This is a genomic window from Cupriavidus sp. D384 (genome assembly GCF_001652915.1).
GTDB lineage: Bacteria > Pseudomonadota > Gammaproteobacteria > Burkholderiales > Burkholderiaceae > Cupriavidus.
Map to the genome: position 1 here is coordinate 1 of NZ_BBQI01000019.1, position 40,472 is coordinate 40,472.

A 40,472-nucleotide genomic window follows, 5' to 3' on the forward strand; every position below is an offset into this window, starting at 1 on the left:
GAGAAAACCGTCGCCGCACGAATCAACCGGTGGGCGCCTGCGTCTCAGCTCTTGAGCGGCACCCTGATCGCCCGCCCAATGGCGCCGGTTCGCAGCGCGATCTTGGCCGCATCTTCCCGCAGCGCGCGCAGGCGCCGTTCCAGCAGCGCATTGGACGCGCGGCCCGACGCGCTGGCCGACGAGGCCGCATGCTGGTCCTGCGTCTTCTGCAGCGGTTCGTTGGCGCCGATCTCGCCGGCGGCGGCGGCCTGGGCCAGCACGTCGGCCTTGCGACGATCCGCCGAATCGGCGATGCGGGCGCGGCGCTCGCTGGCTTCGTCGTCCGACACCTGCTGCGCCGGAGCAGACGCGCCAGCCGTGGCCGACGGCGGCACGGTTTCATGCACCAGCCCCACCCCCGCCACCGCCGTCTCGGCCGGCGTCCGGATAAAGCCGGCGCCGCGCGGGCCGTGCCGTTCCTCGCCCGCCAGCCGTTCGCTGGCAAGTGTCAGCGACCGCAGCGCGGCATTGGTGGCCTGCTCGATCGCGGCCTCGGCAGCCGGCACATCGAGTTCGCCGTAGTGCTGCCGCACCTGGATACGCGCGGCCGCCACGTGCGCCGCCACCAGGTAGTTCTGCACGATGAAGCGGCTCAGGTTGTCCACGGCGCGGTGCCGGCTGCGCGGTTCGTCGAGCATGCGCTGGAACGACCCGATCAGCGCCGACAGGTTGTCCATGAACTGCTTGCGCTGCACGCGGTAGGCGAAGTCGTCCTTGGCCTTGCGCGTCAGCAGGTCGCGCGTGGCCGCGATGTAGCGGCGATTGGCCTGCAGCACGTTCTCGACCAGCTTCGGAATCGCCCGGTATTCCCAGCTTGGTAGCACAAAGCTGAAAATCGACGCGATGATGCCGCCGATCACCGTATCCACCAGCCGCTCACCCACCACGGTCTGGCTGCCCGGGATCAGCAGGTTAATCTGGATCAGCACCTGGATACAGGCGGCAATGGCCGTATAGCGATACTTGATCTGAACGAACGCGGCGCTGGCCACCAGTGCCAGGTACAGGATGCCGATCAGCAGCAGCGGCTCGTGCACCCAGCGCAGGATGCCCACGCTGACGATGCAGCCAATCAGGGTGCCGATCAGGCGGTCGTTGTACCGCTGCTTGGTCATGCTGAAGTTCGGCTTCAGGATCACCACGATGGTCAGCAGGATCCAGTAGCTGTGCGACGCATACGGCAGGCGGTCGCCCAGCCAGAGCCCCACGGCCACGGCCATCGTGATGCGAAGCGCGAAGCGGAAGGCGGGCGAGCGCCAGTGCAGGTTGTCGCGCACCACGCCGAATTCGTACTTCTGCCGTGTCAGGAACGGCGTCATGTCCGATCCCGGCAGCACCTGGCCCGGCTCCACCGGCGTACGCGATGCCTCGTGCAACTGGCCCACCAGCGTGATGGCGCCGCGAATCATTTCCAGCGTGTCGCGCAGCGCATTCATCGCCGCTGGCGACACATGGTGATGGCGCAGCTGCTCGATTTCCTCTTCCACCTTGCGCAGGTCGGGACGATAGTCGAACGCGCTGTACGAGGGCCGGCCGCGCGTGACGTCGTAGGCGATTTCCTCCAGGTCCTTGCACAGGCCCAGCACCAGCCGGCGCAACCCGTCCAGCACCGGCGTGCCGCCAAAGGTCTGGCGCAGCAGCGCGTAATCGGTATTGGTCGACAGCAGGTATTCGTAGATATCGAGCATGCGCAGGTGAACCTGCACCAGCAGCCCGTCGTGCGGCGTCTTGTTGCCGCGCAGCACCATGTCGCGGGCAGCCTGCTGGCGCTCGGCCACCACGATCTGCTGGCGCACCAGCCGGTTGAACTGCTCGTCGTAGTCGGTGCCTGCGTCGTAGAAGGCAGCCTTGATCTCCAGGTAGCCCGCCATCTCGTATAGCGATTCGGCCAGAATCTGCTGCCTCGTGCGGCGCTCCATGATCCAGCTGACGGTCATCGCATAGAGCAGGTAGCCCAGGGCGCCTGCCCCGAACAGCGCCGAGTGCTCCAGCGCCTTGCGCACCACGAATTCCTCGTTGATCGTCAGCGTCATGACGAACAGCATCGAGAACTGCAGCGGCATGGTCTTGTTGCCGTAGACCGTCATCATGCCGGCCAGGAACGTGACCAGCACCAGCACGAACGGCATCACGCGCGGGAATGGCGTGGCTAGCGCCACCAGCGCGGTCACCGCCGTGCACAGCAGCACGCTCGCCAGCATCTCGTTGAACTTGTGCGGCAACGGGCTGGGCAGGTCCATCAGGCTCGTGCAGAGCGCGCCCACCGATACCACCATGGCACTGGGCAGGTCCATGAACTGCATCGCGATCAGCGTCAGGCCGATCACGCCCGTGGCCGATCGCAGGCCACGGTAGATGTAATGTGAAAACAGGAATGTGCGGGGGTCGTGCGCGTATTCCATGGGGCGGGGGCTAGAAGCCGGGCAGAAACGGATAAATTGGGGGCAGGCGGGGGGCGGGCGCCGTCATCATGATGGACGCGGCGCCGTGACAGGCAGGTTACTGGCCCAGCCAGCGCGCTCGCCCCGCATGCTTGCCCGGTTCCAGCTTGACCTTGAATTGCGAGGCCGGCTCGCGCGCCAGTGTCACCGGCAGCACCTGCAGCTCGTCGCGCCGGAACACGTGCAGTTCGGCACGGTCGCCCGGGCGGTAGCGCGACAGCAGCTTGTCGAGCTGGCCCGGCGCCACGCGCAGGCCGTCCACGGCCGCGATCAGGTCGCCCGCCGACACGCCGGCCCGCTGGCCCGCACCGCCATCGAGCACCTGGCTCACGCGCACCCAGCCGTCGTCGGTACGGGTCTTGATGCCCAGCGCGGCGCTGCCATTCGGCTTCTGCGGCTCGGCCACGATGCCGAAGCCGCGGAACAGCGCCGCCAGGCCGATCTCGTCGGTGCCCTCGGTCAGCGCGCGCAGCAGCTTGCCCAGGCGCAGGCCGGTCACATCGTCGAACAGCGCATGCACCTCGGCTTCGGTCACGCCGCGTTGCGTGGCGCCCGGCGCGTAGAAGTCGCGGCCATAGCGTTGCCACAACGCGCGCATGATGTCGTCCAGCGACCGGCGGCCGCGCGTCTTCTCGCGGATCGTCAGGTCCAGCGCCAGCGCCACCAGCGAACCCTTGGTGTAGTAGCTGACGATGGCATTCGGCGCGTTCTCGTCCTGGCGATAGTATTTCGTCCAGGCATCGAAGGCGCTTTCGGCCACGCTCTGCTTGGTGCGGCCGTTGCCGCGCAGCACGCCGTTCCAGGTCTTGGCCAGCATGTCCACATACTGCTGCTCGGTGACCAGCCCGGTGCGGACCAGGATCAGGTCGTCGTAGTAGCTGGTAAAGCCCTCGAACAGCCACAGCAGCGGCGTGTAGGATTCCTGCGCCAGGTTGTACGGCACGTACGCGGCCGGCTTGATGCGCTTGACGTTCCACGTGTGGAAATACTCGTGGCTGCACAGGCCCAGGAACGTGCGATAGCCCTCGCTGGTCTCGCTGTTGCCGCGCACGGGCAGATCGTTGCGCGCGCACATCAGCGCCGTGCTGGCACGGTGCTCCAGGCCGCCATAGCCATCGGTGGTGACCATCGTCATGAAGACGTAGCGGCGGTTGCTGTCCAGGAACGGCGCGCGGGCCGAACGGGGTTCGAACAGGCGGATCTGCGCCTCGCAGATCTGCTTCAGGTCGCGGCAGATGCGCGCCATGTCCAGCTGCGGCACGCGGCCCGTGAACACCACGTCGTGCTGGGCGCCGCAGGCGCGGAAGGTGCCCAGCGCGAATGTGCCCATCTCCACCGGGTGGTCGATCAGCTCGTCGTAGTCGGATGCCTGGTAGCGGCCAAATCCGTAGCGGCGCGCACCGCCCGGGCCGCGTGCTTCGGGCAGCGCCGTGGCGACGCGCCAGTCGGCATAGGCCTCGCCGGCGGGCGGATGGATGTCGACCGTACAGGGATGCTCGTCCTGCCCCACCACGCGCAGGAACACCGAACTGCCGTTGTAGAAGCCGTGGGTGGTGTCGAGATGCGCGCTGCGCACCGACAGGTCCCATGCATAGACTTCGTAGCTCAGCGTCAGCGGACCCGCCTGCGGCGGCAGCGGCGCGGCCTGCCAGGTCTGCTTGTCGAGCTTGGTCAGCGGCACGCTCACGCGGCCCGCATCGGCACGGATGCGGACAATGTTGCGTGCGAAGTCTCTGATCATGTAGCTGCCCGGAATCCACGCGGGCAACGTGAAGACCTGGCCGGCCGGGTCGGGGACATCCACCGTCACGGTAACGGCGAACAGATGGGCTTCCGGTTGAAGCGGGGCAATGGCGTAGCGGATCGGCGTCATGGTCACGATTGTAGCGTCACGCCCCGGACCCGCCGGGGACGTGCGATTTCTCCGAGCCGCGCGCGTCAGGCGTTCACATCGACGACAACCCGCCCGCGCATGCCGCCTTCCATGATCCTGCGGCCCGCCTCGATGGCGTCGCCCAGCCGGATCTCGCGCGTGATGGCCTGCAGGCGGTCGGGTGCCAGGTCCTGGGCCAGCCGCTGCCATGCGGTTTCGCGCAGCGGCATCGCGGCCATCACGCTGTCGATGCCGGCCAGTGTCACGCCGCGCAGGATGAACGGCGCCACCGATGCCGGAAAATCCATGCCCTGCGCCAGCCCGCATGCGGTGACCACGCCGCCGTAGCGCACCTGGGCGCAGGCGTTGACCAGCGTATGCGAGCCCACCGAATCCACCACGGCCGCCCAGCGCTCCTTCTGCAACGGCTTGCCCGGTGCGCTCAGTTCGGCGCGGTCGATCACGTCGGCAGCGCCCAGCGCGCGCAGGAAGTCGGCCTCGGCAGCCTTGCCGGTCGATGCCGTCACGCGATACCCAAGCTTCGACAGGATGGCGATCGCCACCGACCCCACGCCGCCCGAGGCGCCGGTCACCAGCACATCGCCATCGCCGGGCCGCACCGGGCCGTTGACGCCGCCGCGCTCCAGCGCCAGCACCGACAGCATGGCCGTATAGCCGGCCGTCCCGATCGCCATGGCCTGGCGCGTGGTGAACGCATCGGGCAGCTTCACGAGCCATTCGCCCTTGAGCCTTGCCCGCTGTGCCAGGCAACCCCAGTGCGCCTCGCCCACGCCGTAGCCGTTCAGCACCACGCGGTCGCCCGTCTTCCAGCGCGGATCGCCGGACTCCAGCACCGTGCCCGCGCCGTCGATGCCAGCCACCATCGGCCATTTGCGCACCACGGGCGAGCGGCCCGTAATCGCCAGCCCGTCCTTGAAGTTGATCGTCGAATAGTCGACGGCCACCAGCACGTTGCCGTCCTCGGGCAACTGGCTTTCTTCAAGCTGGGCGATCTGCGCCTGCGTGGACTTGTCGTCGGCCTGGGTCAGCAGCAATGCCTGGAACGTCATGATGTTGTCTCCCGTGTTCTTGTGGATGGGCAGAAGGGGCGTCCGGACAGGGGCGTCCGGAAATGAAAAACGGCCGGGCAGTGCCGGCCGTTCCTGACAGCCGGCGGGGCCCGGCGTCCTGGTTATTTCTTGAGGCTTGCGAGCTTGCGCTCCAGCGTCGCGGCGTCTGCCGCGCCCGGGATACGCGTGCCGTCGGTAAAGAAGACCGCCGGCGTGCCCGAGATGTTCAGGCTCTGGCCCAGGGCCAGGTTGTCGTCGATCGGCGTCTTGCAGCTGCCGTTGCCCACCAGCGCCACGTGGTTCAGCATCCAGTCGCGCCATACCTTGGTGCGATCCGCCGAGCACCAGACCTGCTTGGCCTTGACCGACGAGTCCGGCGACAGCACCGGGTACAGGAAGGTGTAGACGGTGATGTTGTCCATCTGCTGGAAGGTCTGCTCGATCTTCTTGCAGTATCCGCAGTTCGGGTCCGAGAACACGGCCACGGTGCGGCTGCCGTCGCCCTTGGTCCACTTGATGGCACGGGTCAGCGGCAGGTCCGACCACTTGATCTTGTTGATCTCGGCCAGGCGCTCTTCGGTCAGGTTGGTATTGGTCTTGGTATCGATCAGCTCGCCATTGATGATGTAGCGGCCGGTGGCGTCGGTGTAGACCAGCTGGCCGCCGACGTTGACCTCGTACAGGCCCGGCACCGGCGCCTTGGTCACGCTCTTCACCTCGGCGCGGCCGCCCAGCATCTTCTGGATCGACTGCCTGATCTTGTCCGTGCCCGGTTCGTCCGCGGCCAGCGCGTGAAGGGCGTAGCCCGCTGCGGCCACACCGCTGGCAAAGGCGGCGATCGCGGCAACGCGGGCGGATCGGCGGCGGAACAGTTGCAACATATTGACTCCAGGTAACGATATGCCGGTCAGTGTGCCGGCTTTGCGTGTCATCGGTAAATCGCCGAAAGCGGGATTGGCCGCATACCGTGCGGCCGGATGGCGAGATTGTCGCGCTTTCCGGGGATTCGGTGTATCCGGGCGATCCGGGTGAAGCGGGCCATGCCGGCCGGGCTACCCGAGCGCGCGGCCGATCAGGATCCGCTTGAGCAGCCCCTGGCTGCCCACCGCACGGATTCCCAGATTGCGCATCACACGGGCCGGTGTGCCGGGCAGCGAAAACAGCCGGTGCAGCCCGTCCGTGGCCGCGGTCAGCGACAGCAGGTCGGTGGCGCGGGCCCGTTCGTAGCGGCGCAGCAGGCGCAGGTCGCCCTCATGGCGGAACGACTCTTTGTCGGCCATGACCCGTCCTAGTTCCACCACGTCGCGCAGACCCAGGTTCATGCCCTGACCGGCCAGCGGATGCACCACGTGCGCCGCATCGCCCACCAGCACCACATGCGGCTGGGCAAAGTGATCTGCCCGCTGCAGCACCAGCGGGAATCCCTGGGCCGGCGTGATGCAGCGCAGCGCGCCGAACCGCGCGCCCACGGCGCCGCTGGCAACCTGGGCCACCGTGGCGGCCAGCGCTTCGGGCGTCAGGGCCAGCAGGTCGCGGGCATGCGCCTCGTCGGCCGACCACACCATCGACACCCGGTTGCCGGGCAGCGGCAGCATTGCCAGGATCTCGCCATTGGCCGATTCCTCGTCGGCCATCAGCTTTTCGGGGCAGCCCAGGAACCACTGCCACGCGGTTTCCTGGTGCGGCAGCTCGCAGCGGAAATTGGCGACCACGCCCAGTTGGCGATAGCGCCGCTGGGTGGTGCCGATATGGCATTGCTGGCGCACCCACGATCGCGCGCCGTCGGCGCCCACCAGGCAATTGGCGCGCACGCGTTCGCCGCCGTCCAGCGTGAGCGTCACGCCGTCGACATCGCGCTCCAGTTGTCCGGCCGTATCGTCGAACCATTTGACCTGATGCTGGAATCGCAGCGCGGTATCGAGCACACGCTCGACATGGCCCGATTCGATGATCCAGGCCAGTTGCGGCACGGCGGCGGCATAGGCAGAGAAATGGAGGTCGCCATGCGGCGAGGGATCGGTCTCGCAGGCGCTTTCGTCGCCATAGACGCGCATGTCGCGCACGGGCTGGACGCGCGCCGGGTCCAGCGCTTCCCAGACCCGCAGCCGCTCGAGCAGCGCCTGCGAACTGGCCGAGAACGCGTAGATGCGGCTATCCCAGTCATCTTCGCCGGTGCGCGCGGTATCGCCTGCGGGGCGCGGCGCCACCAGCGCCACGTGCATGCCTTGCTGGGCCAGCAGCAGCGCACAGGCCTTGCCGACAATGCCACCGCCGACCACGGCGATCTGGAAGCGGGAAGAAGGATTCGACGACATCTATTGGGCGGCGGCGCTGGGCGCCGGCACGGCAGGTCCGGACATGGCTGGATTATAGCGACGTGACGGGTGCGGCATTGGCAACGCGACGCCAGGCCGCACCGCCGCCAGATGCCGCCGCCCCCGATCCATGGGTCGCGCACGCACTGCCCGCGAAACGCCAGGCATGCCGCAAGTGGTACATGCGTATCCTCGCGCGCCGGGCAGCGCCCGGGGCGGGCCTTCGTACCGTGCCAGAGCTGCGTCCGGCAGGGTTACAATGGCGGTTTTTCCGGCGACCGCATCAGCACAGATCGTTGAGCAAAGCCCCGATCCGCTGGTCCTGTCCGCCTGACCCACTCTGCCCCGGCATCGCAGTTCGCTTGTCCGAACGCCCCTCCGCCGCGCAGAGACGCACCGCAACCCATTGATTTCTAAAGGTTTCCCATGAGCCTCAAATGCGGCATCGTCGGCCTGCCCAACGTCGGCAAGTCCACGCTGTTCAACGCCCTGACCAAGGCCGGCATCGCCGCCGAGAACTATCCGTTCTGCACGATCGAGCCCAATGTGGGCGTGGTGGAAGTACCGGACCCGCGCCTTGCCAAGCTGGCGGAGATCGTCAAGCCCGAGCGCATCCTGCCGGCGACGGTCGAGTTCGTCGATATCGCAGGCCTGGTGGCCGGCGCATCGAAGGGTGAAGGCCTGGGCAACCAGTTCCTCGCCAACATCCGCGAAACCGACGCCATCACGCATGTGGTGCGCTGCTTCGAGGACGACAACGTGATCCACGTGGCGGGCAAGGTCGATCCGCTGTCGGACATCGAAGTCATCAACACCGAACTGGCGCTGGCCGACCTGGCTACCGTCGAGAAGGCCCTGGCGCGCTACATCAAGCCGGCCCGCGCTGGCGACAAGGAAGCCCAGCGCCTGGTGGCCGTGCTGGAAAAGTCCCAGGCCGTGCTGGACCAGGCCAAGGCCGTGCGCACGCTGGACCTGTCCCCGGAAGAGTGGGAAGCGCTGCGCCCGTTCTGCCTGATCACCGCCAAGCCCACGATGTACGTGGCGAACGTGCGTGAAGACGGCTTCGAGAACAACCCCCACCTGGACGCCGTGCGCGAGTACGCCAAGACCACCGGTTCGCCGGTGGTGGCCGTGTGCGCCGCCATCGAGGCCGAGATCGCCGACCTGGACGACGCAGACAAGGCCGAATTCCTGGCCGACCTGGGCATGGAAGAACCGGGCCTGGACCGCGTGATCCGCGCCGGCTTCACGCTGCTGGGCCTGCAGACCTACTTCACGGCTGGCGTGAAGGAAGTGCGCGCCTGGACGATCCATGTGGGCGACACCGCCCCGAAGGCCGCCGGCGTGATCCACACCGACTTCGAACGCGGCTTCATCCGCGCCCAGACCATCGCCTACGCCGACTACATCCAGTTCAAGGGTGAGACGGGCGCCAAGGAAGCCGGCAAGATGCGCGCCGAAGGCAAGGAATACGTGGTGCACGACGGCGACGTGATGAACTTCCTGTTCAACGTCTAAGCCGCGCGGGGCGGGCTTCATCCCCTGCCCGCGTGGCCGAGATCGCCCGCAACCGTGATGGTTGCGGGCGATTTTCATTTCAGGGGTTCCCAGTCGCTGATGGACTTCGTCCTCGACATAGACGTGGTACGCGCCGTCGGCCTTGCGCCCCATGTCCCGACTTCCAGCGTCAGGAAATAACGTATTGAAGCTTCACAGCTAGTCGAGTACGACGAACAGCACGGCAACAGCCAGCATGGCGAGCAGGGTATGGCGATAGATGGGTGGCATGGCAACTCCGGGGTTCACGTTGACGGGGTGGTCCGTTGGGGACCACATCTGGCAAGGTGCCGTACGGGAGTGCTCAGACCTGTGGATATGATGGCCGAGCGTCCCGCACGGCCTGGAAAAGGCCGGCGCGAGCCACTCGTTGCGTCAGCAGGCCCAGGGCCCGATGCAGCGACAGCGCGCACTCCTGCCCACGGTGCATGGCACCGCACGGGCTGGAAAGACGGCTGTTGGCGAACATCATGGTTGCGGAGTGCAAGGCGCTGGGCCAGCAGAGGAATCTTGCGCGAAAGACCTCTTATGCCACAAAGGGGTGCCCCTGTCCAACCAGCAGCCGGCCGGCTGCAGGCCATGACCGCCCGGCTACATCCCGCGCAGCGCTTCGTCGCGCATGCCCACCAGCAACGCCTGCCCGGCGGCGTCCACGCGGAATTCGCCGAATTTCGCCCTGGCAAACCGTTCGGCCTGCCCTTCCTGGAAGAACCAGGCGTCCGTCGACACCTGCACGCCACTGCCGCCCCAGCGCGCCGGCACATTCTGCACGCGCAGCAGCCGTTCCCCGGCGGCCAGCGGCCCGCCCTGGTACAGGCGAACGAAGTGGCCTTCGTTGCGCTGGTCACGGCGAATCACGATGACTTCCTCGCGTGCCAGACGGGTCTGCTCCGTACCATGTGCCACGCGCACCTCGTTGGCGATCGAGAAATTCAGCGCCATGTAGTCGCCCTGCATCAGCGAACGCGGGTCCACCGGGGCCAGGCGAAGGTAGACCACGTCGCCGCGTGCCATCAGCCGTTCCTTGCCGGCGATGCCCGCCAGGGCAATGCCCACCGTCAGCAGCCATCCCACGATGATCCAGCGCTTCATGCCACGGCCTCCTGGTTGGCAATGCGGCCCAGCGCGACGCGGGCTGCCAGCAGCAGCGCGCCGGCGGCCACCAGCGTGGCGGACTTTGCCAGCAGCGTCCACTGCAGCGTGCTGTAGTACCAGACAAAGCCGATCAGCACCGTGGCGACGGCAAGTCCGAGCCACGGCAGCGAGCCGCGCCGCAGCGCCACGTCCAGTGCCAGCACACCGGCCGTTACCGCCGGGGCGTAGACCATCAATGCACTGAACGCGATGGTTACGGCGAGCACGGTCGCAGCCACCGGCACGCTGCGCGCCAGCCGCCTGCACTCCAGCAGCGCCATGACCACCAGCGCCGCCCCGATCAGCGCGCCGGCCAGCCATCCGCCCTGGGCGCGCCAGGGGGTGTCAACCCCGAAAATCAGTTCGGCCGGATGTGCGAAACCGGTCACCACCAGCGCGCCCAGCAGCGCCATCAGCAGCGTGGCATCGGCGGCCGGCTCGGCCATGGGCAGGCGCCCCGCCGCCGCGAGCTGGTCCTCGCGCATGACAAAAGCCAGCAGCGCGGCAAATGCCAGGGCCGTCATCGGACCCAGCGCCATCGGGATCGCGGTCCAGCGCGGCGCGATCAGGTCGCCCAGCGCCACACACGCGGCAATGCCCAGCGCCGTCCAAATGGCGAGCATCGTCAGGAAGCGGTGCAGCCGGTCCGGCACCAGCGCGAAGAGCACCACTTCGAACAGCGCCACGCCCAGCCAGAACGGCGCCGTCTCCAGGAAACGATGGAACCCCAGCGCCTCGCCCACGCCGGCAATCGCCATGCCCTGCCCGCCCAGGCTCAGCGCCAGCGCGAACTGGCCCAGCGCAATGCGGCCGCTTTCGCGCGTGGTCACACGGTACAGCGCGATGGCGATGCCGATCATCACCACGCCGGTCACGGCCATGGCCGGGCCGTTACCGCGCGTGGTGGCGAAGACGGTGCCAATCAGGAACATCTGGAAAAACAGTGCCCCGAGCCACCCTGCGCCGCCCATCAGCAGGCGGATCGGCCACGGGGTGCGCAGCGTGGGCGCATAGTCGCCCTGCACCGCGCCACGCGCGGCCAGCTGGCGCCATAGCGGGCGTTCGGTCTGTTCCGTCCGGTCGATCCGGGGCTGGCTCATGCGGGGCTCCCCGAGGTCTCGCGCCATGCGCGCAGCAGCCACGTGGCCGCCGCCACGGCCAGGCCGATGGTCAGCAAGGCCAGCAGCAGGAAGGCGCCAAAGTCGCCGTGGAAGTCCACCAGCCAGCGCCCCACGGCGGAGATGATCACGCCGATGCCGGTCAGGCACACCAGGCTCAGCACCACGATATCGAACGCGCGCCAGCGAAACCAGGCCGCCAGGCCAACCAGCGCCGCGGCACTGACCAACAGGCCGGTGGCATTCACCTGGCCGGTCAGCACGCTCATCAGTCCCACCCATCCCGCATAGCCGCAGGCCAGCAGGCCCAGCAGCCGCGGGCCGGTGGCGCCCTGGAAGCCCCAGCGTCCGGCGCGGGCCGCCAGCAGATACCAGACGGCCAGTTGCAGGATCGAAGCACCGAGCAAAAACATCATCGTCTCGCGCGCAAATCGCGCCGAAAACAGCAGTTCGAACATGCCGCCGATGCCCAGCCGCACGCTGCAGAACCGCAGCAGCGCCACGTTGCCAATGGTCAGCACGATCCACCAGTGCGGCGCGGCGCGTGCCGCCAGCGCCCAGGGCACGGCCAGCAGCGTCCATAGCGCGAACAGCTGCCAGGCATCGGCGCCGGTCTGGTAGGTCTGCCCGATCACGGCCATCAGCACGCCAGACACGATCTGCGCGCCGCCCAGCGCCGCCCGTCCCGCCATGTCGCCGGCAGGACGCCATGCGGCAAACCCGGCCAGCACTGTCAGCAGGCCGGCCAGCAGACCGAACTTGGCGAATTTATGGAGGGACGCCCAGTTGAAGGCGAAGAAGACGATAACGCCTGCGCACAGCAGCGCGGTACCGAGGATCAGCAGCGCCCGATCCAGCCAGAGATGCCAGTGCGCGCGGCCGGGCAGCGTCGGCGCCCAGGCCGCCAGCAGGTCGGCGGCGCCGAGGCGGCCCTGGGCGCGCCAGTCGGCCAGCGCCTGCTGGATGGTGCGGCGAGAAGTGAGAGTTTCCAACCGGCGATCCCCACGAGAGTCGGCATGGACTGCATGCTAGCAAACCGGCGCGCCGAAGTCTCCCGGGGGTGCCGCCGGGCCGGAAACCATCCCGTCAGAAGCGGTAGGTCACGTTGCCGATGATCGAGCGTTGCGTGCCGAAGAAACAGTCGCCGCGCGCGATACAGCTGTAGACATACTGCTTGCCGAACACGTTGTTCATGTTCAGCGATACGCGCACCGGGCCGCGATCATAGGCCACCACGGCATCGAACACCGTGAAGCCGCCCACGCGGTTGTTGCCCGTGCCGTCGGTGCTCGGGCCGTTGTAGCGCGCGCCGGCACCCGCCAGGAAGCCGGGGATGTCGAACAGGCTGAAGCGGTAGTTGGCCCACAGCGACGCCGTGTTGGCCGGCACGCTGGCAAGCCGCTGGCCTTGTTCGGCAGCCGAGCCTTCGATCGTCCTGGCATTCAGGAACGTGTAGGCGGCGACCAGGTCCAGCCGGCCTATCGACACCAGCGCCTCCAGTTCGGCGCCGCGCGTGCGGGCCTCGCCGATCTGCACCGTGCCCGCCATGCCGTTGACCACGCCGGCCACCTTGCGGTTTTCCTCGCGCATGTCGAATACTGCCGCCGTCAGCGTCATGTTCCTGCCCAGCGGCTGGTACTTGATGCCCGCCTCCCACTGCTTGCCGCGCAGCGGCTTGAATGCCGTGCCGTCGACATTGAAGCCAGCCTGGCCCTGGAACGACTCGGCATAGCTGACATACGGGTTCAGGCCGAAGTCGGAGCGGTACATCAGGCCAAAGCGCTTGGTCAGCTCGCTGTCGTCACGCGACGCCGACGGCGTGTTGTCCTGCGCCGCGCGCGACCAGTCATAACGCAGGCCCAGCATCAGCAGCCACTTGTTCCATTCGAGCTGGTCCTGCAGGTACACGCCGGTCTGGATCTGCTTGGCGGCCGGCACGTCGCGGAAGGCCGTGGGCGCCACGTAGTTGCCGTAGACCGGATTGAACACGTTGATCGGCGCGGCCGAGCCATTGGCATTGGTGCGCCCCGTGCTTTCGCTGTTCTGGTAGTCCATGCCCGCCAGGAACGTGTGGCCCACCGGGCCGGTGCGGAATTTCGCCTGCCCCTGGGTGTCCACGGCAAACTGGTTCAGCGTCGGCTGGTTCAGGTACAGCACGCGGCGCAGCATGGTGTCGCTGCCCGGCACCCAGCCATGCGTGGCGCCGGTGAAGCCGGTGGTGTAGATGCTGCGATAGTCCACCGTGCTGTGCGAGTAGCGCAGGTTCTGGCGCACCGTGAAGGTGTCGTTGAAGCGGTGCGAGAACTGGTAGCCCACGGCGTGCTGTTCGGCCGTGTACTTGTCGAAGCCCGGCTCGCTGACAAAGAAGTTCTGCGGGATCTGGCCGGCCGGATTCTCGATCAGCGTACCGCGCCACGGGAAGAAGCCGATCATCGTGCCGCTGTCGTCCTTCTGGAAATTGGCGAGCAGCGTGAACTCGGTGTCGGCGTTCGGCCGGTAGGTCAGCGACGGTGCAATGAAATAGCGGTTGTCCTTCACGTAATCCACCGACGCATCGCTGTCGCGGGCCATCGCCACGAAGCGGTATAGCCACTTGCCATCGGCATCGATCGGGCCTGTGAAGTCGGCCTGGATCTGCTTGCGGTTGTAGTTGCCGAAGCTCACGCCGATCTCGCGCGCCGCCTCGGCCTGCGGCCGCTTCGACACCAGGTTGACGATGCCGCCAACGGCGCCCTGGCCGTACAGCATGCCCGACGGCCCCTTCAGGATTTCCATGCGCTCCAGCGCGTACGGGTCGGGGCGCGTGTTGTTGTAGAAGCCCACGGCGTTCAGCAGGCCGTCCAGGTACTGGGTGGAATCGGTTCCGCGGATCTTGATCGTATCGGTGCGGTTGTCATTGGCAAACCCGGCCGTGGTCACGCCCGCGGTGTAGCCGGCCGCCTGCGCCACCGACTGCGCGCCCTGCAGCTCCATGCGGTCGCGCGTGATGACCGTGATGGACTGCGGCGTCTCGATGATCGGGGTATCGGTCTTGGTGGCCGTCACCGCCCGCTTGGCGACGAAACCCTGCACCGGGCCTGTGGGCGATTCCACGCCGCTGCTGCCGCTGACCGTCACCACGGGCAGGCTGTGGTGGGCCGGCTCGGCGGCCGGCACCTGTTCCTGGGCAATGGCAAGGCTGGCGGCCTGCATGCTCAGGGCAAGGGTGGTCATCTGAAGGACGTGCGAGCGGCGAACGCGGCCCCGGGCGCGGACTGACATGGATTTCTCTCTCGTTGCTTATTGAAAATAAGAATGCGAATGACTCGCATTAAAAGCGACGGATTGTAACGCCATGTATTGCGGAGCACACAATCGGACACGATTGTCATGTTCGAATGTCGCACGCTGCCCACAGTTCGGCCCGGCTTTCGCATCGATCCGCGCGCCGGTAAGCTGGCGCCGTTTTCGATTCCGTTCCCCACCGCACCATGACTCTCGGCATCCTCGCCGCCCTGCATCACGAAGTTGACGGCCTGATCGCGGCGATGCGCCACGAAGACGCACGCGCCACCATGCAGACCATTGGCATGCGCGACTACTACCGCGGCACGCTGCACGGCCAGCCCGTGGTGCTGGTGCTGGCGCGTGTCGGCAAGGTGGCGGCCGCGGCCACCACGGTTACGCTGATCCGGGAGTTTGGCGTCGACGAGATCGTATTTACGGGGCTTGCAGGCGGAGTGGGCGCTGACGTGCAGGTTGGGGACATCGTCGTGGCCGACCGCACCATCCAGCACGACCTGGACGCCCGCCCGCTGTTTCCGCGCCATGAGGTGCCGTTGCTGGGGCGGGCCGAATTTCCGGCCGACCCCGTACTCACCGCTGCGCTACGCAGCGCGGCCGAGCAGTTCCTGCGCGACGATCTCGCCACCGAGGTGCCCGATGGCGTGCTGGCCCGTTTCGGCGTCGATCAGCCGCGCCTGCACGTCGGCATGATTGCCAGCGGCGACCAGTTCATCAACGCGCCAGCGGACGTTGCCAATTTGCGACAGGCCTTGCCGGACTTGCTGGCCGTGGAGATGGAAGGCGCCGCGTTGGCGCAAATCTGCCACGAATATGGCGTGCCCTACGCATTGATGCGAACCGTCTCGGATCGTGCGGACGATACGGCACACGTCGATTTTTCGTCGTTTTTGCGCGACGTGGCCAGCCACTATTCCAGTGCCATCCTGCGCAGGTTCCTGGACGCAAGGGCCTGACCGGGCACATCGGCGCGAAATCCGATTCCCGCCAAATTGGTTCGTTCTGAAATTACCGGCGCGGGCGGGCCACGCCCCAGACCGCCACCAGCAGCGCGGCGCCGGCAATGGCGGCGCCCCATCCCAGGATCTGCCCATCCGTGAACAGATGCGCGGCGCGCCCGCCATAGAACGCGGCCAGTGCACCCAGCACGCCCAGCAATAGCGCGGTCGGCACAGTGACGACGCGGCCCGCCGGGTGTAACAGCCGTCCGGCGAAACCCACCGCTGCGCCCACTATTGCCAGTCCGAACATTCCAACTCCCATGTCTTTTGATCCACAGCAAAAGTGGATGTGGCGTAACGATACTGCAGTTGCCCGGCCGCGCTCGGGGTTCCCTGCAACTTTGTAACGTGGCGGTATAATGACCAGCGCTTCCGGCACCGTTCCGGATGGCAACCCAACCCCACAAATGCAACTGCTCGCGATCGGTATCAATCACACCACGGCACCCGTCTCGCTCCGCGAGCGTGTGGCGTTTCCGCTTGAGCAGATCAAACCCGCACTTGGCGCGCTGCGCACCCACCTGGCTGGGCGCAATGGCACCGAGGCCGCCATTCTTTCCACCTGCAACCGTACCGAGATCTACTGCGCCACCGATGTGCTGCAGCCGGGTCAGGAAGGGTTCGAGCACACGCTGCGCTGGCTGGCCCAGCATCACAACGTGCCCGCAGGCGACCTGGCGCCGCATTTGTACGCCCTGCCCCAGTCCGAAGCCGTGCGCCATGCATTCCGCGTGGCCAGCGGGCTCGACTCGATGGTGCTGGGCGAAACCCAGATTCTGGGGCAGCTCAAGGACGCAGTGCGCACCGCTGGCGAAGCCGGCGCGCTGGGCACGTACCTGAACCAGCTGTTCCAGCGCACGTTCGCGGTGGCCAAGGAAGTACGCGGCCAGACCGAGATCGGCGCGCACTCCGTATCGATGGCTGCCGCCGCCGTGCGTCTGGCCCAGCGGATTTTTGAAAGCGTGTCGACGCAGCGCGTGCTGTTCATCGGCGCGGGCGAGATGATCGAACTGTGCGCCACGCACTTTGCCGCGCAGAAGCCGCGCCAGGTGGTGGTCGCCAACCGCACCGTGGAACGCGGCGAGAGGCTGGCCGAGCAACTGGCCGGGCAGGGCCTGACCACGCAGGCCATCCGCCTGCAGGATCTGGGCGAGCGCCTGCATGAATTCGATATCGTCGTGTCGTGCACCGCAAGCTCGCTGCCGATCATCGGCCTGGGTGCCGTGGAGCGCGCGGTCAAGCGCCGCAAGCACCGCCCGATCATGATGGTCGACCTGGCCGTGCCGCGCGACGTGGAGCCCGAAGTTGCGCGCCTGAACGACGTGTTCCTCTATACCGTCGATGACCTTGGCGCCGTGGTGCGCGAAGGCAACGCGATGCGCCAGGCTGCCGTGGCGCAGGCCGAGGCGATCATCGAATCGCGCGTGCAGAACTTCATGCACTGGCTGGAAACCCGCAGCGTGGTGCCCGTGATCCGCGACCTGCAGGCCAGCGGCGAAGCCATCCGCCAGGCCGAACTGGAGCGCGCCCGCCGCATGCTGGCGCGTGGCGACGATCCGGCCGCCGTGCTCGACGCGCTGTCCGGCGCGCTGACCCGCAAGTTCCTGCACGGCCCCACGCACGCGCTGAACCACACCCAGGGCGAAGACCGCGACGCACTGCTGCGCCTGGTGCCGGGTCTGTTCCGCCACAGCAGTCACTCCGAGCGCTAGCCGCGCCGTCCATGCCGCGCTGGCGTCCGCCGGCGCCGCCGGGCATCCGCCCGCCGATCCGCGCCGTGGCCGCGCCACCGCGTTCCCCAGCATCCCGATTCCGCTACCGATGAAACCCAGCATGCTCCACAAGCTCGACCAGCTGGCCGAGCGACTCGATGAAGTCAACGCCCTGCTTGCCAGCGAAACGGCAACGGCGGACATGGACCAGTACCGCAAGCTGTCGCGCGAGCATGCCGAACTGTCGCCGGTGGCCGAGCAGTACGGGCAGTATCGACAGGCGCAGGACGACCTGACCACCGCGCAGGCACTCCTGGAAGATCCCGAGATGAAGGACTTTGCCGCCGACGAGATCGCTGCGGCGCGAGACCGGCTCGAAGGCCTGGAAAAGTCGCTGCAGACGCTGCTGCTGCCCAAGGACCCCAACGACGACCGCAACCTGCTGCTCGAAATCCGCGCCGGCACCGGCGGCGAGGAAAGCGCGCTGTTCGCGGGCGACTTGCTGCGCATGTACACGCGCTATGCGGAACGCCAGCGCTGGCAGGTGGAAATCATGAGCGAATCGGAATCCGACCTGGGCGGCTACAAGGAAGTCATCGTGCGCATTGCCGGTGCTGCCGCGTTCTCGAAGCTCAAGTTCGAGTCGGGCGGCCACCGCGTGCAGCGCGTGCCCGCCACCGAAGCGCAGGGCCGCATCCATACGTCGGCCTGCACCGTGGCCGTAATGCCGGAAGCCGACGAAGTGGGCGAGGTGGAGATCAATCCGTCCGACCTGCGCGTCGACACGTTTCGCGCGTCGGGCGCGGGCGGCCAGCACGTGAACAAGACCGACTCCGCCGTACGCCTGACCCACCTGCCCACCGGTATCGTGGTCGAATGCCAGGACGACCGCAGCCAGCACCGCAACAAGGAAAAGGCCATGAAGGTACTGGCCGCGCGGATCAAGGACGGCCAGCTGCGCGCAGCGCAGGCCAAGGAAGCCAGCACGCGTCGCAACCTGATCGGCTCGGGCGACCGCAGCGACCGCATCCGCACGTACAACTTCCCGCAGGGCCGGGTGACCGACCACCGCATCAACCTGACGCTGTACAAGATCGACATGATCATGGACGGCGACCTCGACGAGCTGGTGGGATCGCTGGCCGCCGAGCACCAGGCCGACCAGCTGGCGGCGCTGGGCGAGGAATCCTGACCGAATCCGGGGGCGCCGGAGTTTGTAACGTAGGTAAATGCTTGAAACAGCACTGGCTTGTAAAAAAGCGGTGTCTATAATCGATTTCGACCAGACCACCCCAATACGTCACTTTTGCAAGACATGGCGCGTTGGGGGCATCGAAGTCTGGCTGGATGTCACTCCTCCAACAGACACACAAGGACGAAATCATGAACAAGCTGCTCGCCGTGCTGATGCTTACCGCTGCCATTTCCGTTGCCGCCTGCGGCAAGAAGGAAGAGGCTCCGCAATCCAACGCTGACAGCGCCATGCAGAATGCCGCCGAATCGGCCAAGGCCGCTGCCAGCGACGCCGCCGCTGCGGCTTCGAACGCCGCCGACGCTGCCAAGGCCGCCGCCAGCGGCGTGGCCTCGGATGTCTCCGCAGCCGCCGACAAGGCCCGCGAAGACGCCGGCAATGCCATGGCCCACGCCAAGGAAGCCACCAAGGACGCCGTCAACAGCTCGGCCGACAAGGCCAAGGACGCCGTCAACAAGTAATAGCCCTACGCAGACGCGCGCGGAAATGAGGCCCGATTGGGCTTACACTAGGCGCCTGAAAGCAGAGCCACGCAGAACCCCGCCAGGCCCAGGCCCGGCGGGGTTTTTTGCAAACCGGCCGCCGATTGTCCCAGACGTACCGCCGATGTCCTCCAATCCTCCGGGCGATTTTCCGCCCCTGCCGTCCACGCCCACCCTGCGCGAAGCGCAGACGCTTGCCGCCATGGCCGGCCTGCCGGCGCTGGAGGCGCGCATGCTGCTGTCCCATGTCACCGGGCTCACGCGCACGCAACTGATCACCCGCGACCAGGACCATCTCAATGACGCACAACGTGATGCATTTTCCACGTTGCTGGCGCGCCGGCTGACCGGCGAGCCAATGGCCTACCTGCTGGGAGAACGCGAGTTCTTCGGCCGCACGTTCCGCGTCACGCCCGATGTGCTGATTCCTCGCCCGGACACCGAAGTGGCTGCCGAGGCATCGCTGGCCCGCCTGGCTGGCATCCATACGCCCCGCGTGCTGGACATGGGCACCGGATCGGGCATCCTGGCCGTGACCATCGCCCGCGAGCGGCCCGACGCCGAGGTCTGGGCCACCGACATTTCGCGCGGCGCGCTGATGGTGGCGCAGGACAACGCCCGCGCGTTGCAGGCCGACAATATCCGCTTCCTGGTGTCGGACTGGTATCACGCGCTGCCGCCGGGGCAGCGGTTTCACCTGATCGTGAGCAATCCGCCCTATATCGCGGCGGGCGACCCGCACCTGGCCGAAGGCGACCTGCGTTTCGAGCCGATCGACGCCCTGACCGACCACGAGGACGGCCTGGCCGACCTGCGGGCCATCGTCGCCGGCGCCACCCAGCGGCTGCTGCCGCAGGGCTGGCTGCTGATGGAGCATGGCTACGACCAGGGTTACGCCACGCGCCACCTGCTGACCAGCGCCGGCTTTGCAGAGGTGTTCACGGCACGCGACCTGGGCGGCAACGAGCGCTGCAGCGGCGGCCGGCTGCCCGGTTGAAAGCTGGCCGGCGACTGGCTGATACCCCTACCTGATGCCGGCGCGCGATTCCGGTAAAATCCGCTGATCCCCCATGCAACCGGACCGTTTTCATCATGAGTGACGTACAACAGAAGATCGACCAGATCGTGAAGGGCAGCCCCGTCGTGCTGTTCATGAAGGGCACCGCCCAGTTCCCGATGTGCGGTTTCTCGGGCCGTGCGATCCAGATCCTGAAGGCCTGTGGCGTCGACGCGCCGACCACGGTCAACGTGCTCGAAGACGAGGCCATCCGCCAGGGCATCAAGGAATACGCCAGCTGGCCCACGATTCCGCAGCTGTACGTGAACGGCGAGTTCGTCGGCGGCTCGGACATCATGATGGAGATGTACCAGAACGGCGAACTGCAATCGCTGCTGAAGGCCTGAGCCTGCCTGGAACTGCCATGCCTGTGAATCAAGGCGGCGCGCCGCAACGGCTGATCGTCGCCATCACGGGTGCCACCGGCGCCGTCTACGGCGTCCGGCTGCTGCAGGTGCTGCGCGATGTGAGCGGTGTGGAAACGCACCTGCTGATGTCGCCGGCCGGCATCATGAACCTGCAGCACGAACTCGACATCGGCCGCGCGGAAGTGGAAGCGCTGGCCGATGTGGTTCACAACGTGCGCGATATCGGCGCAACCATTGCCAGCGGATCTTTCCGCGCCCACGCCATGATCGTGGCGCCGTGCTCGATGCGCACGCTGGCCGCCGTGGCCCATGGCCTGTCCGACAACCTGATCACCCGTGCCGCCGACGTTACGCTCAAGGAACGTCGCAAGCTGGTGCTGATGGTGCGCGAAACCCCGCTGAACCTTGCCCAACTGCGCAACATGACCGCCGTTACCGAGATGGGCGGCATCGTGTTTCCGCCAGTCCCCGGGTTCTACCAGAAGCCGCAAAGCATCGCCGAACTGGTCGACCATACCGTGGGCCGCGTACTTGACCTGGTGGACCTGCGCGATGTCGGTGAAACGCTCGCGCCAGGATGGGGCGGGCTGAACGGCAGCGCGAGCGACTGACCTTTGCCCCTTGCTTTCCTCCCCTCCCCCACGCGTGGAAGAGAGGATCATGCTTCAGGCGCTTACGCGCGCCAGCTTACCAGTGCCGGTACCGGCGACCATAGTAACCACCGTAGTACCCGCCACCGTAGTAGCCATACGCGGGCCGCACCACCACCGCCGGCGGTGATACGTACACCGGCGCCGGCGCCACCGCGACCGGGGCCGGGCCAACTTCAGGCCCGTACGGCGTGGGATACACCGCGCAGCCGCCAAGCATGGCCGCGCCAGTCACTGCCAGACCCAATACCATCGCTTTCGTTTTCATCACAACGTCCTTTTTGTCCCAGGCATTGCGTCATCTCAATGCGCTGTCCTTAAGAACGTTATACGGGTGGGTTCGGTAATACAGCGTCAAGGCGCTGTAACCATTGTTACGATTCGCAACGACTCCCTGCACGTAAGCGGCCAGCCCGTTCACACGTCGAAGCGGATGCCCTGGGCCAGCGGCAAGGTGTCTCCATAGTTGATGGTATTGGTGGCCCTGCGCATATAGCCCTTCCACGCATCGGACCCCGATTCCCGGCCACCGCCCGTTGCCTTCTCGCCGCCGAACGCACCGCCGATCTCCGCGCCGCTGGTGCCGATATTGACGTTGGCGATGCCGCAGTCGCTGCCCGCCCCCGACATGAACATCTCCGCCTCGCGCAGCGACTCCGTGAAGATGCAGGATGACAGGCCATGCGATGCCGCGTTGTTCAGCGCGATGGCTTCATCCAGCGATGTGTATGGCATCAGGTAAAGGATGGGCGCGAAGGTTTCGGTCAGCATGGTGTCATGCTGGGTGTCGGTCAGCACCAGCGCCGGCCGCACGTAGCAGGCACGCGGAAAGCGGTCGGCCAGCAGCCGTTCGCCACCATGCACGACGTTGCCCTGCGCGCGGCAGCTGGCCAGCGCGTTAGCCATGGCATCGCCGGCAGCCGCATCGATCAATGGCCCGACCAGCGTGCCGTCCTGCAGCGGATCGCCCACTGGCAGGCGCGCATATACCTGACGCAGGCGCTGCGTCACCGCCTCGATCAGATCGGCATGCACAAAGGCACGGCGCAGCGTGGTACAGCGCTGACCGGCCGTGCCGGCTGCCGCAAACGTCATCGCGCGGATGGTCAGTTCCAGGTTGGCCGATGGTGCGACGATGGCGGCATTGTTGCCGCCCAGCTCCAGGATGGCGCGCTTGAAGTGCGCGGCGCAGGCCATGCCGACCTCGCGGCCCATGCGCGTGGAGCCCGTCGCGCTCATCAGCCGTACCGACGGATGTTGCACCAGCGCCTGGCCCAGCTGGCGTCCGCCCATCAGCACGCAGCACAGCCCTGCAAGCTGCGGCGCATGGTCATCGAACACGCGGTCGAGCACGCCCTGCACGGCCAGCGCGCACAGCGGCGTCTTTTCCGAAGGCTTCCACACCACGCCATTGCCGCACACCAGCGCCAGCGCGGCATTCCACGCCCACACGGCCACCGGGAAGTTGAACGCCGAGATCACGCCGCACAGCCCGTACGGATGCCAGGTCTCGCGCATCGCATGCGCGGGGCGCTCCGAGGCAATCGTCAGCCCATGCAACTGGCGCGACATGCCCACGGCAAAGTCGCAGATATCGATCATCTCCTGCACTTCGCCCAGCCCTTCCTGCAGGATCTTGCCGGCCTCCAGCGCCACCAGCCGGCCCAGCGCCGCCTTGTGGACGCGCAGCGCCTCGCCCAGGTGGCGCACCACCTCGCCACGCGCCGGCGCCGGCATCAGCGCCCAGACACTCTGCGCCGCATGCGCGCGGGCGATGCGCGTATCGGCATCGGCGGGCGAACACACCGGCACCTGGCCAAACACCTCGCCGTCGATCGGCGAACGCACGGCCAGCGTGCCCGGCGCGGCGGTGCTGGTTGCGGTCCATGGCAGTGGCAGGCCCATGGCCTGCCAGCATTCGGCAAATTCCTGCGCTTTCATGCGAGCGTCTCCTGTAGTGGGTGCCGCGCGTAATGCTGGCCGAAGCGGTTGGCCAGAAAGCGGTCGAGCGGCATGGCTTCCTGTTTCACGAATCCCGACTGCGGCAGCACGCCGGTCGCCACGAGATCCAGCGCGGTGCAGATGCCTGCCGCCGTGGTCAGCTGGATTGCATTGACATGGCCGATGCCCGCGAAATCGTCCATGCCGCCGATGCGCGCGGAAAACGACGCCTGCGTCAGCGGCCCGCGCTTGCCCTCGCCCCGCGCGCCGGGCGGATGGCCGGTGGCGCTGGCGAACACCACCACCACATCCTGCGCGGTCACCGGAATGGCGTGCTCGAAAATCTCGCGCAGCCATTCGCGCCGCTCGCGCAGCCGCAAGTCGTTCAGCAGCAGCTTCATCTGCGCACAGTGGCCGGGATAGCGGATGGACTTGTAGTCGACCTGGCGCGCACGGCCAGCCAGCGTGTCGGGCAGCGTGCCCAGCCCTCCAGAGGTATTAAAGGCTTCGTACTCCACGCCGTCCAGTGCGAAGGTCTCGTGCCCCTCCAGCGCGGGCAGCTCCACGCGACGCCCGTCCACGATGGCCTCGCACGGGTTGCAGTATTCGTTGATCAGCCCCTCGGTGCTCCACGTCAGGTTGTACTTGAGCGCATTGCTCGGGTAGCGCGGCAGCGCCCCCACGCGCATGCGCAGGTCGTGCAGTTCGCCGCCGCCGCGCAGGAAGCGTTGCGCGAGGTCATGCCCGACCACACCGATGAAACCCGGCGCCAGCCCGCATTGCGGCATCAGCACCGACCGCGCGCCACCGGCCAGCGCGCGGATGGCATGGGTGGCCGCCACGTCCTCGGTCAGGTCGAAGTAATGCACGCCCAGGCGCGCGGCCACCGTGGCGACATGGATGGCGGCGTGAAACGGCAGCGCGTTCATCACCGCGTCGGCCCCGGCCAGCAGCGCCGCGCAGGTGCCCGGCTCGGTCGGGTCGCCGGCCCGTACCTCGATGTTGCGCGGCACGCCATCAAGCCGGTGGGCGTCGTGATCGACCAGGCAGACGCGGTAGTCGCCGGTATCGGCAAGCATGGTGGCAATCACCCGGCCGATCTTGCCGGCACCGAGCACCACCACCGAAAGCGGACGGGGGGCGAGAGTCAGGTCGCGCACCGAGGCGGGACCGAGCGTGGAAGCCTGCATGGCTGACTCCGTCAGAAACTTGTTGTTGGTGACTGAAGTATGGGCAGCCGCGCGCACGTTTTGTAGCCACAAGATTGACGAAACCCCGGCATAATCGGTCGTATTGACATAGCAATTTGACGAATCGTCATCGACGACCATGGCAGACCTCGACCAGACCGACCGGCACCTGCTGGCCTTGCTGCAGGCCAATGCGCGGGAGAGCGCGGCCAACCTGTCGCGCGCGCTGGGTATCGCGCGCACGACAGTGGTGGCGCGCATTGCCCGGCTCGAACGCACGGGCGTGATCGCCGGATACGGCGTGCGGCTGGGCAGCCAGATGGAGGACAACGCAATCCTGGCATTCTGCGGGCTGTCGGTGCAGCCAAAGGCGGCACCGTCCGTGGTGCGCGCGCTGCAGCGGTTTCCCGAGGTGGAGGAACTGAATTCGGTCAGCGGGCCGGTGGACTATATGGCCGTGATCCGATGCGACACCCACGCGCGGCTGGACAAGCTGCTCGACGAGATCGGCATGCTCGACGGCGTGAACCACACGACCACGTCGATCGTGCTGGCCCGCAAGATCGACCGGCGGCGCGCGGCGGGCTAACCCCCGCCGCTCCAGGACGCGCGGGCGCAGCCAGCGCGCTTGAACCGGGCGCGCTATGCTTGCCTCCCTCGCCATGGATTCAGGAGAACAGCTATGAGTGAAACCATTCGCGTTGCCGTGGGCGGCGTCACGGGCTGGGCCGGCGGCGAACTGGCACGCGGCGTGGCGCACGCTGCCGACATGACGCTGGTGGCTGGGCTGTCGCGCGGCGCGGCGGGCCAGACCCTGGCAGGCCTGACCGGCCACAAGGACACGCCGGGCGTGGCGGCGCCCAGCATCGAGGAGTTAGGCAAGACGCCGTATGACGTCTACGTCGAATACACCAAGCCGGTCATCGCCAAGCACAACATCCTGCAGGCCCTGGCGCACGGCGCGCATGTGGTGGTAGGTACGTCGGGCCTGTCCGATGACGACTACGCCGAGATCGACGCCGCCGCGCGCAAGGCCGACCGCGGCGTGCTGGCCTGCGGCAACTTCGCGATCACGGTGGTGCTGCTGCAGAAGTTTGCCGAGATGGCGGCGCGCCACCTCGACCACTGGGAAATCATCGATTACGCCAAGGCTGGCAAGGTCGACGTGCCGTCCGGCACGGTGCGCGAACTGGCGTTTCGGCTAGGTCAGATCAAGCAGGCGGCGCAGGCCGTGCCGGTGGACCAGGTCAACGGCCCGCAGGAAACGCGTGGCGCCACGATGTCCGGCACGCAGGTGCATGCCGTGCGGCTGCCGGGATACCAGCTTGGTGTCGAGGTGATCTTCGGTGCCGATGGGCAGCGCCTGCATCTCAGGCACGAAGCCGGCGACGGCTCCAAGCCCTATGTGTCCGGCGCGCTGCTGGCCATCCGCAAGGTCCACACCGTGCGCGGCGTGGTGCGCGGCCTGGACAAGGTGATGGAAGGCCTCTGACGCTGGCGCGTCCCGCGGATCTGGCGGCAGGCTGCTGCCCTGCCGCCTGGCCGCCGATTTACCAGCTACCCGGGTTGACCGGCTTGGCCGGGGCCTTCTTGTCGGCCTTGTCCGTCTTTTCGGCCTTGTCCGCAGTCTTGTCAGCAGCCTTGTCCGCCTTGTCGGACTTGCCACCCTTGCCCGCCGGGGCCGGCGGCGGCGCCAGCGACTTTGCCACTTCGGCATCGCGGTTTGCCATCAGCGCACGCGCCTGCGGCAGCAGCAGTTCGATGGTGCCTTCGGCCGGATTCTCGGGAATCGCGTAAAGCTCCACGGTCAGCGGCTTGCGCATCCAGCCTGCGTGGATGCTCCGCACGCTCTTGCCGGCCGTGTCCTTCATGTCCACCATTTCCTGGCGGAACGGCTTGCCGTAGCGGGCATTGAGCGCCTGCGCGGCGGCGTCCTGCGACCGGATGCCGTCGGTCGGCACGATGACACCCACCAGCGCATTGCCATCCACCAGTGCCACCAGGCGCGGCCCGTCCATGAACGCGGGCCGCTGGTCACGCGGCACGCCGACCTGGCGCATCACGCCGTCGCCACGCAACTCCACGCAGTACGCGGTCACGTCCTTGCCATCGGGGGTGCGGTGGTCTGCGCAATCGGGCAACGCGGGCAACGGGCTGCCGATCTCGAGCGTGTCGAGCATCGTCGAGAAACGGTCCTTGCCGTCGAGGAGGGCTGCCGCAGCGGCACCCGGGGCCTTGGCGGCAGGCTGCGCTGCCTGTGCGACCGGTGCGGCGGGCGCAGCCGGCGCGGCTTGGGCGACGGACGTCGCCAGCAGGGCGGCAACGGCCAGCCCGGCAATTGGAAATCTCAAAACACACTCCTGAAAACGGCTCCGCGTTGGAGCCGGCTCCGTCCCAAGGGTTCCTGCCGGGGATACGCGGCATCAACGGTGTGATGCCGGGTCGACAGGCGGGATCAGAGCATACGCTTCACGGCATGGAAGCATACCAGCGCAACGCCGATCAGCACCGCCCACAGGATCAGCTTCGGCACCGGACTCGGCGGCAGTTGGCGTGGCGCCGCCGTGCGCCGGGCTACCGGAGCGCGCATGCGGCTGTTGGTCTGCAGGCCACGTGTATGCCAGATGGCAGTGTCCGCGGCAAGGTCGAGCCCCTGGGCGCTGTCGCGGGACTTGCTGGTGTGCGCGGTGTGCGGTGCGCCAGTGCGCGGCGTGGACGGGCGCGTGCCGCCCGGACGTTGTGTGGCCATCTCCTGCTCCCCCCGAAATGCATCGAATGCCTGGCCGACGAGATCTGTGCCGCCGGTACACATGCACTGCCGGCCGATCTACTGCCGCCGGTCAATGCGCAGCAGATGTTAAGACATCGCGCATGCGTCCGCTACGGCGCTTCGATGCCAAACCCACACTTCTGCGAACCTCCGCCAAGGGAAGTTTGTAACCGCCTGTTACGCCACGATGCGAGAGAAGTTTGCGCCACTATCCAGCCGGTTTTCCGCGCGTCACGTGGCGATTTCCTTGCGCGCGATCGCCATCGCCTCGCGGCGGAAAGCATGGCCCATGTGGTGATAGAACGGATGCGGATTGAACTGGCGCGACAGGAACGACGCCAGCAGCGATGCCGCCAGCAGGTAAATGGTCAGGTCCTGCGTGCGCGTCATTTCCATGACGATCACGCTGGCGGTGATCGGGGCCTGGGTGGCAGCCGCCAGGAAGGCCGCCATCGATACCAGCGCCAGCACGCGCGGTTCGGCCATGCCGGACATGAAATGGGTCACGAAATCGGCAATATTGGCACCGATGCCGGCGCCAATAGCCAGCGACGGCGTGAAGATCCCGCCCGGGATGCCGGCGAAGTACGACACCACCGTCGCCACGAATTTCGCCACCCCGAACCACAACGTGCTGTGCGGCTCGCCATTGATCAATCCGGACGCCTGTTCGTAGCCCGTGCCGAACGTGGCACCGGCAGTGGCCCAGCCCACCGCCGCCACGACCAGCCCGCACAGGAAGGCCACCCACACCGGATGCGCCGTCGTCCAGCCACGCCATGCCGAGGGCACCAGCCCGGGCACGCCGCGAATCAGCAGCTTGGCGAAGAGCCCGCCCATCACACCGTTGACCACCGCGCACAACAGGACCGGTCCCCACACGTCGTGCAGCACCAGCATCGGCACCTTGACGCTGAAGTATGGATTGTTGCCAAGCACGGCCAGTGACAGGAAGCCCGCCGTCAGCACGCCGGACAGCACCAGCCTGTCCCACCGCACGGCCGTGCCGCGCCCCAGTTCCTCGATGGCGAACACCACCCCGGCCAGCGGCGTGTTGAATGCCGCAGCCAGGCCGCCCGCCGCACCGGCCGCGATCAGCGAACTCGGATGAAAGCCGATGCGGAAGCGCAGCTTCTGCTGGCACCACTGCCCCCAGGCCAGCATGGCGGCGGCACCCACCTGCACCGACGGCCCCTCGCGCCCCACCGATGCACCGGCCAGGAGCGCCCCGGCGGTCAGCAGCACCTTCCACATCGATTGCCGGAACGAAACGAGCACGGTCTGCGCCACGCCGGCCGGCGGCAGCGTCACGGCCGCGATCACCTGCGGAATGCCCGAGCCGCGCGCCTGGGGTGCCAGCCGGATCGTCAGCCACCGCAGCGCAGCCAGCCCGAAGGGCAGCATCACGAAGGCCAGCCACGGTGTGGCGGTGGTCAGCTTCGCATTCCAGCGCAGTGCGACTTCGGCGATGTAGGCGAAGACCATCGAGAACAGCGCCACCCCGCCCGCGCCGCACATGAACACCGCGTAGCGCATCGACACGCGCGAGATCCGCCCCACCTGGCGCGTCTTGCGGTGCGCCGCGCGACGCGCGTGAAAACGCAGTTTGCCGAGCCGGTCGCGGCGCGCTGCGGGCTCGGATGGCGAAGTGGAATCGGGAAGGTTCGAATCGGGCGGGTCGACAGGATCGGTCATGGCGTCGCTGCGAAAAGCAGGCGGGAGCAGGCGGGGGCGTGGCAAAACGCCCTCAACTATACGCTTCCCGCCCGTCGCCGAGACCGGTCCCGCACCTTCCCCGCACCGTGGGCATCAGTCCAGGCTGATGCTGTTGGCGCGGATGACCTTGCCCCAGTTCTCGCGATCGGCCTGCACATAGCGATCGATCTCCGCCTGGCTGCGCGGCTGCTGCACGATCAGCCCCAGCGCGTTGAACGTGTTGCGAAACGGCGTCTCGGTCAGCACGTGCGACGCGGCGGCCTGCAGTTTCGCCACCGCATCCGGCGGCGTCTGTGCCGGCACGGCCAGGCCGAACCACGTGGCGGCGTGGAAGTTCGGATACCCGCTTTCGGCCACGGTCGGCACGTTGGGCAGGACGTCGAGCCGCGAGCGCCCCGTCACGGCCAGCGCCTTCAGCTTGCCGGCCTTGATATGGGGCAGCGAGGTACTGACCACGTCCACCATCAGTTGCGTGTCATTCGCCAGCAACGACGCCAGCGCCGGCGCGCTGCCGTTGTACGGCACATGCGTCATATCGATGCCCAGTTCGGACTTCAGCATCTCCGTCGCCAGCTGCAGCGGATTGCCGAGCCCCACCGAAGAATAGTTGAGCTTCCCGCCCGCCGCCCTGGCATAGGCGGCAAAGTCCTTGATGCTGCTGGCCGGCACCTGGTTGTTGGTCACCACCACCAGCGGCACCTCGATCCCGATCAGGATGACCTTGAAATCCTTCGGGTCATAGCCAGTCTTCTTGTAGAGCATCGGGTTGAGCACCATGCTGGCACTGCTGCCCATCAGGACCGTGTAGCCATCGGGCTGCGCGCGGGCCACGCCCTGCGTGCCGACCATCGTATTGGCGCCGGGGCGGTTCTCCACCACCACGGGCTGCTTCAGTTCACGCGCCATGCCTTCGGCCATGGCGCGGCCAAACTGGTCGGTCGACCCGCCCGGGGTGTACGGAACGACGAGCTTGATCGGCCGGTCGGGATAGGCGGCCAGGGCCGGGGCGGCAAACGCGGCCCCCAGCAAGGCGGCACAGAAGCTGATGGCGATACGGTGCATGGTTGTCTCCTGCTTTATAGGAATGGAATCGCAATGCCAACGCCTGCCCTCTCCCCGCCTCAGCTCCCGCAAGCGGGCGCAAAGCGAAACCGTGGGGCAGGTCGTGATCAGACGCGCCGCTGGCGGCCTGCCCAGTGCTGGTCGCGCAACCGGCGCTTGGCGAGCTTGCCGGTCTCGTCGCGCGGCAGCCGTTCGACGATCTCGATCGAGCGCGGCACCTTGAAGCCGGACAACCGGCCGCGCAGCCATTCGATCACCGCCGCAGACTGCACGTCGGCGCCCGGCACCGGCTCGATCACGCCGTGCAGGCGTTCGCCGTATTCGTCGTCGGGCACGCCAAACACCACGCAATCCGCCACGCCCGGATAGCGCACCAGTTCGTGCTCGATCTCGGCCGGATAGATGTTCACGCCGCCCGAGATGACCATGTCCGACGCGCGGTCGCAGATAAACAGGTAGCCGTCGGCATCGACGTAGCCCATGTCGCCCAGCGTGACACGGCCGTCGATATCGATCGCGCGGCGGGCCTTGTCGTTGTTCAGGTAGGTGAAGTCGGGATAGGCGGGCTGGCGCACGTAGACCAGGCCCACTTCGCCCGGCGCGCACGGCTTGCCCTGCTCGTCGATGATGCGCACGCTGGCTTCGTCCACGGGGCGTCCCGCCGTCCCGGGGCGGGACGCGGCATCGTCGGGCGTCGCCACGGTGACCAGCCCGGCCTCGCTCGATGCGTAGGTTTCGTGGATCACCGGGCCAAACCAGTCGAGCATGGCACGCTTGACCTCCGGCGAGCACGGCGAGCCGGTGGACGCGACAAAGCGTATCGACGACAGGTCATATCTGGCGCGCACTTCGGGCGGCAGCTTCAGCAGCCGCACATACATGATCGGCACCAGGTAGAGCACGTCGATGCGGTGCTTTTCCACCAGCGCCAGCACCTGCTCGGCATCGAAGCGCGGCGCCAGCACCAGCCGCTCGGCCATCTGCAGCGCGTTCTGCACGTACACGCTTGGCGCGCTGTGATAGAGCGGTGCCGACATCAGCGCGCGGCAGCCGGGCACGATGCCGTACGCCTGCCGGATCAGCGAGCGCAGGCGTTCCTGCTGCGCTTCGAGGTCCGCCAGCGGCATCGCCTGGCGCAGCACGCCCTTCGGCCTGCCAGTGGTACCTGACGTGTAGGCCAGATGCCCGCGCGGCGCCACGCGCGGGCCGTCGTAGGCGGCCTGCGCGGCCAGCCACGGCTCGTATTCGATGGCATCGGGATGCGTGCCGCCTACCACCAGCACCGCAACGCCGTCAGGCACCACGGCCTGTATTGCCGGCAACAGGTCGGCGTGGACGATCAGCGCGCCCGCGCCGCTGTCTTCCAGCAGGTAGCGCACCTCCTCGGCCATGAAATGCCAGTTGATCGGGCAGTAATAGGTACCGGCGGTACGGCAGGCAAACACCACGTCGGCAAACACCGGATCGTTACGCAGCAGCACCGCCACCACGCCGCCTTCTTCCAGCCCCAGCCGCCGCAGCCCGCCCGCGAGCCGCATGCCGCGGTCCAGCACTTCCGCGCCGGGGCGCTGCAACGATTCGAACCAGAGGTCTGCGGGCATGCGGGGGCTCCTTGTATGGCAGGCGGGTGCGTTCCAGTGCGGCGGGTGGCGAAGGATCACGACCCTTCTCCACCGATGACTGGTCACTTTAACGAGGCGCGCTGGCATCGACAATCCCATCTGACCGAATCACAATGTTGCGTCAAACTTGACATTGCTTTCAGAGTCGTCGCATGGACCTCAACCTTGTGCAGGCCTTCGTGGATATCGTCGAAGCGGGCAACCTGGCCGAAGCCGGACGCCGGCGCGGCGTTACCCGGTCGCAGATCAGCCGGCAGCTTGGGCAACTGGAGGAGCAGGCCGGCGCCATGCTGCTGCGCCGGACCACGCGCCGGCTGGAGATGACCGATGCGGGCCAGTCGCTCTACGAGCACGGCCTGCGCATCCTGCAGGAGATGGCCGCCGCACAGGCCGAGATCGACAGCCTGGGCAAGACGCTGCGCGGCCATGTGCGCGTGAGCGTGCCCACCGGCCTGGGCGACGCCTTTATCGCCCCGCTGCTGCTGCGCTTTGCCGAACTGCACCCGGGCATCTCGCTGCGGGTGTTCTTCGCCAACCGCGTCACCGACCTGATCGCGGCCGAGATCGATGTGGCACTGAAGGTGACGTCGGTGCCACCGCTGGACACGGTGGCGCGCGAGGTCTGCGCCATCCGCTGGCAACTGTGCGCGTCGCCCGAATACCTGGCGCGCACGCCGCCGCTGCAGAAGCCGTCGGACCTGGCCGAGTGCCGCTTCCTGTGCCCGCCCTACACTTCGAGACGTTTCCTCTTGACCCTGGGCCGCGATTCGGCGTGCGGACCTGAACGGCACGATGTGGAGATCACGCCCTACCTGCAATCCGAACACTTCCCGTTCCTGATGAACGCGGTGCGCCAGGGCCACGGCATCAGCCTGCTGCCGGTCTACATGGGCTGGGACGATGTGCGCCGGGGCACGCTGGTGCCGGTGCTGCCCGACTGGAAACCCGAAGGGCTGGGCAACCGGCTCTACATCATCACCACGCCAAACCCGCACCTGTCGATGGCCACGCGGGCGCTGATCGGTTTCCTGCGCGAGGCCGTGACCGGGTTGCCGGTATTCGCACAAGCCTGACAAAAATCGCCTGCCGACTTTCAAATCGCAAGCTATTATCCCTTTTACTTGCATATCAAAAGTAAAAAGAGGAGACGATGGCACACACGGACTTTGCCAATATGCCGTGCCCGGTGGCGCGGTCGATGGCGATGCTGGGCGAGCGGTGGGCGATCCTGCTGATACGGGAGGTCTACTACGGCAGCTCGCGTTTCGACGAATTCGAGAAGCACCTGGGCATTGCGCCAAATATCCTCAGCGCCCGGCTCAAGACCCTGGTCGAGCACGGGTTGCTGGAAAAGGTGCCGGCGCCCGGCGGTGGCGCGCGGCAGGTGTACCAGCTGACCGAGATGGGACGCGATTTCTTTCCGGTCTACGTCTCGCTCAAGGCCTGGGCCGACCGCTGGCTGGCCGATGACAAGGGCCCGCTGACCGTGCTGGAAGACAAGCGCGATGGCAGCGAGATCGTTGCGGGGTGCCTGACCCGTGCCGATGGCAGCACGATCACCGCCGACGACCTGCGCGTGCGGCCTGGCCCCGGCGCCGGCCGGTATCTGCGCGAGCGCTTTGGCGCGCAAACCACTGCGGAGGCCGCCGATGAGCAAGCCTGACGCATTGACCCTGGACGGCCCGCGCGCCGCCATCGAACCGGTGTCGAACGGCGAGATCGCGCGGCGCATTGCGGTGCTCGCGGCGCCCACCAGCCTCGTGGCCTTCCTGCAGGCCGGCTCCCAGCTGATCGAAACCTGGCTGGCCGCGCGCCAGGGCACGGCGGCACTGGCCGGCTGGGCGGTGGTGCTGCCGTTTGCGCTGCTGCTGCAGCAGATGTCTGCCGGGGCGATGGGCGGCGGCGTGGTGTCGGCCATCGCCCGCGCGCTGGGCGCCGGAAAGCGCGACGACGCATCGTCGCTGGTGATGCACGCGATGATCATCGCGGTGACGGCCGGCCTGGCCTTTGCCATTGCGCTGGCGGGCTTCCCGCGCCAGGTGTTTGGCGCCGTGGGCGGCAGCACGGCGGCCGACGCGGCGGCGACCTATGCGATCTGGCTGTTCGGCCTCGGTGCGGTGCCGGCGTGGCTGGCGAACACGCTGGCGTCGGTGCTGCGCGGGGGCGGCCGCCACGCGCTGGCCGCCCGCGTGCTGGCCGGCATGTGGATCCTGTTCCCGGTGTTGGCATGGTGGTTTGCCGAAGGGCTGGGCATGGGACTGGCCGGGATTGGCGCGGGGCTGGCGGTGGCATCGTGGGCGGCCGCGCTGATGATGGCCTGGGTGGTGATGCGCGGTGGCGCGGGCTTTGTGCCGACACTGCGCGTGAAGCTGTCGGGCGCGCTGTTCCACCGGATTCTGGCGGTCGGCCTGATCGCCTGCGCGCTGGCGTCGGTCGCCAACCTGACGACGATCCTGGTCACGGCGCAACTGCGCCACTACGGCACGACCGCCGTGGCGGCGTATGGCATTTCGGCGCGGCTGGAATTCCTGATGATTCCGTTGGCCTTCGGCGTGGGCTCGGCCCTGACGGCGCTGGTGGGCCGCTCGGTGGGCGCTGGCGACTGGCACACGGCGCGTCGCACTGCCTGGGTGGGGGCGCTGCTGGCGCTGCTGCTGGCAGGCAGTGTCGGCGCGGCGGTGGGGCTGGCGCCGGCGCAGTTCGCCGCGCTGTTCACCAAGGATGCGGAAGTGGCCGCCATCGCGGCGCGTGCGTTGTCGTGGGTCGGCCCGGCATTCGGCGGGTTCGGGCTTGGCATGGCGCTCTATTTCGCGTCGCTGGGTGCCGCGCGCATGCGCTGGCCGATCGTCGCCGGCCTGAGCCGGATCGGCCTGGCCGCCGGCGGCGGCTGGGTGCTTGCCAACGTGGCAGGGATGGGCCTCGACGGCCATTTCCTGGGCGTTGCGCTGGGCATTACCGCCTATGGGCTGGTGACGGCGATGGGCGTCCGCAAGGGCGAGTGGTCACCGCGTCGCTGATGGGTATCCTCTCCCACTTGCAAGAGTGGGATTCAGGGCGAGGGCGGACGGCTCAATGGGCGATGGTCTTCATTTGAATCGCCTTGCCCTCTCTCCCGGCCCTCTCCCGCGCGGGAGACGGGCGCAAACAATGGGCGACGAGCCCCTATCGCCGGAACCCTCCATGGAACCGGCCACCACCGCCGCCGAACCTTCCGCCGCCTCCCGCAAACCGCCCCTGCCACTGCTGCGCCGCCGCGCTGCTGAAGCGCTGCTGCCCGGCCTGCCGCGCCTGGCGCTGCTGATCCAGGCGCCCCTGCATTTCACTGTTCTGCTGCACGGGTTCCCAGCCATTGGTGGTGTGCTTCTGCCAGCCGTCGTCGGTGTGCTGGTAGACGTTGCCGTCATGGCCCGCGTAGACGTTGCCGTTGTTCCAGACCACGGCATTGTCCTTGTTCGGATTGGCAACAAAGCCACGGCTACCGGCCGTGTACTGGCCGGTCTGCGTATTGCCGGCGATGCCCGCTTCGCCTGCGCCGATGCGTCCGGTCTGGGCGTTGTAGCCAGCCGCCTGCCGGCCTGCCGCATAGTTGCCCGTGTATTCGTTGCCGGCCACGCCGCCGCGCGCGGCGCCCTCGCGCCCTGTTGACGGATTGGCAAACGATCCCTGCCGCCCCGCCGCGTAGTTGCCCGAATACGGATTGAACGCGGCGCCCTGGCTGCCCTGGAAGCGCGCGCCCGTGGCCGGGTTGTAGCCGGCACCGGCGGTACCGCGCCACTGCGTGCCCGTCCAGGCGTTCCAGCCTTCTGCATGGGTCACCGTACCCTGCCCCCATCGGCCATAGAAATTCGCCTGGTTGACATTGACGAAGCTGCCGCCGCCATACCAGTACGGGCCCCAGTACGGCGCGGCCGTGCCCCAGATGGCGCCGGCCGCGAAACCGAACGCAAACCCTTCGGCAATGCCGATGCCAAATCCCGCGCCATACCCATAGGTCACGGGATAGCCGTAGTAATACGCGCCGACGTACGGTGGATAGACATAACCGGTGCCGTAGACCACGGTGCCGTCCGGGTTGACCACCACGCCCAGGTAGCCCGGCGTATAGCCCACCACCACCGTGGTGGGCGTGACCGAGTAGATGCGCACGTACGTCACGTAGTAAAGCGGCGAACTGGGCGGAATGGTGTAGATGGCCGATGGCACTTCGGTGGCTACCTGCCAGGGGCCGCCCGGCGCGCTGGCCGTGAACCAGACGCCGTTGACCACCGCGTAGTAATGCGACGAATCGACCTCGATCACGGGCGTGCCGGTGTTGACCGCGTAGCGCAGCGACGTGCCGGTGATCGATTCGAACTTCGGCGTGCCATCGAAGGTCACCGCCGTGACGGCCTTGGTGCGCGACACCGACGCCGTCTGGGGGATCGTCGCGGCGATCTCGGCCTCGCGGGCCTGCGGCGTGCCGGGCACCGATACCAGCACGTTTGCCTTCGGGTCCTGCGGAGAAATCTTCGCGAACTCGGCCGGCAGTTGCGTGCCGGGCACGTATTCCCACGGCCCGTTGAGCATCGCGGCGCGGAACCAGCGGCCCGAGATCAGCACATAGGTCTGATTGCCAGACGGATCGATGAACACCGCATGATCGGCATTCGACATCGTCAGCAGGCCGGTGCCGCCCACCGGCGTCATCTGCGGCTCGCCCGATGTCAGGATCAGTTCGGCCGGCTGCGTGGCCATCAGCACCGCCGGCGCGCGCGACGGCTTCTTGCCGTCGGCAGGCATCATCGGATCAGGCTTGGGCTCGTCCTTCGACGCCGTCATCTTGCCGGCGGCGCCCACCAACGCGGCGGGCGGGCTGGCAACGGGCTCCCACGTGCCGCCGGCCGATTCCGAGCGATACCAGTAGCCGGCCGCCTGCAGCCACAGTTCGCCGCCCTGATCGCGCAGCAGCAGCGAGCGGCTGTTGATGGCGCGCTCGTACGATGTGCCGGCCACCTGGCGCCATGCCGGGTCGCCGTCGACATGCACCAGCACCGTGGGCGTGGTGGCAAACAGGATCTGCGGGGCGTCGTTCTTCACCGGCACGCGCTGCGCCTTCGCCAGCTGCTGCGACACCGCGTAGCTGGCCTGCAGTTCTTCCAGCGGCACGGTCAGGCCCTGCGGCGACAGCCGGTTGATCAGCGCCTGCCGCACCTTGTCGGCGGCGTCGGGGCGGGTGGGCACGTCCACGCTGTCGATCTGGATATTCGTCAGTTGCACCAGCGACGACGGCTTGTCGATATCGGCCTGCGCCGAGAACCGCGCCACACCATAGACCGGTGTGCCTTCCTTGGCGCCAATGGCCACGGCGGCACGGCCCGACATCCGGTTGCCGTCCCATTTCTCGATTTCGGGCTGGTACAGCTCCACGTGATCGCCAGCCACCTCGAAATTGCGCGGCCAGCTCAGTGGCGCCAGCTTCTGCGCGGCACTGGGGGTGGTGGCGGACTTGGTGGCGGACGTGGTCGCCAGCACCGCCGGCGGTAGCGCGGCAACCAGCGCCGCGGCAAGCAACGTCTGGCCCAGACGGGCGGGCTTCGCAAAGGACATGGAATCTCCAGCGTTCGGCGTCAGATGAATCTAAATTAGTGCGGTTGCAGGAACAATGTGCGGCGAAAACATTCATGGGACCTGCAGAAACCCGACAGATCACATGAGGCGCCTCAAAGTGGTGCATAGTCCATTTTTCGTTTGAAACAGCCTCTTGAAGCCCCGCTTGCGCAGCCTCACCTACACTCGAATCCGACTCTGACGCCCCCTGCCATGAGTACCAGGCGCTCCCGCCGTTCCCTGCTGGTTCCTACCGCCATCGTTGCCGCGCTGCATGCCTACATCGGCGCGCGGCTGCTGCCTGCCCTGCCCCTGCCGGCCGCCATCCATATGCTGGCCGTGCTGTGGCTGATTGCCTCGACATTGCTGATTCCGGCCGCACTGATGGCGCGGCGTCTGGCCAGCGGATGGGCCGACAAGCTGAGCTGGATCGGCATGCTCGCGATGGGATTCTTCTCATCGCTGCTGGTGCTGACGTTTGCGCGTGACATCTTCCTGCTGGTGGCGATGCTGGCCCGCTGGCAGCCAGCCGGGCTGGCGTTCTACAGTGCGTCGGCGGTGGTGGGGCTGGCGGTTGCCGTGTCCGTGATCGGCTACTTCAATGCACGCGGCTTGGCGCGAGTGAAGAAGGTAGATGTGCCGATCGCCAACCTGCCTCAAGAATTTGAAGGATTTACGATCGCGCAGATCAGCGACATCCACGTGGGGCCCACCATCAAGGCGCCCTACCTGAACCGCATCGTCGATAGTGTGAACGGCCTGAAGCCCGACGCCATCGCCATTACGGGCGATCTGGTCGATGGTTCGGTGCGCGAGCTGTCGGCCCACACGGCGCCATTTGCGCGGCTATCGGCAAAGCACGGGGCCTACGTCGTGACCGGCAACCACGAGTACTACTCGGGCGCGGAGCCGTGGATCGAGGAACTGACGCGGCTGGGCCTGCGCGTGCTGCTGAACGAGCACGTGGTGGTGGCCCGGGGCGATGCGTCGCTGGTGCTGGGCGGCGTGACCGATTTCACGGCCGGCGGCTTTATCGAAAGCCACCGTAGCGACCCCGTGCGCGCGCTGCACGGCGCGCCGGCCAATGCCGCGGCACGCGTGCTGCTGGCGCACCAGCCCCGCTCGGCTCCGGCTGCCGCCGCGGCCGGATTCGACCTGCAACTGTCGGGACACACCCACGGCGGCCAGTTCTGGCCGTGGAACCTGTTCGTGCCGATGCAGCAGCCCTATGTGCATGGGCTGAACCGGCATGAAAGCATGTGGATCTACGTGAGCCGCGGAACGGGCTACTGGGGGCCGCCAAAGCGGTTTGGCGCGCCGTCGGAGATCACGCTGGTGAGGCTGGTGAGGGCTTGATTCGATGCGTCGGGGTTGCTCCCCTCTCCCGCGCGCGGGAGAGGGGAGCAAACCAACACTTTCGCCAATCAGCGAGTAATCGGCTTGTAGCGGATGCGCTTCGGCTTGGCGGCTTCTTCGCCCAGGCGCTTCCTCTTGTCGGCTTCGTATTCCTGGTAGTTGCCCGGGAAGAACTCCACATGCGAATCGCCTTCGAAGGCGAGGATGTGGGTGGCGATACGGTCCAGGAACCAGCGGTCGTGGGAGATCACCATGACGCAGCCGGCGAATTCCAGCAATGCGTCTTCCAGCGCGCGCAGCGTTTCCACGTCAAGGTCGTTCGATGGTTCGTCCAGCAGCAGCACGTTGCCGCCGGCGATCAGCGTCTTGGCCATGTGCAGACGGCCGCGCTCACCACCGGACAGCGTGCCCACGGTCTTCTGCTGGTCGCCGCCCTTGAAGTTGAAGCGGCCGATATACGCGCGCGACGGCGTTTCGTACCGGCCCACGGTCAGGATGTCCGAGCCGCCCGAGATTTCCTCGAACACGGTCTTGCTGCCATCCAGCGCGTCGCGGCTCTGGTCCACGAACGCCATCTTCACGGTCGGCCCGATCTTGATCTCGCCGCTGTCAGGCTGTTCCTTGCCGGTCAGCATCTTGAAGAATGTCGACTTGCCGGCGCCGTTCGGGCCGATGATGCCGACGATGGCGCCCGGCGGCACCTTGAAGCTCAGGTTCTCGATCAGCATGCGGTCGCCAAAACCCTTGCTGACGTTGTCGAACTCGATAACCTCGTTACCCAGGCGCTCACCCACGGGGATGAAGATTTCCTGGGTTTCGTTGCGCTTCTGGTATTCCTGGCTGTTCAGCTCGTCGAAACGGGCCAGACGCGCCTTGGACTTGGCCTGGCGGCCCTTCGGGTTCTGGCGCACCCATTCCAGTTCCTTGTTCAGCGCCTTCTGGCGGGCCGACTCCGTGGCCTCTTCCTGCTTCAGGCGGTCTTCCTTCTGCTCCAGCCACGAGCTGTAGTTGCCCTTCCAGGGAATGCCATGGCCGCGGTCCAGTTCCAGGATCCACTCGGCGGCGTTGTCCAGGAAGTAGCGATCGTGGGTGACGGCCACCACGGTGCCCGGGAAGCGCGTCAGGAACTGTTCGAGCCAATCCACCGATTCGGCGTCAAGGTGGTTGGTCGGTTCGTCGAGCAGCAGCATGTCTGGGCGCGACAGCAGCAGGCGGCACAGCGCCACGCGACGCTTTTCACCGCCCGACAGGTTGCCGATCCTGGCGTCCCACGGCGGCAGGCGCAGCGCGTCGGCGGCGATTTCCAGCTGCAGTTCGACGTTGTTGCCATCGCTGGCGGCCAGGATGGCCTCGTACTTGGCCTGGTCGGCGGCCAGCGCGTCGAAGTCGGCGTCCGGCTCGGCATAGGCCGCGTAGATTTCGTCGAGCTTCTTGCGGGCTTCGAACACGCCGCCCAGCGCTTCTTCCACCGATTCACGAACGGTCTGCTCGGGGTCGAGCTGCGGTTCCTGCGGCAGGTAGCCGATGTTCAGGTTCGGCATCGGCGTGGCTTCGCCTTCGATCTCCTTGTCGAGACCGGCCATGATCTTCAGCAGCGTGGACTTGCCCGAGCCGTTCAGGCCCAGCACGCCGATCTTGGCACCCGGGAAGAAGGACAGCGAGATGTCCTTGAGAATGTGACGCTTGGGCGGAACGATCTTGCCCACGCGGTTCATGGTGAAAACGTACTGTGCCATGGAGCGTGCCGGTTGAATTCGGTTGGAATGCGGGGAATGGCGGGAGTGTAGCAAACGGACCGGGCCGGATCGCCCCGATAGCCCACATCCCGCCCACATCCCGCCCACATCCCGCCCACATCCCGCCCACATCCCGCCCACT

Annotated in this window: 34 protein-coding genes; 14 read left to right on the forward strand and 20 right to left on the reverse strand. The window is 67.1% G+C overall.

Annotated elements, in window-relative coordinates; all coding sequences use genetic code 11:
• Positions 1 to 44: 44 nt before the first annotated feature.
• The 5 genes from A9J21_RS08585 to A9J21_RS08605 all read right to left on the reverse strand — a co-directional run bounded on the left by A9J21_RS08585 (position 45) and on the right by A9J21_RS08605 (position 7,738).
• Positions 45 to 2,441: an FUSC family protein gene (locus A9J21_RS08585; RefSeq protein WP_066734023.1), complete on the reverse strand. Its 2,397-nt coding sequence runs from the start codon at positions 2,439 to 2,441 to the stop codon at positions 45 to 47.
• 97 nt (positions 2,442 to 2,538) lie between these two features.
• A complete protein-coding gene (locus tag A9J21_RS08590) occupies positions 2,539 to 4,353 on the reverse strand; it encodes a M61 family metallopeptidase (RefSeq protein ID WP_066734025.1) in 1,815 nt (604 codons plus the stop codon).
• Positions 4,354 to 4,418: 65 nt separating this feature from the next.
• A complete protein-coding gene (locus tag A9J21_RS08595; protein WP_066734029.1) occupies positions 4,419 to 5,423 on the reverse strand; it encodes an MDR family oxidoreductase in 1,005 nt (334 codons plus the stop codon).
• Positions 5,424 to 5,545: 122 nt separating this feature from the next.
• Positions 5,546 to 6,304 (reverse strand): DsbC family protein, encoded by a 759-nt coding sequence (locus tag A9J21_RS08600; protein WP_066734032.1) that lies wholly within the window; start codon positions 6,302 to 6,304, stop codon positions 5,546 to 5,548.
• Between the two features lie 171 nt (positions 6,305 to 6,475).
• Positions 6,476 to 7,738, reverse strand: a complete 1,263-nt coding sequence (locus tag A9J21_RS08605; protein WP_066734035.1) for a UbiH/UbiF family hydroxylase — start codon at positions 7,736 to 7,738, stop codon at positions 6,476 to 6,478.
• A 426-nt stretch (positions 7,739 to 8,164) separates the two neighbouring features.
• Between A9J21_RS08605 and ychF the strand changes: the two genes are divergently transcribed.
• Positions 8,165 to 9,256, forward strand: coding sequence for a redox-regulated ATPase YchF (gene ychF / locus A9J21_RS08610; RefSeq protein ID WP_066734038.1), 1,092 nt, complete (start codon positions 8,165 to 8,167; stop codon positions 9,254 to 9,256).
• 630 nt (positions 9,257 to 9,886) lie between these two features.
• On the opposite strand, the gene A9J21_RS08615 is transcribed toward ychF, so the two are convergent.
• The 4 genes from A9J21_RS08615 to A9J21_RS08630 all read right to left on the reverse strand — a co-directional run bounded on the left by A9J21_RS08615 (position 9,887) and on the right by A9J21_RS08630 (position 14,760).
• Complete coding sequence (locus A9J21_RS08615; RefSeq protein ID WP_066734041.1) at positions 9,887 to 10,387, reverse strand: GDYXXLXY domain-containing protein; 501 nt, start codon at positions 10,385 to 10,387, stop codon at positions 9,887 to 9,889.
• On the reverse strand, positions 10,384 to 11,529 hold the full coding sequence (locus A9J21_RS08620) for a DUF4401 domain-containing protein (protein ID WP_066734044.1): 1,146 nt from the start codon (positions 11,527 to 11,529) through the stop codon (positions 10,384 to 10,386). Before A9J21_RS08620 ends, A9J21_RS08615 begins: the two co-directional genes overlap by 4 nt.
• On the reverse strand, positions 11,526 to 12,539 hold the full coding sequence (locus A9J21_RS08625) for a DUF2157 domain-containing protein (protein WP_066734047.1): 1,014 nt from the start codon (positions 12,537 to 12,539) through the stop codon (positions 11,526 to 11,528). The genes A9J21_RS08620 and A9J21_RS08625 overlap by 4 nt, the downstream gene beginning before the upstream one ends.
• A 94-nt stretch (positions 12,540 to 12,633) precedes the next feature.
• A complete protein-coding gene (locus A9J21_RS08630; protein ID WP_082926310.1) occupies positions 12,634 to 14,760 on the reverse strand; it encodes a TonB-dependent siderophore receptor in 2,127 nt (708 codons plus the stop codon).
• 257 nt (positions 14,761 to 15,017) lie between these two features.
• Between A9J21_RS08630 and A9J21_RS08635 the strand changes: the two genes are divergently transcribed.
• Positions 15,018 to 15,785 carry a 5'-methylthioadenosine/adenosylhomocysteine nucleosidase gene (locus A9J21_RS08635; protein WP_066734056.1) on the forward strand — a complete coding sequence of 256 codons (768 nt, stop codon included), beginning with the start codon at positions 15,018 to 15,020 and terminating at the stop codon, positions 15,783 to 15,785.
• 52 nt (positions 15,786 to 15,837) lie between these two features.
• On the opposite strand, the gene A9J21_RS08640 is transcribed toward A9J21_RS08635, so the two are convergent.
• Complete coding sequence (locus A9J21_RS08640; protein ID WP_066734059.1) at positions 15,838 to 16,080, reverse strand: hypothetical protein; 243 nt, start codon at positions 16,078 to 16,080, stop codon at positions 15,838 to 15,840.
• Positions 16,081 to 16,237: 157 nt separating this feature from the next.
• On the opposite strand from A9J21_RS08640, the gene hemA reads away from it, so the two are divergent.
• The 6 genes from hemA to A9J21_RS08670 all read left to right on the forward strand — a co-directional run bounded on the left by hemA (position 16,238) and on the right by A9J21_RS08670 (position 21,312).
• A complete protein-coding gene (hemA, locus tag A9J21_RS08645) occupies positions 16,238 to 17,542 on the forward strand; it encodes a glutamyl-tRNA reductase (RefSeq protein ID WP_066734063.1) in 1,305 nt (434 codons plus the stop codon).
• Between the two features lie 109 nt (positions 17,543 to 17,651).
• Positions 17,652 to 18,734 (forward strand): peptide chain release factor 1, encoded by a 1,083-nt coding sequence (prfA, locus tag A9J21_RS08650; protein ID WP_066734066.1) that lies wholly within the window; start codon positions 17,652 to 17,654, stop codon positions 18,732 to 18,734.
• A 191-nt stretch (positions 18,735 to 18,925) separates the two neighbouring features.
• Positions 18,926 to 19,255 (forward strand): hypothetical protein, encoded by a 330-nt coding sequence (locus A9J21_RS08655; protein ID WP_066734133.1) that lies wholly within the window; start codon positions 18,926 to 18,928, stop codon positions 19,253 to 19,255.
• Between the two features lie 145 nt (positions 19,256 to 19,400).
• The gene (prmC, locus tag A9J21_RS08660) at positions 19,401 to 20,273 is read left to right on the forward strand and encodes a peptide chain release factor N(5)-glutamine methyltransferase (protein ID WP_066734069.1); all 873 of its coding nucleotides are present in this window, start codon (positions 19,401 to 19,403) and stop codon (positions 20,271 to 20,273) included.
• A 95-nt stretch (positions 20,274 to 20,368) separates the two neighbouring features.
• Positions 20,369 to 20,680 (forward strand): Grx4 family monothiol glutaredoxin, encoded by a 312-nt coding sequence (gene grxD, locus A9J21_RS08665; RefSeq protein WP_029050703.1) that lies wholly within the window; start codon positions 20,369 to 20,371, stop codon positions 20,678 to 20,680.
• Positions 20,681 to 20,697: 17 nt separating this feature from the next.
• Positions 20,698 to 21,312: a UbiX family flavin prenyltransferase gene (locus A9J21_RS08670; protein WP_066734072.1), complete on the forward strand. Its 615-nt coding sequence runs from the start codon at positions 20,698 to 20,700 to the stop codon at positions 21,310 to 21,312.
• A gap of 76 nt (positions 21,313 to 21,388) precedes the next feature.
• On the opposite strand, the gene A9J21_RS30815 is transcribed toward A9J21_RS08670, so the two are convergent.
• From A9J21_RS30815 to A9J21_RS08680, 3 genes are all read right to left on the reverse strand, one after another.
• Positions 21,389 to 21,619, reverse strand: coding sequence for a hypothetical protein (locus A9J21_RS30815; RefSeq protein ID WP_231906860.1), 231 nt, complete (start codon positions 21,617 to 21,619; stop codon positions 21,389 to 21,391).
• A gap of 149 nt (positions 21,620 to 21,768) precedes the next feature.
• Positions 21,769 to 23,292: an aldehyde dehydrogenase family protein gene (locus tag A9J21_RS08675; RefSeq protein WP_066734076.1), complete on the reverse strand. Its 1,524-nt coding sequence runs from the start codon at positions 23,290 to 23,292 to the stop codon at positions 21,769 to 21,771.
• Positions 23,289 to 24,482, reverse strand: coding sequence for a saccharopine dehydrogenase family protein (locus tag A9J21_RS08680; protein ID WP_066734079.1), 1,194 nt, complete (start codon positions 24,480 to 24,482; stop codon positions 23,289 to 23,291). The genes A9J21_RS08675 and A9J21_RS08680 overlap by 4 nt, the downstream gene beginning before the upstream one ends.
• Before the next feature lie 139 nt (positions 24,483 to 24,621).
• Between A9J21_RS08680 and A9J21_RS08685 the strand changes: the two genes are divergently transcribed.
• Both A9J21_RS08685 and dapB read left to right on the forward strand, forming a co-directional pair.
• Positions 24,622 to 25,071: an Lrp/AsnC family transcriptional regulator gene (locus tag A9J21_RS08685; protein WP_066734082.1), complete on the forward strand. Its 450-nt coding sequence runs from the start codon at positions 24,622 to 24,624 to the stop codon at positions 25,069 to 25,071.
• Between the two features lie 93 nt (positions 25,072 to 25,164).
• Positions 25,165 to 25,974 carry a 4-hydroxy-tetrahydrodipicolinate reductase gene (gene dapB, locus A9J21_RS08690; RefSeq protein ID WP_066734085.1) on the forward strand — a complete coding sequence of 270 codons (810 nt, stop codon included), beginning with the start codon at positions 25,165 to 25,167 and terminating at the stop codon, positions 25,972 to 25,974.
• Positions 25,975 to 26,032: 58 nt separating this feature from the next.
• Here the strand turns inward: dapB and A9J21_RS08695 are convergent, their stop codons facing one another.
• From A9J21_RS08695 to A9J21_RS08715, 5 genes are all read right to left on the reverse strand, one after another.
• Positions 26,033 to 26,833, reverse strand: coding sequence for a hypothetical protein (locus A9J21_RS08695; protein WP_066734089.1), 801 nt, complete (start codon positions 26,831 to 26,833; stop codon positions 26,033 to 26,035).
• 104 nt (positions 26,834 to 26,937) lie between these two features.
• Entirely contained in the window at positions 26,938 to 27,231 is a 294-nt protein-coding gene (locus A9J21_RS08700) for a hypothetical protein (RefSeq protein WP_066734135.1), read from the reverse strand.
• 252 nt (positions 27,232 to 27,483) lie between these two features.
• The gene (locus A9J21_RS08705) at positions 27,484 to 28,947 is read right to left on the reverse strand and encodes a chloride channel protein (protein ID WP_066734092.1); all 1,464 of its coding nucleotides are present in this window, start codon (positions 28,945 to 28,947) and stop codon (positions 27,484 to 27,486) included.
• Between the two features lie 114 nt (positions 28,948 to 29,061).
• On the reverse strand, positions 29,062 to 30,030 hold the full coding sequence (locus A9J21_RS08710) for a tripartite tricarboxylate transporter substrate binding protein (protein WP_066734096.1): 969 nt from the start codon (positions 30,028 to 30,030) through the stop codon (positions 29,062 to 29,064).
• Between the two features lie 107 nt (positions 30,031 to 30,137).
• Complete coding sequence (locus tag A9J21_RS08715) at positions 30,138 to 31,631, reverse strand: acyl-CoA synthetase (RefSeq protein WP_066734103.1); 1,494 nt, start codon at positions 31,629 to 31,631, stop codon at positions 30,138 to 30,140.
• Between the two features lie 173 nt (positions 31,632 to 31,804).
• On the opposite strand from A9J21_RS08715, the gene A9J21_RS08720 reads away from it, so the two are divergent.
• The 3 genes from A9J21_RS08720 to A9J21_RS08730 all read left to right on the forward strand — a co-directional run bounded on the left by A9J21_RS08720 (position 31,805) and on the right by A9J21_RS08730 (position 34,669).
• Entirely contained in the window at positions 31,805 to 32,725 is a 921-nt protein-coding gene (locus tag A9J21_RS08720; protein ID WP_066734110.1) for a LysR family transcriptional regulator, read from the forward strand.
• A gap of 77 nt (positions 32,726 to 32,802) precedes the next feature.
• Positions 32,803 to 33,315, forward strand: a complete 513-nt coding sequence (locus A9J21_RS08725; protein WP_066734113.1) for a helix-turn-helix domain-containing protein — start codon at positions 32,803 to 32,805, stop codon at positions 33,313 to 33,315.
• Positions 33,302 to 34,669 carry an MATE family efflux transporter gene (locus A9J21_RS08730; protein WP_066734116.1) on the forward strand — a complete coding sequence of 456 codons (1,368 nt, stop codon included), beginning with the start codon at positions 33,302 to 33,304 and terminating at the stop codon, positions 34,667 to 34,669. Before A9J21_RS08725 ends, A9J21_RS08730 begins: the two co-directional genes overlap by 14 nt.
• 145 nt (positions 34,670 to 34,814) lie before the next feature.
• On the opposite strand, the gene A9J21_RS08735 is transcribed toward A9J21_RS08730, so the two are convergent.
• Complete coding sequence (locus tag A9J21_RS08735; RefSeq protein WP_066734119.1) at positions 34,815 to 37,238, reverse strand: carbohydrate-binding family V/XII; 2,424 nt, start codon at positions 37,236 to 37,238, stop codon at positions 34,815 to 34,817.
• A gap of 213 nt (positions 37,239 to 37,451) precedes the next feature.
• Between A9J21_RS08735 and A9J21_RS08740 the strand changes: the two genes are divergently transcribed.
• The gene (locus A9J21_RS08740; protein WP_066734127.1) at positions 37,452 to 38,594 is read left to right on the forward strand and encodes a metallophosphoesterase; all 1,143 of its coding nucleotides are present in this window, start codon (positions 37,452 to 37,454) and stop codon (positions 38,592 to 38,594) included.
• 68 nt (positions 38,595 to 38,662) lie between these two features.
• Here the strand turns inward: A9J21_RS08740 and ettA are convergent, their stop codons facing one another.
• Positions 38,663 to 40,330 carry an energy-dependent translational throttle protein EttA gene (gene ettA / locus A9J21_RS08745; protein WP_066734130.1) on the reverse strand — a complete coding sequence of 556 codons (1,668 nt, stop codon included), beginning with the start codon at positions 40,328 to 40,330 and terminating at the stop codon, positions 38,663 to 38,665.
• Between the last annotated feature and the right edge of the window lie 142 nt (positions 40,331 to 40,472).

Coding starts and splice junctions, on each gene's coding strand:
- ychF (WP_066734038.1), top strand. CDS start 8,165: ATGAGCCTCAAATGCGGCATCGTCGGCCTGCCCAACGTCGGCAAGTCC.
- dapB (WP_066734085.1), top strand. CDS start 25,165: ATGAGTGAAACCATTCGCGTTGCCGTGGGCGGCGTCACGGGCTGGGCC.
- A9J21_RS08675 (WP_066734076.1), bottom strand. CDS start 23,292: ATGAAAGCGCAGGAATTTGCCGAATGCTGGCAGGCCATGGGCCTGCCA.
- prfA (WP_066734066.1), top strand. CDS start 17,652: ATGAAACCCAGCATGCTCCACAAGCTCGACCAGCTGGCCGAGCGACTC.
- A9J21_RS08605 (WP_066734035.1), bottom strand. CDS start 7,738: ATGTCGTCGAATCCTTCTTCCCGCTTCCAGATCGCCGTGGTCGGCGGT.
- A9J21_RS08655 (WP_066734133.1), top strand. CDS start 18,926: ATGAACAAGCTGCTCGCCGTGCTGATGCTTACCGCTGCCATTTCCGTT.
- A9J21_RS08725 (WP_066734113.1), top strand. CDS start 32,803: ATGGCACACACGGACTTTGCCAATATGCCGTGCCCGGTGGCGCGGTCG.
- ettA (WP_066734130.1), bottom strand. CDS start 40,330: ATGGCACAGTACGTTTTCACCATGAACCGCGTGGGCAAGATCGTTCCG.
- A9J21_RS08685 (WP_066734082.1), top strand. CDS start 24,622: ATGGCAGACCTCGACCAGACCGACCGGCACCTGCTGGCCTTGCTGCAG.
- A9J21_RS08705 (WP_066734092.1), bottom strand. CDS start 28,947: ATGACCGATCCTGTCGACCCGCCCGATTCGAACCTTCCCGATTCCACT.
- A9J21_RS08630 (WP_082926310.1), bottom strand. CDS start 14,760: ATGACCACCCTTGCCCTGAGCATGCAGGCCGCCAGCCTTGCCATTGCC.
- A9J21_RS08710 (WP_066734096.1), bottom strand. CDS start 30,030: ATGCACCGTATCGCCATCAGCTTCTGTGCCGCCTTGCTGGGGGCCGCG.
- hemA (WP_066734063.1), top strand. CDS start 16,238: ATGCAACTGCTCGCGATCGGTATCAATCACACCACGGCACCCGTCTCG.
- A9J21_RS08715 (WP_066734103.1), bottom strand. CDS start 31,631: ATGCCCGCAGACCTCTGGTTCGAATCGTTGCAGCGCCCCGGCGCGGAA.
- A9J21_RS08680 (WP_066734079.1), bottom strand. CDS start 24,482: ATGCAGGCTTCCACGCTCGGTCCCGCCTCGGTGCGCGACCTGACTCTC.
- A9J21_RS08640 (WP_066734059.1), bottom strand. CDS start 16,080: ATGTTCGGACTGGCAATAGTGGGCGCAGCGGTGGGTTTCGCCGGACGG.
- A9J21_RS08720 (WP_066734110.1), top strand. CDS start 31,805: ATGGACCTCAACCTTGTGCAGGCCTTCGTGGATATCGTCGAAGCGGGC.
- A9J21_RS08700 (WP_066734135.1), bottom strand. CDS start 27,231: ATGGCCACACAACGTCCGGGCGGCACGCGCCCGTCCACGCCGCGCACT.
- A9J21_RS30815 (WP_231906860.1), bottom strand. CDS start 21,619: ATGAAAACGAAAGCGATGGTATTGGGTCTGGCAGTGACTGGCGCGGCC.
- prmC (WP_066734069.1), top strand. CDS start 19,401: ATGTCCTCCAATCCTCCGGGCGATTTTCCGCCCCTGCCGTCCACGCCC.
- A9J21_RS08735 (WP_066734119.1), bottom strand. CDS start 37,238: ATGTCCTTTGCGAAGCCCGCCCGTCTGGGCCAGACGTTGCTTGCCGCG.
- A9J21_RS08670 (WP_066734072.1), top strand. CDS start 20,698: ATGCCTGTGAATCAAGGCGGCGCGCCGCAACGGCTGATCGTCGCCATC.
- A9J21_RS08585 (WP_066734023.1), bottom strand. CDS start 2,441: ATGGAATACGCGCACGACCCCCGCACATTCCTGTTTTCACATTACATC.
- A9J21_RS08620 (WP_066734044.1), bottom strand. CDS start 11,529: ATGAGCCAGCCCCGGATCGACCGGACGGAACAGACCGAACGCCCGCTA.
- A9J21_RS08595 (WP_066734029.1), bottom strand. CDS start 5,423: ATGACGTTCCAGGCATTGCTGCTGACCCAGGCCGACGACAAGTCCACG.
- grxD (WP_029050703.1), top strand. CDS start 20,369: ATGAGTGACGTACAACAGAAGATCGACCAGATCGTGAAGGGCAGCCCC.
- A9J21_RS08740 (WP_066734127.1), top strand. CDS start 37,452: ATGAGTACCAGGCGCTCCCGCCGTTCCCTGCTGGTTCCTACCGCCATC.
- A9J21_RS08590 (WP_066734025.1), bottom strand. CDS start 4,353: ATGACGCCGATCCGCTACGCCATTGCCCCGCTTCAACCGGAAGCCCAT.
- A9J21_RS08635 (WP_066734056.1), top strand. CDS start 15,018: ATGACTCTCGGCATCCTCGCCGCCCTGCATCACGAAGTTGACGGCCTG.
- A9J21_RS08730 (WP_066734116.1), top strand. CDS start 33,302: ATGAGCAAGCCTGACGCATTGACCCTGGACGGCCCGCGCGCCGCCATC.
- A9J21_RS08615 (WP_066734041.1), bottom strand. CDS start 10,387: ATGAAGCGCTGGATCATCGTGGGATGGCTGCTGACGGTGGGCATTGCC.
- A9J21_RS08600 (WP_066734032.1), bottom strand. CDS start 6,304: ATGTTGCAACTGTTCCGCCGCCGATCCGCCCGCGTTGCCGCGATCGCC.